The organism is Siphonobacter curvatus (assembly GCF_002943425.1).
GTDB classification, from domain to species: domain Bacteria; phylum Bacteroidota; class Bacteroidia; order Cytophagales; family Spirosomataceae; genus Siphonobacter; species Siphonobacter curvatus.
This window is the reverse complement of the sequence record NZ_PTRA01000012.1, coordinates 1-48743: the sequence shown is the minus strand read 5'-3', so window position 1 is coordinate 48743 and position 48743 is coordinate 1. Positions and strand designations below refer to the sequence as shown.

General features: G+C 46.3%; 38 protein-coding genes and 1 tRNA gene. 17 read left to right on the top strand and 22 right to left on the bottom strand.

From position 1 onward, the window contains the following. Nucleotides 1-212: 212 nt before the first annotated feature. Nucleotides 213-749 carry a hypothetical protein gene (locus tag C5O19_RS25685; protein WP_102202413.1) on the bottom strand — a complete coding sequence of 179 codons (537 nt, stop codon included), beginning with the start codon at nucleotides 747-749 and terminating at the stop codon, nucleotides 213-215. A 340-nt stretch (nucleotides 750-1089) separates the two neighbouring features. On the opposite strand from C5O19_RS25685, the gene C5O19_RS25680 reads away from it, so the two are divergent. Further along, nucleotides 1090-3495, top strand: a complete 2406-nt coding sequence (locus tag C5O19_RS25680) for a TonB-dependent receptor (RefSeq protein ID WP_207766557.1) — start codon at nucleotides 1090-1092, stop codon at nucleotides 3493-3495. A gap of 89 nt (nucleotides 3496-3584) precedes the next feature. On the opposite strand, the gene C5O19_RS25675 is transcribed toward C5O19_RS25680, so the two are convergent. The 8 genes from C5O19_RS25675 to C5O19_RS25640 all read right to left on the bottom strand — a co-directional run bounded on the left by C5O19_RS25675 (nucleotide 3585) and on the right by C5O19_RS25640 (nucleotide 11884). After that, entirely contained in the window at nucleotides 3585-3947 is a 363-nt protein-coding gene (locus tag C5O19_RS25675; RefSeq protein WP_104716226.1) for a YtxH domain-containing protein, read from the bottom strand. A gap of 45 nt (nucleotides 3948-3992) precedes the next feature. Further along, the gene (locus C5O19_RS25670) at nucleotides 3993-4469 is read right to left on the bottom strand and encodes a sll1863 family stress response protein (protein ID WP_104716225.1); all 477 of its coding nucleotides are present in this window, start codon (nucleotides 4467-4469) and stop codon (nucleotides 3993-3995) included. 358 nt (nucleotides 4470-4827) lie between these two features. Further along, on the bottom strand, nucleotides 4828-6126 hold the full coding sequence (gene thrC / locus C5O19_RS25665; RefSeq protein ID WP_104716224.1) for a threonine synthase: 1299 nt from the start codon (nucleotides 6124-6126) through the stop codon (nucleotides 4828-4830). A 145-nt stretch (nucleotides 6127-6271) separates the two neighbouring features. Further along, nucleotides 6272-7966, bottom strand: a complete 1695-nt coding sequence (locus C5O19_RS26150; RefSeq protein WP_165796132.1) for an AAA family ATPase — start codon at nucleotides 7964-7966, stop codon at nucleotides 6272-6274. A gap of 3 nt (nucleotides 7967-7969) precedes the next feature. Continuing rightward, the gene (locus C5O19_RS25655) at nucleotides 7970-9223 is read right to left on the bottom strand and encodes a DUF4350 domain-containing protein (protein ID WP_104716223.1); all 1254 of its coding nucleotides are present in this window, start codon (nucleotides 9221-9223) and stop codon (nucleotides 7970-7972) included. 107 nt (nucleotides 9224-9330) lie between these two features. Then, the gene (locus tag C5O19_RS25650) at nucleotides 9331-10059 is read right to left on the bottom strand and encodes a DUF4129 domain-containing protein (RefSeq protein ID WP_104716222.1); all 729 of its coding nucleotides are present in this window, start codon (nucleotides 10057-10059) and stop codon (nucleotides 9331-9333) included. Then, nucleotides 10049-10909, bottom strand: a complete 861-nt coding sequence (locus C5O19_RS25645; protein ID WP_102200801.1) for a hypothetical protein — start codon at nucleotides 10907-10909, stop codon at nucleotides 10049-10051. Before C5O19_RS25645 ends, C5O19_RS25650 begins: the two co-directional genes overlap by 11 nt. 15 nt (nucleotides 10910-10924) lie before the next feature. Next, nucleotides 10925-11884, bottom strand: a complete 960-nt coding sequence (locus tag C5O19_RS25640) for a stage II sporulation protein M (RefSeq protein ID WP_104716221.1) — start codon at nucleotides 11882-11884, stop codon at nucleotides 10925-10927. A 172-nt stretch (nucleotides 11885-12056) separates the two neighbouring features. On the opposite strand from C5O19_RS25640, the gene C5O19_RS25635 reads away from it, so the two are divergent. Then, complete coding sequence (locus tag C5O19_RS25635) at nucleotides 12057-12791, top strand: RDD family protein (RefSeq protein ID WP_104716220.1); 735 nt, start codon at nucleotides 12057-12059, stop codon at nucleotides 12789-12791. A gap of 15 nt (nucleotides 12792-12806) precedes the next feature. Here C5O19_RS25635 and C5O19_RS25630 read toward each other — a convergent pair whose 3' ends face one another. Beyond that, on the bottom strand, nucleotides 12807-13112 hold the full coding sequence (locus tag C5O19_RS25630; protein ID WP_104716219.1) for a hypothetical protein: 306 nt from the start codon (nucleotides 13110-13112) through the stop codon (nucleotides 12807-12809). 448 nt (nucleotides 13113-13560) lie between these two features. Beyond that, entirely contained in the window at nucleotides 13561-16899 is a 3339-nt protein-coding gene (locus C5O19_RS25625) for a TonB-dependent receptor domain-containing protein (protein ID WP_104716218.1), read from the bottom strand. A 354-nt stretch (nucleotides 16900-17253) separates the two neighbouring features. On the opposite strand from C5O19_RS25625, the gene C5O19_RS25620 reads away from it, so the two are divergent. The 6 genes from C5O19_RS25620 (at nucleotide 17254) to C5O19_RS25595 (ending at nucleotide 24431) form a co-directional block, all read left to right on the top strand. After that, nucleotides 17254-19344 (top strand): HEPN domain-containing protein, encoded by a 2091-nt coding sequence (locus C5O19_RS25620; protein ID WP_104716217.1) that lies wholly within the window; start codon nucleotides 17254-17256, stop codon nucleotides 19342-19344. A gap of 16 nt (nucleotides 19345-19360) precedes the next feature. Continuing rightward, a complete protein-coding gene (gene cobA / locus C5O19_RS25615) occupies nucleotides 19361-20149 on the top strand; it encodes a uroporphyrinogen-III C-methyltransferase (protein WP_104716216.1) in 789 nt (262 codons plus the stop codon). 251 nt (nucleotides 20150-20400) lie between these two features. Next, nucleotides 20401-21132 carry a lipoyl(octanoyl) transferase LipB gene (gene lipB, locus C5O19_RS25610; RefSeq protein ID WP_104716215.1) on the top strand — a complete coding sequence of 244 codons (732 nt, stop codon included), beginning with the start codon at nucleotides 20401-20403 and terminating at the stop codon, nucleotides 21130-21132. A 25-nt stretch (nucleotides 21133-21157) separates the two neighbouring features. Continuing rightward, nucleotides 21158-21571, top strand: coding sequence for a hypothetical protein (locus C5O19_RS25605; RefSeq protein ID WP_104716214.1), 414 nt, complete (start codon nucleotides 21158-21160; stop codon nucleotides 21569-21571). Between the two features lie 160 nt (nucleotides 21572-21731). Then, the gene (locus C5O19_RS25600; RefSeq protein WP_104716213.1) at nucleotides 21732-22466 is read left to right on the top strand and encodes a 3'-5' exonuclease; all 735 of its coding nucleotides are present in this window, start codon (nucleotides 21732-21734) and stop codon (nucleotides 22464-22466) included. Between the two features lie 57 nt (nucleotides 22467-22523). Beyond that, entirely contained in the window at nucleotides 22524-24431 is a 1908-nt protein-coding gene (locus C5O19_RS25595) for a sialate O-acetylesterase (protein ID WP_104716212.1), read from the top strand. A 27-nt stretch (nucleotides 24432-24458) separates the two neighbouring features. Here C5O19_RS25595 and C5O19_RS25590 read toward each other — a convergent pair whose 3' ends face one another. Continuing rightward, nucleotides 24459-24863, bottom strand: coding sequence for a hypothetical protein (locus C5O19_RS25590; RefSeq protein ID WP_104716211.1), 405 nt, complete (start codon nucleotides 24861-24863; stop codon nucleotides 24459-24461). A gap of 721 nt (nucleotides 24864-25584) precedes the next feature. Between C5O19_RS25590 and C5O19_RS25585 the strand changes: the two genes are divergently transcribed. Then, complete coding sequence (locus tag C5O19_RS25585) at nucleotides 25585-26511, top strand: helix-turn-helix domain-containing protein (RefSeq protein ID WP_104716210.1); 927 nt, start codon at nucleotides 25585-25587, stop codon at nucleotides 26509-26511. 551 nt (nucleotides 26512-27062) lie between these two features. After that, on the top strand, nucleotides 27063-27590 hold the full coding sequence (locus C5O19_RS25580; RefSeq protein ID WP_133163454.1) for a hypothetical protein: 528 nt from the start codon (nucleotides 27063-27065) through the stop codon (nucleotides 27588-27590). A 129-nt stretch (nucleotides 27591-27719) separates the two neighbouring features. Here the strand turns inward: C5O19_RS25580 and C5O19_RS25575 are convergent, their stop codons facing one another. The 5 genes from C5O19_RS25575 to C5O19_RS25555 form a co-directional block, all read right to left on the bottom strand. Then, nucleotides 27720-28343 (bottom strand): response regulator transcription factor, encoded by a 624-nt coding sequence (locus tag C5O19_RS25575; protein WP_104716208.1) that lies wholly within the window; start codon nucleotides 28341-28343, stop codon nucleotides 27720-27722. Next, entirely contained in the window at nucleotides 28336-30357 is a 2022-nt protein-coding gene (locus C5O19_RS25570; RefSeq protein WP_104716207.1) for a sensor histidine kinase, read from the bottom strand. Before C5O19_RS25570 ends, C5O19_RS25575 begins: the two co-directional genes overlap by 8 nt. Before the next feature lie 105 nt (nucleotides 30358-30462). Further along, nucleotides 30463-31425, bottom strand: a complete 963-nt coding sequence (locus C5O19_RS25565) for a TolB-like translocation protein (RefSeq protein WP_104716206.1) — start codon at nucleotides 31423-31425, stop codon at nucleotides 30463-30465. Between the two features lie 806 nt (nucleotides 31426-32231). Further along, a tRNA-Lys gene (locus C5O19_RS25560) sits at nucleotides 32232-32304 on the bottom strand. 13 nt (nucleotides 32305-32317) lie between these two features. After that, nucleotides 32318-35062: a putative LPS assembly protein LptD gene (locus C5O19_RS25555; RefSeq protein WP_243406519.1), complete on the bottom strand. Its 2745-nt coding sequence runs from the start codon at nucleotides 35060-35062 to the stop codon at nucleotides 32318-32320. A gap of 308 nt (nucleotides 35063-35370) precedes the next feature. Between C5O19_RS25555 and C5O19_RS25550 the strand changes: the two genes are divergently transcribed. Together C5O19_RS25550 and C5O19_RS25545 are read left to right on the top strand one after the other, a co-directional pair. Then, a complete protein-coding gene (locus C5O19_RS25550) occupies nucleotides 35371-36198 on the top strand; it encodes an N-acetylmuramoyl-L-alanine amidase family protein (RefSeq protein WP_104716204.1) in 828 nt (275 codons plus the stop codon). Between the two features lie 143 nt (nucleotides 36199-36341). Next, complete coding sequence (locus tag C5O19_RS25545) at nucleotides 36342-37010, top strand: phosphatase PAP2 family protein (RefSeq protein ID WP_104716203.1); 669 nt, start codon at nucleotides 36342-36344, stop codon at nucleotides 37008-37010. 63 nt (nucleotides 37011-37073) lie between these two features. On the opposite strand, the gene C5O19_RS25540 is transcribed toward C5O19_RS25545, so the two are convergent. The 3 genes from C5O19_RS25540 to C5O19_RS26430 form a co-directional block, all read right to left on the bottom strand. Then, nucleotides 37074-38465, bottom strand: coding sequence for an alpha-L-fucosidase (locus C5O19_RS25540; protein ID WP_104716202.1), 1392 nt, complete (start codon nucleotides 38463-38465; stop codon nucleotides 37074-37076). A gap of 65 nt (nucleotides 38466-38530) precedes the next feature. Beyond that, nucleotides 38531-38731: a YraN family protein gene (locus C5O19_RS26435; protein ID WP_262509744.1), complete on the bottom strand. Its 201-nt coding sequence runs from the start codon at nucleotides 38729-38731 to the stop codon at nucleotides 38531-38533. Then, the gene (locus C5O19_RS26430) at nucleotides 38722-38880 is read right to left on the bottom strand and encodes a YraN family protein (protein ID WP_262509743.1); all 159 of its coding nucleotides are present in this window, start codon (nucleotides 38878-38880) and stop codon (nucleotides 38722-38724) included. The genes C5O19_RS26435 and C5O19_RS26430 overlap by 10 nt, the downstream gene beginning before the upstream one ends. A gap of 104 nt (nucleotides 38881-38984) precedes the next feature. Here C5O19_RS26430 and C5O19_RS25530 point away from each other — a divergent pair, with 104 nt between their 5' ends. Together C5O19_RS25530 and C5O19_RS25525 are read left to right on the top strand one after the other, a co-directional pair. Beyond that, on the top strand, nucleotides 38985-39269 hold the full coding sequence (locus C5O19_RS25530; RefSeq protein WP_104716229.1) for a SelT/SelW/SelH family protein: 285 nt from the start codon (nucleotides 38985-38987) through the stop codon (nucleotides 39267-39269). 33 nt (nucleotides 39270-39302) lie between these two features. Beyond that, nucleotides 39303-40220 (top strand): SdiA-regulated domain-containing protein, encoded by a 918-nt coding sequence (locus tag C5O19_RS25525; protein WP_104716201.1) that lies wholly within the window; start codon nucleotides 39303-39305, stop codon nucleotides 40218-40220. A gap of 79 nt (nucleotides 40221-40299) precedes the next feature. Here the strand turns inward: C5O19_RS25525 and C5O19_RS25520 are convergent, their stop codons facing one another. After that, on the bottom strand, nucleotides 40300-40545 hold the full coding sequence (locus C5O19_RS25520; protein WP_094814378.1) for a type B 50S ribosomal protein L31: 246 nt from the start codon (nucleotides 40543-40545) through the stop codon (nucleotides 40300-40302). A 421-nt stretch (nucleotides 40546-40966) separates the two neighbouring features. Here C5O19_RS25520 and C5O19_RS25515 point away from each other — a divergent pair, with 421 nt between their 5' ends. Next, nucleotides 40967-43438 carry a ribonucleoside-diphosphate reductase subunit alpha gene (locus C5O19_RS25515; RefSeq protein ID WP_104716200.1) on the top strand — a complete coding sequence of 824 codons (2472 nt, stop codon included), beginning with the start codon at nucleotides 40967-40969 and terminating at the stop codon, nucleotides 43436-43438. A gap of 113 nt (nucleotides 43439-43551) precedes the next feature. Next, entirely contained in the window at nucleotides 43552-45651 is a 2100-nt protein-coding gene (locus C5O19_RS25510) for a hypothetical protein (protein ID WP_104716199.1), read from the top strand. A 71-nt stretch (nucleotides 45652-45722) separates the two neighbouring features. Here the strand turns inward: C5O19_RS25510 and C5O19_RS25505 are convergent, their stop codons facing one another. Then, nucleotides 45723-46943, bottom strand: a complete 1221-nt coding sequence (locus C5O19_RS25505) for an alpha/beta hydrolase family protein (protein ID WP_104716198.1) — start codon at nucleotides 46941-46943, stop codon at nucleotides 45723-45725. Between the two features lie 681 nt (nucleotides 46944-47624). On the opposite strand from C5O19_RS25505, the gene C5O19_RS25500 reads away from it, so the two are divergent. After that, nucleotides 47625-48074, top strand: a complete 450-nt coding sequence (locus C5O19_RS25500; protein WP_104716197.1) for a hypothetical protein — start codon at nucleotides 47625-47627, stop codon at nucleotides 48072-48074. Nucleotides 48075-48743 lie beyond the last annotated feature (669 nt).

Below are 48743 nucleotides of genomic sequence, written 5' to 3'. Positions count from 1 at the left end.
AGGGTGAGTACGAGCCCAAGGATTCCAACAAGAGCTCGGCGGGACGGAAGGTTAACCGCAGAACGGAGATCATTCTCACGCCTCGTCTGGATGAGTTCTTCCAACTCCTGACCCCTCAACAAGGTCAAGCTAAGTAAGCACTGGATTTTTCTATACTAAAAAAGCCCACTTTCAACAAGTGGGCTTTTTTTATTCCGTTACTAAACCTGATCCTAATGACTGGTTTGAATCATTTCATATTCTTCTTCCGTTAGTCCTGAGCTTTCTATCCATTCCTGTACTTCGGGCATATCCATGTCCTGAATATAGTCGTACGGATGCCGGGCGTTGATACGTTCGGCGATCGCTCGCCCTTCCGTCTGCTCGATCAGGTAGCCTACCGCACAAATGGTACCGTTTTTATCCATAAAACAGGGTTTGTATTGACCTACGTTCGGCTCACTTTGGGGAAAGTTGCCAGCCTCCCTGTATTGCTGTAATAGGTCTAATAACCGTTGGCGTTTTTGTTGGAGATGAGCGGGCAGATGGGTTACAGAGCTTTGTCGCAACTTGTCTTCTACGTACGCTAAATGCGTTTCAATACGAAGCGACTGCGGGGTTCTCAAATCAGGTTTACGGCCATAAGTGGCAATGAAGCTTTCATCGCCCAATACAGTGTTGATGGGTTGCAGTTGCTGTTGCGTGGATGCTAACGTGATGCCTAGGAAAGCAGCCATCACCATAAAACCCAGCATAGTGAGTACTTTCATGATAGATAAAGGTATGGAGGACCTTGTAAAGACCCAATTTCGATTTAAAGGGTTGGAACGGCTTTTATTCTTTCGATAAAAATTGTTTTTTAAGTTCTCGTGTCATCAAATCCCTTCTCAAACGCCTACCTTTGTCAGACTGATCGCATAAAGGGGTGCCCTACCTAACGGGCTGAGATCATACCCATTGAACCTGCCACGGATAATGCCGTCGAAGGGAAGCGTAGATAGTCTGAAAACTTGTATTTCTTCGGATTATCCCAGCATCAATACTCTTATCCATTTATGTACTGAAACCCGGACGGGCTTCAGCCCCTTAGCCTGTCGTAGCTATACGACCATGCATACAAGCTTTACTCACGCAGTAAAACTGCCCCATTTTTTGGGTAAAGGTTTTCTACTTTTTTTCCTATTACTTTCTTCGCTGTATTCGTTTGCTCAGAAAAATGCATCGGGTACAGTAACGGACGCGTCGGACGGTCAGCCCCTGCCCGGAGCTAGTGTACAGGCAGTTGGAACGCGAAGAGGCGTAACCACGAAAACGGATGGGAGCTTCTCATTAAGCAATCTACCTGATCAGGTGACGACGCTTGAAATCAGCTACGTAGGCTATGAAAAACAGCGTATTGACCTGACTGCTACGCAGCCGTTGCGTATTGCTCTGGTACGTAGTTCGTTTACCGCAGATGAAGTAGTAGTATCCGCGACTCGGGCCAACCAGCGTACCGGAATGGCGTATACGAATGTAGGAGGCGAAGAAATTCAGAAACAGAATTTGGGTCAGGATTTACCCGTACTTCTCAATTTTCAACCCTCACTAGTAACGACTAGCGACGCCGGAGCGGGCATTGGTTATACCGGCTTTCGGATTCGTGGCTCCGACGCAACTCGGATTAATGTAACCCTCAACGGCATTCCTTACAATGATGCCGAGAGTCAGGGGCTCTTTTGGGTTAACATGCCCGATTTTGCGAGCAGTACAACCAGCATTCAGATCCAACGCGGCGTGGGTACATCGACCAATGGAGCCGGAGCTTTTGGGGCGACGGTAAACGTCCAGACGAATGAATTTCGGAAAGATGCCTATGCTGAAACCAATCACAGCGTGGGTTCTTTTAATACATTGAAAAATAACGTACTGGCGGGTACGGGACTCATTAACGGAAAATTTACCGTAGATGCCCGTCTGTCCAGACTGACCTCGGATGGTTACGTAGATCGGGCTTCTTCCAACCTTAAATCGTTTTACTTGTCGGGAGCGTATTTTGGAAAAAAGTCCTTTGTACGGATTAACATTTTTTCCGGCATTGAGAAAACGTATCAGGCCTGGAATGGCGTGCCGGAATATTTGTTAAAGACGAATCGTACCTACAATAGTTTTACGTACGACAACCAGACCGATAACTACCAGCAGGATAATTACCAGTTACTGAGTTCGCATCAGCTTTCCCGTAACTGGACCTTCAACTTCAACCTTCACTATACGAAGGGACGTGGCTATTATGAAGAATATAAACCCGGCGAAAAACTCAATAAGTATGGACTAGCTCCGGTCGTCATTGGCGGGGTTACCGTTGATACGACTACGCTCATCCGCCGCAAATGGCTTGACAATGATTTTTACGGAACGGTATTCTCGCTCGACTATGATTCCTTTAAGAAGCTCAAGGTAAATATTGGTGGAGGTTGGAATCGTTATACGGGTAAGCACTTTGGTGAAATCATCTGGGCTCGCTTTGCCAGCAACTCCAACATTCGTACGCGGTACTACGAGGATGATGCGACTAAAACCGACTTCAACTTATACGCTAAAGCGTATTACCAGTTGACGGAAGGCTTGAACGTTTTCGCAGACGCTCAGATTCGCCGGGTTCACTACGATTTTCTGGGAATTAACAGTCAATTGCAAAATGTACAGCAACAGGCGGATCTGAATTTCTTTAATCCTAAACTGGGTTTGAATTACCAGATTAGCGAACAGCACTCGGCGTACGCTTCATTCAGCGTAGCTAACCGGGAACCGAACCGTGACGACTTTACGCAATCAACGGCCCAAAGTCGCCCAAAAGCTGAACAGCTTCAAGACTGGGAAGCAGGTTATCGTTTACAGGCAGGCAAACTGGCTTTCACGGTTAATGGCTATTACATGAACTACAAAAACCAGCTGGTACTGACGGGTAAACTTAACGATGTGGGCAGTCCCACCCGCACCAACGCGGGCAAGAGTTATCGGATGGGTCTGGAAGTAGAAGGCGGTTATCAGATCGCTAAAACCTTGACCTTGAACGCCAATGCTACCTTTAGCCGGAATAAAATCAAAGAATTCCGTTCGTACTACGATAATTATGATGACGAGACGCAACAGGAGCAAATTTCCAGAAATACGGACATCTCTTTCTCACCGAACGTAATTTTTGGCGGACAACTACTCTGGAAACCAATCAAAAACCTGGAGCTGGGATGGTTGGCCAAGTACGTAGGAAAGCAGTATTTGGATAATACGCAGGATGAAGGTCGAAAACTCAACGGCTATTTTACGAACGACATTCGCACTATTTACAGCATCAAGCCCAAGTTCGTCAAGGAAATTAACGTGAGTCTATTACTAAATAACGTTTTCAATCGACTCTACGAATCCAATGGTTATACCTTCAGTTACGTTTCTGAAGGACAGTTGACTACTGAAAATTACTACTACCCTCAAGCTGGTTTCAACGTTTTGCTGGGTGTAGGCATCAAATTCTAGTTTAATGCTGCCCAACAAAAAATCCGGTAAGTAGCCTTACCGGATTTTTTATTGGGCATTTATAGCAAAAGTTCAGGTTGGATAAACGCTTACGAGAATGACCGTTTGGTTTCGCTTTGGACGTCTGAGTACGTTTGTTTTACTTCATCAGCGAAGTCTTCTGCTTTGGCAGCTGCTTCACCCTTCAGTTCATACGCACTATCTTTGAAATCCTCTACTTTTGCTTTGGCTCTGCCTTTCAGCTCATAAGCTTTCTCTTCGGCTTCATCAGCGAATTCACCCAGGGAGCTCTTGCCTGCTTCGATTTCGTCGAGCATTTTGCTAGCCCAATCGTTAACGAAACGTTTGATTTTTTTAACGTTTTTGTTGCCACTTTCAGGAGCAACGATGATTCCGATTAGTACCCCTACAGCTCCGGCAGCGGCAAATCCTAAAAGACTTTTATTAGCCATTGTTGAATATTTTGGATGATATAACCCCGTTAGGAGGTCTATTCGTTAGTTCTTCAAATCTCTTTTGATGTCATCAAACGTTTTGTCAACGTCTGCTTTGAAGGATTTCCAATCGCGTTTCAGACCACCTTTCAGTTCGGTCATGTTTTCGTCGATTTTATCTTTTCGCTTTTCGAGCCGATCTTTCCGAGCTTCCCAGCGGGCTTTCTCTTCGCCTTTAGCGTTGTCCAGCTTCGCGTCGATTTGCTTCAATTCAGCATCGATATTGTCGCGTTGGGCTTCCATTTTAGCAAGAAACTCACGTTCTTCTTCTTTCAGCTCGGCGTTTACTTCCGCCCGTTTCTCAGACGCGTCATTTTTTGCTTCCTGTAAGTCTTCATTAATTTCCGCTTTCTCTTCGCGTGCTTCTTGTTTAGCATCAGCTAAGCTCTCTTCGGCACTCTTCGGTTTTTCTTCGCAGGAGGTCAGCGTGAACATTCCTAATGCTAAAGCGGTACTAAGGGCAATCAAACTTTTTTTCATGGCAATAACGCAGGTTGGAATAATTTTAAGTGATAGGTTGACACTCGGTAATAATAAGTTGATGGTAACGCAGGTTGGTTATAAATTCAATTATTCAGGTTGAAGTACTTTGTCTTTAAAGGTTGGTTGACGGTTGTGGATATGTTTAAATGCGTTGAAGGCATTTTAGATGACTATACCGGTTAAAAACCGATACCAAACGGATATCAACCTAAAAACAGGGGAAATAAAATCCCAATATTCCTCCGTATATAACACCGTTACGTTGACTACTATACACGATCTTTCTAAAAACCATTAAACTAAAAAGGGCCAAACGTCTTCCGTTTGGCCCTTTTTATAGAAAGCAAGTAAAAGATTAACTTAGTAAGTAAGCTTTAAAGTCAGCAAAATTGCTGCTCATGGGAATAGCTTCCTTAGTCTTGTCGAGTAATTCAGCCAATCGTTCAGGAACGGGTAGTGTAGTACCAAGCGTCGCCTCCATGGTAGGCAGAAACTTCGCGTAATGAGCCGTAGATAAGAATACGCCCGTTACCTCTTCCTCCATCCCGGCTACCGTGTCTTTTAGTCCTTGATATGCAATGGCCGTATGCGGACAGAGCAAATAAGCCGTCGAATCGTAGGCGTGGCGAATGGCATCCTGCGTTTGTGCGTCGTCGTACCAGATGCCCGTTATCAAATCCTTAGCGGTTTCCCATTCACCGCCGCTTAGGAGCAGTAAACGCGGGAAGTTACTGGGATTACCCACATCCATCGCGTTCGAAATAGTTTCCTGTGAAGGTTTGGGCTCAAATACGCCCGTTGACAAATAGTCGGGGACCACGTGATTACTATTTGTCGCCGCGATAAACTTACGTACGGGCAGACCCATGCGGTAGGCAATGATTCCCGCCGACAGGTTGCCAAAGTTTCCACTCGGCACACTGAATACGAGGGGCTTCCCTAAGTGCTTCAGCCGAGCGTATGCATTAAAATAATAGAACGCCTGGGGAATTAAACGACTGATATTAATTGAGTTAGCTGAAGCTAAGTTAAATTTCGCCCGTAAATCAGCATCCAAAAATGCTTCTTTCACCAATCGCTGGCAATCGTCAAAAGTACCTTCTACTTCCAACGCCGTAACGTTGGCTCCGAGGGTGGTCAATTGTTTCTCCTGAATGTCAGAGACCTTTCCACGGGGGTACAAGATCGTTACCTTAACGCCCGGAGTTTGGTAAAACCCTTGAGCAACGGCTCCGCCCGTATCACCAGAGGTAGCTACGAGAATATGAATTTCCTTGGCCGATTTTTCCAGAAAATAGGACATCAATGCCGCCATGAAACGAGCCCCAAAATCCTTGAAGGCCATGGAAGGCCCATGGAATAATTCGAGCACGTACGTATCAGGTTCCACCGCTACTACCGGAGCATCGAACGTAATGGCCTGATCGATGATGCGTTTGAGGTCGGCTTCGGGAATGTCATCGCCAATTAAAGCCTTGGATACTTCCAACGCAATCTCGGATAGTGATAAATCCTGAATCGTTTCAAAAAATGAAAGCGGAAGGGTCGGAATATATTCGGGCATGTACAACCCATTATCGGGGGGCAACCCACGAAAAACAGCCTCTTCTAAGCTAACGTCAGGACTCTGGTGCTTGGTGGAATATAGTTTCATCCGAATAAGTTTTCAATTTACCGTTCCGTCTTTCCAGCAGCCTCTTGCCTGAAAACCACCGCCTGCGTAACAGTAAATCGTTTTTAATAAAACGAGGACAAAATTCGGGGTTTCCCCCCGGCCTGCCAAATAGAATTTTGTGAAATTATGCCAATAGCCGCTGAATTTGTTCTTCCGCCTGATCCGGTTCGTCAAACCAGTATTCTCGCAATAGCGGAGCAATCTCCAGTCGAATGATGCGTAGGAACCATTCTTTTTCGGGCATTTGCGGATGGGTGAAGTAACTATGACCAATGAGATATCCACTGCCTAGATTGCGATCATTGTGGATAACTTTGTTGATAAACTCCAATTTATTCACTAAAATGTGGATAAACTCCGTGGATAGACCTTCCTTTTCTAGTAACGCTTGAAACTTGACACCAAAGGCTGGAGCTAACTCGATGAAGGCAAAACGTCTCCGCAGGGCGTAATCTACCAGAGCCAATGAGCGGTCGGCGGTATTCATGGTCCCAATCAGATAGACATTGGCGGGTACGAAAAAGCGTTCTTCCGAATAGGTCAGCGTAATGGCGTGAGCAGGGCCTCGTTTATCGCTTTCCATCAATTGAAACAATTCCCCAAAAATTCGGCTTAAGTTGCCTCGGTTGATTTCGTCGATAATGAATACGAAGGGTTGGTCAGACTGCCCAGCTCGCTTACAGAATTCGTAAAATACGCCGTTTCGCAAATAAAAATTACCCGCTCCATCGGGTCGTAGTCCCTGCATGAAATCTTCGTAAGCGTACGACTGGTGAAACTGAATCGTTTCAATACGGCTTTCGTCCCGAGCACCCAGTAATGTATAGGCAAGCCGTTTGGCGACAAAGGTTTTCCCCACCCCGGGAGGCCCCTGCAAAATCAAATTTTGCTTGTACGCCAATGCATCCTGAATTTCCTGAAAGCGTTCCTCCGAAAGAAATAATTCCTGCAAAGCGTCCGCTGCGGTATAAGGTCGGGGCTGATACGCTGGTGTGGGTTCGGCAACGACCGGGGCCGGTGTCGATACAACCGCTTTTTTTGTGGATTTCTTAGGCGTTTTTCCTTCCTGATTGAATACGTAGTAATCGCTACGCAATCGTTTCAAGAACTCTACCGCCGTTTCGTAGGATTGAACGTTCTGGACGGAACCTTCAAAAGAAGCCTTATTAGTAAGCCCAGACCATAAACCAGCTTTTAATCCATCGGCCGTGATGGTCAGAAACAGGTGATGGCATTCCTGATGCGAGCGAAAGCGGGCCGGGTATAAGGCTAGCCAGCATACGAGCGAACCAAAATTGGTGCTTCCCCGGAAATCGACAGTATGCGTACGGTATTCACTCAGGCCCAGCGTTTCGGCAATAGCAGTAGTAATTTCCTGCAGGGCTGGCTTGATAAGATTGGATTGCAGTTTTCGGTAAAAAATCGGGTACAACAACCGGAAGTACAGACTTTTACCCTGACGGCGATACACACTGAACGAATCTCGCGGCTCGGAGTTTGCCAGCCCTTCAACCACTTTTAATCCGTACTTCTGAAAGTATTCGGTATCTCTGCGTTCGATGCGTTCGCGGTAAAAATCCACGTCTTCTGCACGCAGGGGCGGGCGTTCTTCCTGCAACTGATTCAGCACTTCGTAGCGGAGCAGTTTAATAGGCTTGAACTGTTTTTCAACGACTTTGTACTCTTCCAGCAACTGAGCAATCACGGCTTTGTCGATGGCATTCAGTTCAGCAAACAGAGCATCATCATCCGATTCCAGCCTTTGCAGATAGCGGGCAATCTCCTGAATACGCCGAATGGTTTCCTGAATCTGGGTCATGGGTTACTGGGTACGCTGGTAAAATTGTTCAATCTGGTTACTCAGATCAACCAGCTGGTTCTCGGGCAAATTTCCTGAAAAGTATTGTACCTGCCCGATTCGGCCCAGTAATCGATCAATTTCGGAACGCTCGAGTCCGCTTTTTGCCGTCAGTAGTTCTTTAAATTCTTCGTCCAGCTCCGTCGTTTTCAGACCAAACCGCTGGCGTACGTACGTCAGCCAATGCTGAATTTTCTTTTCGGCAATCACGCTATGATCGGCCTGATGGTAGTATAACTGGCCTACCGTTTCGACGAATTCCAGGGAGCTGTTCCGTAGCGGCTCCAGTACCGGAATGACGCGTTGTCGTCGTTTACTTTCAAAGAGTACAAACAAAAATAAAGCCGCCAGCGTCAGGTAATACGCCCAGGTTAAGCTCGGACTGGTAAAGAGAAAGCGGAACAAGCTTTTTTCACCTTCGCGACCCTGTTCCGTATACTCATCCCAAAGAATGGGTAGATTGGGTAAGTACGAAAGGGCCCGAAAGGCATAATTGGCGTCACCCTGTTGCAGGAGGTAATAATTGGTAAAGACTTCCGGAGCCGAATGCAGGTACAACGTACCCGCTCCGAGGTTGAATTTCAGGAAATTATACTGCCCGTGCTGGTTTACACCCAAAACCGTAGCGTTTTGTGTAGACTCAGTGGTCAGAAGATGATTTTCCGCGGTTTCTCTTTCCAGAACAAAGCCCTTACCCGGTCGTTTGAAGGCCGGATTTGTCAGGTTCAGAGCCATCGTATCGAGCCGAAAGCGGTTGTAAAAAGCCTGTTGATCTTCGTCCGGCTGAGCCTGCTCCTGATAGGCCCGATTGAAATCAATGAGATGATTGGTACCTATTTTCAGGTGCAGTGAATCCAGGAGGAGCTTTGGAAAACCGTTGGCCGAAAGAAAAACGACATTTCCGCGTTTCAGGTACGCAAACAAAGCCTTTACGTCGGCGTCTTCGAGCGTACAGTTTTCGCTGATGTATAAGTAAGTACTGCGGGGAGCGAGTTGCTGTTCCTTCCAGAGGTTATAAAAAGGCAGACGTACCGAGTGAATGGGTTGTTTCGGAAACAGTCCCGGCAGCAGGTCATAAAGGGCTTGGGTAGCGAAAGGCATTTGCTGGTCATTCCGATACGTCCGCGTCCAGTCGATAGGTCGCGGACGGAAGTACTCCACGGCCACAAACAGGACGATGATACTGAGCAGAAAGAACAGAAATTTCGAATGCTTCACGAACGGGAAAACGTTATAAATATAAATTGGAAGGGAGTTGGGTTTGTACCCTAGGCTAGTGATTATGGAACTCCTACGGAGTTAGTACAACTATCTAACTGAAAACTCTAAACCCTAAACTCATTAAACTCCTGTTGAATTTCACGGTATCGTTCTTCCGTTACCGGAAAGTCGCCGTACCAGACGTATTCAAACAACGAAGTCAAATGTTCGAATGTAGGCCGTAACCCGGGCTGGTTCACCTCGTAGACATACGTACGGTTGGTTTTATTGATTTGCCAGGAAATCAGCTGCCGGTCGGCCATGGTCTTGAGGGTTTGCAGGTACAACAGTCGTACGGCCAGTCGGTAATTGTGCTGATGAACCGCCTGATCAATCGCTTCCCGAAAATCAATCGCGTGAATGTCTTCCTGCATCAGCGAATAAGGAAGCGTGGATCGTTTCGATTTCCGCTGGAACAGACCCATTTTGTCCATGCCCATGAACTTATACAGCACAAATACGACCACGGCCGTAATAAACAGAATTTGTACCCATTCACGGCTTTTTCGGGTATCGGTACTGTAGAGAAACTCGAAAAGCCAGGCTAGAAATCGTTGCCAAAGCTCATCGATCAAACCCGAGGGTGGTTCCACATCGTGACCATACTGGTATTCGCGGGCCTCTTTAATCTCATTCCAGCGTTCGGACAGGGGTTGCCGTAACGTTGGTCTGGCAGGTTCGGCAGGAAGAACCTTTTTACCTACACCCGTAGCCTCCTTCTGAGCGTATGCTCCCGAAAGCGGAAACCAGAGCAGACAAGCAATCAGCCAGTAGTAAAGTCCCTTAATACGCATCGTCACGGCGATTTTGCTGACCAATGGCTTCAATTTCCTGCATAAGGCCAATACCTTCTTTCTTTTCCACGAGCGAAAAATACTGAAATCCGAGAGCTACATCGACCAGGGCCGAAAGAATGGTCGTACCTGTTACGGCTATTACCGAACTAAGCATCGTTACCCACTGCAGGTCATCTCCTACCACTTTCAAGGTTTGCAGAAACATGACCAGATACATGGGAATGGACAGAATTCCTCCTAAAAAGCTGGCTGCCAACGTGACCAGTATCCGGATACCGAAGGTAGTCAGGGCGTCGCCCCAGCTCATCGTTACCAGTTCATGCGAACGTTGTAGAGCCTGCGAAGGTCGCCGCTCTTCGCGAACTAGACTGATCGTACCTAAACTAAACGTGGTATACGGGTATGCTACCGGTAGAAAACACAGGACAAAGCCCAGTAGTAAAGAGAACCCGTATATCACGTACAGAAGTAACGTAGGTAATAAATTTCGCAGTACGATTCGCCAGACCTCGGCGGGCTCAATAGGCTCGTCACTGTCCATGTACCGTACCAGATAACTGCTCACGACCAGGGAAATGGTAATACTCGCCAGGAGACTAAACAGAATACTCATCAAATACGAAGGCCCGAAGAAATTGCTGAAGCGAGAGGCACCCGCCAGTCCCAATCCCGAACTGAAAAGCTGCGATTGGTATAAGCCCGTAGCGATTCCAGAAATCAGCGAGAAAGGAGCCGCGAAATACAGCAAAATAGGCCCCAGTGTACGCAGGTTTTGAAAGGTAAACTGAAAGGTAACGTTAATGATTTCGCTAAAATTTCGCTCTTCGCGAAGTTGAATGGTACGCATAAGTACGTTTTTAGGCTAGGATTGGGGAAGTCGCAAGGTGGCTCTCCGGTTCAGCTGGATCGGATACCAGACGAAATACCAGCCAATAAAAAAGGCCGAAGCCGCGATGATGAGTATACTAACGGCCGGGTACAGCGGCTGTCGGGTTACGAAGCCTTCCAGAAAACCTGCCGTAATGAAAATGGGGACCAGGCCAATTGCAATTTTCATCCCCTGACGAGCTCCCCGCTGGAAAGACTCAAGCCGGGAGTAAGTTTTAGGAAACAGAATACTATTCCCGATCGTCAGCCCCGCACAACCGGCAATAATGATGGCTGAAATTTCGAGCGTGCCGTGAATCCAGACCGTCAGCAGAGCCGCCCGAATGACGCCCTGCTGGTACAGAAACGTAAAAAACGCTCCGAGCATGACGCCGTTTTGAAACAGTACATATACCGTTCCTACTGACAAAGCAATGCCATACACAAAAGCCGCAAAAGCTACGCGTACGTTGTTAAGTGTAATGGTAAGGAAAGAGACGGTCATTTGCTGGGATTTATACACCGCCATCGGATCACCGCGTTGGATATTTTCGAGCGTCATGTTGACATACTGATCCCCCAGAATGAGACGAACGAAACTTTCGTCGTACAGCGTAGAAATCACGCCCAGCACCGTAGCGGCGAAAAAGAACAGAAAGGCATACAGCAACGTTCGATGCGACTGGTAAAACAGAAAGGGTAACTCGTACGCCCAGAATTGGACGAAACGATTGCTTTTTTCCTTGTGGTTGGCGTAGATTTTCTGGTGAAACCGCGTTGCCAGCGTATTCAGGTAGCGGGTAACGGGCGAATCGGGATAGAACGTACGGGCGTACGAAAGATCGTCGGTCAGTTCAATAAACTGTTCCGATAATTCATCGGGATTCTTGGTCCGATGGTCTTCGTAATACTTCCACTTTTCCTTGTTTTTCTTAATAAATACCGCTTCTCGCATGGGCTTCTCCGCTTAAACCAGATAACTGCGACTAAACTATCGGGCTATCGGCCAAAATAGCAAAAACTTTTTCGTAATTCGCTGCGAATCCCAAAGGATTCATTGGATCCTTTCCCCAGAACGAATTTTCTGTTTGTCGATTCACGAGAACCATCCGTTGCCTAACTCAGCCATGTCTACGCATTTATCCATCCAAACGACCCAGAATGTTACGCTGGAATTTCTGCCCGCTAGTATTGGCGACCGAATTCTGGCTTTTCTTATTGATCTCGTAATTATGGGAGCGTGGTTGATTCTGGGGTCCCTACTCTTCAGTACTTACCTGACCAATGTTGTAGAGAATACGAGTGTTCTGTTCGCTATCTATATGCTGGTGATTGCTCTGCCCGTCATGGGCTATAGTTTACTGTCGGAAATCTTTATGAACGGCCAGTCGGTGGGTAAACGGGTACTGGGACTTCGGGTCGTACGCCTCAACGGTACATCCGCCAGTGTGGGGGATTATTTTCTGCGATGGCTACTTAGAATGCTTGACATCTGGATTTTTTCGGGACTGGTGGGCTTGATTACCATGGCGATCTACCAGGGTCAACGGCTGGGTGACCGGGCCGCTAAAACGGCCGTGGTGAAATTACGGCCACCCGTACGACTGGATGAACTCACCCAAGATGACCATCCTGAGTACCAGGTGCTATTTCCGCAGGCTTTACTGCTTTCCGACCGGGATCTAAATACCATTCGCCGGGTACTTCGCAAAACGCAGCAACACCATACGTTCGATTTACTGGCGATGACTGCCCAACGGGTAAAAGACGTTACGGGTATTCAAACCGACCTCGACGACTGGGTGTTTCTCACTACGCTTTTACAGGATCATACCGTATTAGCGGTACGGGAAAGTGTATAGAAAGCCGGAATCAGATTAGATCGGCTGGCGTTCCGGACCCATCAGAACTACGATCATCGTAGCCACCAGTAAAGCTAGATACACGAGTAGCGTGACGCGTTTGGGAGCGTAAGTCCAATATTTGAAAATCAGTAATCCACTTCCAACCAACCCAATAATCAATACACTTCGGTTACGATAATCGGCGAGATTCGCATACAGACGGGTGTAGGTCGCTTCGTCCTGATAGGATTGGTACAAGTCATAACCCGTTAACAGTCCAAACACAAAAAGTAGCGATACACTCGCCAGAAGCAGATACGAAGGCAGGGTTTTCCACATGATACGGTGACATTATTCCTACAAAGATGTTCAAGGAACGACTCCATTTTGATACGTAAGGATATAAATCATCCAGGCTACGAAGAAGATTATTGCCAAAATAGCATTTGTAAAGTCATCCGCTATAAAATCCATCCACGCCCGATTTCTTCGCAGACTTACACGAAAAAAAAGCCATCGCAAGGTACCTACGGGCACATTGCATAGCAATTCCCTGACTATCATTCTTAAGATACATTCTGCTAGTAACGTCAGAATCTCGGACATCGGGCAACGCTCTTGATTTCCCGCAAGCTATTACTTCCCCTCCTTCCTCTGACAACCATTTGGGACCGGCGGTGCGGAATAGGACTCTTCTGGTTCTTATACTAATTCATTCATTCCTTTCTAAAAGAAAGGCTTTCCCCTCTCAGGGAAAGCCTTCGCCATTCACTATTCGTTCAAGCACCTACTTTTTCGCCACGGCTCCTCTGAAGTTTCGGAGGTTATACGTGAACGTTAGCATAAAATACCGGCTCAGCACCAGCGTACGGGTATCTTCCACGTACGTTTCCGTCGTATTCCGGCTGATGCTGTTGTTTTGATTGAGTAAATCGAAAATTGTTAGACGAATTTCACCGCGTTGATCTTTCAGGATCTTCTGCCCTACGCCCAGATTGAACAGCGTAAAACTCCGATCATAGCCGGCCCCCAGACCCGTATATAGCGTATTGGTTACGTCAGGGTTAATGGTGAAGCCCTTAGCTGAAATCCAGTTCAACCGAAAACGGGCCGTATGCGAGAAATAGTTACTGTTCTGCTGAGGCTGAATGGTATACCGAATGATGTTGTACGCCCCTGAATACGAAACAGAAAAATCCAGGTTCTCGCTGATGTTACTGCTCAGGACAGCTCCACCGTTGATGGCGTAATTGTTCGAGAAGCTTTCAACTTCGTTGATCAACCCGGGCGTACGGGAGTAATTCACGCCCCCGTTCAAGTTCAGGTTACTCTTAATCGACTGAATCGGCAAGCCCAGGTTCATAAATGCCCGCAAATTCCGGTAGCCCTGTAAGTTAACCGGACGGCTGTATTGCGAGCCACGCGTCAGTAACACGCCTTCGGTCAACGTCGTGTCCCGATTGGCGATCACGGTAGCGTTGGTGATGTTATTAGCTGTAAAGGTGGCAAACATCCCCCCGAAGAAATTTACCGACTTGGCTACATTCGTGCTGTTGTACCGTAAAGAAAGCGTATGCGAATACTCCTGTTTCAGGTTCGGGTTACCGCTGGAAATAAACAGCGGGTTGGTATTATCAAACACATTCTGCAGCTGCGTGATGGAAGGAGCATTCGTAGAAGTACGGTAATTGAACCGCAGGTTTTTCGTTTGCGTGAATTTGTAGTTCACGTCCATATTTGGCATCCAGTTCTGGAAAGTTTTATCCACCGAGAACGTCCGGGGAAATAATTGATTCCCCGATAAATCCGCTAACTGATAATCGACACCCGCCGAAAGAAAACCTTTTTGGCTACGTAAGCGGTATGAAAGTCCAGCCCGGTTGGTCGAGTACTGATTGTCGAAACGGTTGCTCAGAATCGAATTCAGCGATGTGTATCCCTGCGTAGCTTCGTTGTAATCGTACGTTTCCTTGTTGCTTTTGCTGTTGGTGATCGAACCGTTGTAGCTCAGTTGCAACTGACTCATCTTCGACAGCGGCTCGGTATAGTTTACGTTCGCATTCCAGGTATTACTGTTGGTTTCCGTTTCCGATTGTTGTCGGATCAAGGCCAGCGAATCCACCCCGTTTCTGCGGGCATAGCGGTTCTCGGAGTTTAGTAAGCCATTCCGGTTATTGGCATTCAACGTCGTTCCCAGTCCCACGGAAATGGTTCGCCCGGGCTTGGCAAATTGATGGCGGAACAACAGGTTCTGGCCAAAGTTGTAGCCGTTACTCTGGGCCGTATTGCGGGTACTGGTTTGGCTGATCTGGGCTCCGGTTTCGCTCTCGCGGGTCGCCCCTTCGACCGTACTGCTACTGTTATTGTTTTGAACGCTAATCCGCGGCGTCCAGATCAACGAACTTCGTTTGCTGATCTGATACTCCAGTCGCAGGTTGGCCCGGTGGTTATTGTTATTGTTGGTAGACTGGCTGTTCTGATCATAAATCTGACCGTTGCCACCTGTAGCAAAGGACGTACGGCTCAAGGTCGTTTCGGACCGGTTCCGGGCATTGTTGAAAAAGTAACTACCCGTTACTTTCACCTTACTGCTCCAGTTATCGGTGTAGTTTAAGCCGATGGCATTTGTAGAGGTAATACCGCCCTGCTGACCTACCAGGAAGTTTCCGGCGGAGTTTCCGCCAAATCCACCGCCGCCGCCACGGTTTCCACCGCCACCACCGCCGCCCCGGTTGCCACCAAAGTTACCACCACCCCGGTTGCCACCGCCACCTGAGCCCAGGGCTCCGAGCAAATCCTGCATGGCGAAGTTTTGCTGGTTTATGTTGTTACTCAGGCCAATGAGTGAAATCCGGCGAGCTCCGTTAAAGAAGTTGATATTTCCCCCGGCCGAATACCGATTGTCGGTACCATAACCGGCGTATACTTTTCCGAACTGACCATTATTCTTCCCACTTCGCGTCGTAATGTTGATGGTACGTTCGGCATTACCGTCGTCAAAACCTGTAAACTGGGACTGATCGCTCAGCCGGTCAAATACCTGAATTTTATCCACTACTTCAGAAGGCAGGTTTTTCAAAGCCAGCGAAGCATCATCCCCAAAAAACTCGCGTCCATCCACCAGTACGCGTTTGACATCCTGTCCCTGGGCTTTAATGGTTCCGTTTTCCACCGTGATCCCCGGCATTTTTGTAACCAGATCCTCCACGTTAGCGTCTTTCGTTACTTTATACGCATCGGCGTTGTAAATCAGCGTATCGGCTTTCTGCTCCACGCGTTCCTGCATGCCTTTCACCGTCACTTCTTTCAGGTTTCTGGAATTAGAAGACAACGGTAAGGTACCCAAATCAAGTACGTTGTTGAAGGGCCGTACCTGAATCTGTTCGGTATTGTACCCGATATTTGAAAGACGTAAGCGATAACTGCCCCGACTCAGATTCGGGAAGGCAAAACGTCCCTCGGCATCAGTAGTAGTTCCACTGCGTTTGGTACTATCGCTGGCATTGATCAATAGAACTGTTACGCCGAAAAGTACCGAGCCGTCATTTTTATCCGTAACTCGTCCCCGTAGTTCAGTTCCATTCACGCCGGGTTCTGTCGTTGCCTGCGTGGGTGGAGTCGTCGTAGGCACGGGTTGTGTGGCAGGACGTGTCGTGGGGGGTAAGGTATCCCGAACAGCGGGCGGTGCTGCCACTGCTTGGCGACTCGTATCAGCGGGCAGTACGGGCGTGTTGGAAGGAAGCGTCGAATTGGGCTGAGTCGTAGCTGGGCGAATCGTGTCCGCAACCGCTATAGTACGAACCGGCGACAAGGTTACGGCACCGACATCTACCTGAGCCCGTAAAGGAGCTACTTCAACTTCACGAGCCTGAAAATTCGCTTTAGCTACGCGTATGCGATACGCGGGGCCCTGTTCGAGTCCACGAAACAGAAATCGACCTGCGGTGTCAGTTTGGCTGGTGAGTCGTTTCGTACTATCGGCGGGCTGGAGTAAAACTACTTTAGCTTCAGAAACTGGCTTTTGGGTGGGTTGCGTCACGCGGCCGCTAATGGCACCTTCCTGGGCCCAAGCCTGGGAAAATGATAGCGTAGCGATCAGTAAAGAGAGGTAATGGTTCGTTTTCATTGTCTATCGCACGCGGCGGTGCTGGCTAGAAGGCTCGTAAAGAATTGTCTCATAGATTGCCTGGAGTGGTGGAAGTTTAGTGGTGAACGGGGGCAGTAGGACTCTTTTCATAAATTCATCGATGAACGGGGGTATTAAGTAGATATGCCAAGCGTTTATGGCTAGTTTATCTTTAAGGACTACTTACGCCCCAAGCACCGCTGAACGGGCGGCGGATAAGCAATTGTTTTTCAGAATAAATCGGGCGTAAAAGGCACTAAAATTTTCGTACGCGGGTTTGGCCGTTACGCATAAGAGTCCTACGTTTGTAGGCTAATTCTAGTTATTCGATAGAATAAAAGACTTCTCAGAGCCATGCAAAGTTTCCGTACCGAACTGGAGAATCCCCTCGTAGAAAAAGATATCGTCGATTTAGAGCGAAAAATCCGCCTTTTCCGGGAGGGAAAAATTCACGAGGAAAAGTTTAGAAGCCTGCGTCTGGCCCGGGGAGTATACGGTCAGCGGCAACAGGGCGTTCAGATGGTTCGTATCAAATTGCCCTACGGCAAAATGACGTTTAACCAGTGGAAACGCATTGCGGATATTTCGGACGAATATTCCACGGGAAATCTGCACCTAACAACGCGTCAAGATATTCAGATTCACTTCGTTAGCCTGGATCGTACGCCCGAACTCTGGGCCAAACTCGAACAGGATGACATTACCCTTCGCGAAGCCTGCGGAAATACCGTACGGAACGTAACGGCCTCACCAACGGCGGGTATTGATCCGCAGGAGCCCTTCGACGTCACGCCTTACGCGGATGCTACTTTCCGTTATTTCCTTCGAAATCCGATTTGTCAGGAGATGGGCCGGAAATTCAAGATTTCCTTCTCCAGCTCCGACGCCGATACGGCCCTGTCCTATATGCACGATTTAGGCTTTGTTCCTAAAATCAAGGATGGGCAGCGGGGTTTTAAAGTACTGGTGGGGGGCGGCCTAGGTGCCCAACCGGCATTGGCTCACCTGTACCACGAATTTTTACCCGTCGATCAGCTTATTCCGACGGTGGAAGCGGTTTTACGCATTTTCGATCGTCACGGCGAACGCAACAGCCGTCATAAGGCTCGTTTGAAATTCCTGATTGCTAAAATCGGTTTCGATGAGTTCAAGCGACTGGTTACGGAAGAATGGACCGCCCTGAAATCCAAAACGTATACGATTGAAGCTCCAGTAGAAGCTGCACTGGAAGTACCGACAGGGTCACTGGCGTATGCAACGGACGAGGTCTACAACCAATGGTTGAAATCCAACGTATTCCCGCAAAAACAGAGCGGCTACTACGGCGTATTCGTACGCGTACCGCTGGGCAATATTCATTCCGAAACCAGCCGTAGCCTGATCGGACAGATCGAGCCTTACGTTGCCAACGATGTTCGGGTATCAATCAACCAGGGCCTGTTGTTCCGTTTTGTAAAAGCGGAAGATTTACCCCGCGTCTACGAAATTCTGGCGGCTCACGAGTTGGCTCAACCTGGTGCGAACAGTACGGCCAACATCACGGCCTGCCCCGGTACGGATACCTGCAACCTGGCCATTTCCGATTCGACGTCCATTTCACTGGAACTGGAAAAAGTCATTGGGCAGGAATTTCCTGACCTAATTTTCAACAATGACATTCTCATTAAAATCTCGGGCTGTATGAACGCCTGCGGTCAGCACAGCATGGCCCAGATTGGTTTACATGGCAGCTCGATGAAAGCTCCGGATAAACGTGTATTGCCCGCTTTACAGGTTCTGCTGGGTGGTGGAACGCTGGGCGATGGCTCGGGTCGGGTAGCTGATAAAGTCATTAAGATTCCGTCGAAACGTGGTCCGCAAGCCCTGCGTTGGATTCTGAATGATTACGAACAAAACGCTAATGACGGCGAGTATTTCAATGATTACTACGATCGTCAGGGTGAAAAATACTTCTACGGCATTCTGAAACCGCTGACGGATCTCTCCACAGTGGTTGACAGCGATTTTGTAGACTGGGGTCAAACCGAATCTTTTGCTACGGAAATTGGCGTAGGTGAATGTGCCAGCGTGATTATCGATCTGGTGGCTACGCTGCTTTTCGAAACCGAAGAGAAATTCGATTGGGCCGAGCAAGCCTTGAAAGAAGGTCGCTACGCCGATTCGATCTACTATAGCTACAGCGTTTTTGTCTCGGGAGCGAAAGCTCTGTTACTGGACAAGAGCGTTAGCGTAAGTACGCAACATGCGGTCATTAAAGAATTTGACAAGCAATTTGTGGAAAGCGGCGAATTCTCGTTCGCCGGTCAAACCTTTACGGAACGAGTACTACAGATTAATCAACAGGAACCCTCGCCGGAGTTCGCCGAGCGTTTTCTGGGAGAGGCTCTGGATTTTCTTCAACGGGCGAAGGCGTTCCGCGAAGAAGCGGTTGCGGCTAAAGCCTGAGACGCGATTACTACGAATGAGCAGAAAAACGAACCCTAAACTGACCGTTGTCGGAGCAGGACCGGGTGACCCCGATTTAATTACGCTGAAAGCAGTCAAGGCTCTACAGAATGCCAACGTGGTTTTGTATGACGCCCTGATTGATCCCGTCTTACTGGAACATTGTCCGGCTGAAACGGAGAAAATCTACGTCGGCAAACGCCCCGGCCAGAGCCATTCGCAGGACTGGATCAATGAACTGATCGTGGAAAAAGCGTTTGCGGCGGGGCATGTGGTCCGCCTGAAAGGGGGCGATCCGTACGTGTTTGGACGGGGTCAGGAAGAGCTGGCCTATGCCCGCCCGTTTGGTATCGAAACGGATTACGTACCGGGTTTGTCTTCGGCCCTGGCCGTGCCCGGCAACGCCGGTATTCCCATGACGGCTCGTGGCGTGAGTGAAAGCTTCTGGGTCATTACGGGTACCAAGACGGATGGATCGCTCTCCCGCGACCTCTGTCTGGCTCTGTGCTCAACGGCTACGATTGTCGTCCTGATGGGCATGAACAAACTTCAGGAAATTGCGGACCTTTGCGTACAGATGGGCCGGGCGGATGTACCCGCAGCCATTTTGCAAAATGGTACAACAGCCGAACAACGAACTGCCATCGGTACCGCTCAGGAATTGCCTCGACTGGCTTTGGAGCAGAAATTGTCCAATCCGGCGGTTATTGTATTGGGCGAAGTCGTTCGGTACGGCTCGGCAACGCCGTCTACCGACTGGCAGGAATTTCTGCAAAACGGTCAATTTTTTGATACGCGGGGTTGATTTGGTAAGCTACACGAGGTTGAAACCCCAAGCCTTGGAGTATGGTACCCTTAGGGATTTTACCGGCTCCCTTTCATAGGCTTGAATCTTAAACCTAATCAAACTTTACAGTTAGTTACTATACGTGCGATGCATTCAAAGCTTCTTTGGGTGCATCGCATCACTTTTTTAACGATAAGGAGCTTAGGCTCAAGTAGGGAATTATATCTACGGGCTTCTTGTTACCTTTAGAATGAATTTTAAGCGTATTCATGAATAAGCAAGTGATTTTTCAGGACTGGGGCCTTCGGGACTATCAGTCGGCTTGGGACGCCCAGGAAGAGCTGCTAGCCGCTACCGTAGCCCGTAAGGTTCAGAATCGGCAAGCTGCAGTAGAGGAGCAACTGCCCACGAATAATTACCTTCTTTTTGTGCAGCATCCTCCTGTATTTACGCTCGGTAAAAGTGGCAAACCCGAACATCTGCTGGAGGATGAACAGAAGCTGGAACAGCTCGGCATTCAGTACTACAAAATCAATCGGGGCGGTGATATTACGTATCACGGTCCGGGTCAATTAGTAGGTTACCCCATTCTGGATCTGGATAATTTCAAGCCCGATATTCACTGGTACATGCGAACGCTGGAAGAGGCCATCATTCGTACCTGTGCGGATTATGGCCTGGAGGCGGGCCGCATTCCGGGTATGACGGGCGTGTGGCTGGATTATATCGAACAGAAAAATCCCCGGAAAATCTGTGCGATGGGCGTAAAAGCCAGCCGCTGGGTAACCATGCACGGTTTTGCTCTGAATGTAAATAATGACCTGGCTTTTTTCGAGTATATTGTACCTTGTGGTTTGGAGGGAAAAGAAGTAACCTCCCTAGCGAAAGAGCTGGGACATTCCCTCGATTTCCAGGAAGTTTCGCAGCGATTAAAAGCTCATCTGGCCGATTTGTTCGAAATGGTTTTTGTCGAAGAATCGCTCACCACACCGACCGTTTGAGTAACCAATAAAACCATTCATTCCCATGAAAAAAGACATTCCATTTTTACCCGTAGAAGGGGTAAAAGTAGCCATAGCCCGTGAAGTGAACGAATTCAATGAAGTTGCCTGGCGGGTGTACTTACTCAACCGAAATGACAAAGCTATTCAAAACGTTTTTGTAACTTCTCGTGGCTATAGTAAACCCCAGCATCAGGGTGAAGAAGCCCAGGAAACGTCAACATTACGCCATTTTTTCCAGGAAGTTCCCGCCCATAGTCATCAGCCGATTGAGCCCATTGATTCGTCGGTATTTCATTTAACCAATGAATATTGGGTGAGTTATTTCATCGACAATCAGGTTTACGACAAGCGGTTTATTTTCGTACCGGGTAGTCTGGACGAAGCTAATTTGATTCAAATCAACCAATTAGCACAGGAAGGTATTCTGCACGAATAAAGTTTTTTCAGGTTTTAAGAAACGCGGATTTTACGATGGTAAGGTCCGCGTTTTTTTGTACTCACTTCCCGGAAGTTTATTCACTGTACCGTTCGCTCATTGGATGAATGAAGGTAGGAGCTTGGTGTGTAATTTAGAAGCCATCCCTCGATGCTCGCTTATGAATGCTACCTTTCAATCTTCGGTCAAACCTCTTTCATTCATTGATATAGAAACCGTTTCGGGCGAATCCTCGCTGGAGTTAGTATCTGAACGATTACAGAAAGAATGGCTACGAAAAGCGAGCCGAATTCGCACAACGGAAGGTTGTACAGACGCAGAGTTATACTTTGACCGGCCCGCCGTTTACGCAGAATTCGGTAAAATTATCGTCATCGGATTAGGCTTTTCCCACTGGGAGGAAGCGGATGAGCCTACCTTCCGGGTTCGTACCATTCATGGTCATGATGAAGCCAGCGTACTTCGCCAATTTTGCACGCTGATCGAAAAGCGATATCCCCGTAATTTGATTCTTTGTGCCCATAATGGCCGCGAATTTGATTACCCTTACCTTTGCCGGCGGATGATGATTCACGGCATATCCATTCCTCGATCGCTCTGGAATACGCATTGGAAACGCTATAACTCCCCTCATCTGGATACCATGGATTACTGGAAATTTGGCGATTTTAAAAACTACACCAGCCTCGAATTATTGGCGGCTTTGTTCGGCATTCCGTCCAGTAAGGATACCCTGTCGGGGAGTGAAGTTAATACCTCGTACTATCATCACGATGGACTACTTTCTATTGCACAGTATTGCCGGGAAGATGTTGTTGTATTAGCTCAATTATACTTGCGTTATCACCAAATGAATTTATTACAGGAAAAGCAAATTATTCGTTTAGATTTATAGCTTTTATTCAGGCGTTTGTCTGTATTTTTACCCACCCATCGAATTGGTTTGTCCTTTATGAAACATCTTTACAAATTAGCTAGTCTGCTCTTTTTCATCCTTACGTATCACCAAAGTTTAGCCCAGTTAAGCATTACTTTTCCCACCACGCGAGCGGTTTTTCAGCGTGATTTATCCAACCAAGCTTCTGTACATGTAGCGGGTGTTTATACGGAAAAAGTAGAGCGGATTGAAGTACGCTTAGTACCGATTCCGGCGGGCGGTTCGATTGGGCCTAACGATGCCGTCGATACGCAATGGCAAACCTTGTGGACGTACCCTGGCAACACCACCAGTACTCCCTCCAATGGCTATTTTCAGGGTTCAGTTACGGCCAAAGGTGGCTGGTATGACCTCAAAGTACGGGCTTACCAGAATGGTTCCTTACTGGGACAAGAAACTACGTTATCAAAAGTTGGCGTTGGTGAAGTGTTCGTAATTGCCGGTCAGTCGAATGCCACTGGAATTGCGGACCCTGACAATACGGGTCCTTCAGCAACGTATGATCAGGTAAGTGCAGTAGGCATTGGCTACAAAATCACCGAGAATCCAGATCCTAACCAACCTGATCAATGGGGCCCCTGGAGTTATTCAAACATTAAGGACAAAGTAGCTACCCCCGAGTTTGTTCACCTGGACGCTACCACTACCTTAGCTCCTTTCGGACTCTCGGCTTGGTGCTGGGGAGCTTTAGGTGATCTGTTGGTGCAACGTTGGCGAGTGCCTGTCGCCTTTTTCCAGGGCGGCTGGTCGGGTACGGGCAGTGTAAACTGGTTCACAAGTATCGATCCTTCGCAAGACCCCGCCTTAAATCCTGTGTTTAGCTACCCTTATCCCAAAGGACAGCCTTACGGCAATTTGCGGGTCAGTCTGAATAATTACGCCTCGCAATATGGCGTTCGGGCCGTACTGCTCCACCAGGGTGAAACGGATAATTTTGCCAATACTTCTCAAGAAACCTATGTATCGAACTGGAATGCGGTTATTACTGCCAGTCGGTCAAATTCGGGGAAAGAAAATCTTCCTTGGGTCATTTCCCGAGCCAGTCGATACTTCGACCGTACGAACTTATCCGGCCCCAGTATTAACAGTCCAACGATTATTAGTGCTCAGAACGCCCTGATTAATCCTACCAAGCAAATCTTTGCTGGACCAGCTACGGATGATATTCACGGTCCCGAGTACCGTGATGCCGTAGATGTTCACTTCAAAGGTCAGGGGCTTCTGCTTTTAGCTAAAGCTTGGGCGGATGCTCTGGATGCGGCTAACATTCGTTCGCAGGCTACTCCGTACGCGGCTTTGGCTCCGGCTCGCCTGTACCCTTCGTGTTTGAGCAGTACGCAGATGCGAGTGAAAGGTCAGGATGGATGGGCTTCGTATACGTGGGTAAATCCGCTAAACAATAATGGCGTGAACTCCGTAGCATCTGGTAACTCAGCCGATTTTACGGCCGGTACGTATCAGTTGAAAGTAAGCGACAGTAAGGGCAATGTAATTGTTTCGCCGCGTATCATCGTTCCTGCTTCACTGGGTACGGTTACTGCAACCATTAATGGGAATACGCCGCTTTCGGCGGGCCACACGCTCGGACTGACGGCTGCTGATGCTCCGTACTATAGCTGGAGTGGCCCAAATGGCTACACGTCTGCTCAGAAATCCATTCAACTAGCCGATGTTTCAGCTAGTCAAACGGGTACTTACAACTTAATGACGACGAACATTTACGGCTGTACGGCTACAACGAGCAAACCTGTACAAGTGATTACGTCTTATACCTCGGCACAGTCGGGTAACTGGGATGATCCCGCTACCTGGACGGCCAACTGCCCCGGCTGTATTCCTACGTCGAAAACCAACGTAGATCTACGTCCTACCCATCGGGTCGTTATCAAAGCCACTCAAAATACGACAGCTCCCAACCCTTAATCAGTAGGGTAGGGAGCTTTCCCTTCTTTAGCGTACCAGATAAGGTCTGAGCCGGGGTTCAGGCATCGTCAGGTGTTGCTGCAAAGCGGACTGAAGATCCGTAAGATTGGAAATTTTGCGGGATAAAATGCCTTGTTGCTTGGCAGGAAGCTTGCAAAAAGCCATAATTGCCTGAGCTTCTTCTTCCGTCAGTCGACGACTTTCTACGAGAACGTACGACTTATAAATCATTCGAATGGTGAGGTAATTCAGAATGAGCAGAGCGGTGCCGGTACTAAAACGAAAGGCTCGTTGAAAGTAAGCTGGGTGGTAGGGTTCACCTTTCAGCTCTAACCGAACGTGGCTATGAGGGAAATACTGTTCGGTTACTTCTCGGAATCCATTTTCTATCAACAACTGTACTAAACTTTCAGATGGGGTATATTGAGTCATACTTGTGAAGGGTTCAATCTAATGCCTTAGTCTATAAACGCCTTTACCGGTAGGATGTTCTTTCAAGAAAAGTCTAAGCTTTGAGAGGAATTTGTACTTTTTCTTTACAAAATCTTTACGCTGATTTAAACATAGATTCATTATTACTTTCTAAGGTATCGTTTGCTAAAGCATTGCTTTATAGCTACTTCCGTCCTAAAATTGGTATGCAAGCATACCAATTTTACGTTTTTTTCTTCTTCCTCCTTGGATCAAGCCTTCGCAAGTATTAAATCATTACTTCGTTGTTAACGAATCCACCAGCGTTCAGCTAAAAACCTCCTTCTATAGGCTTTTCCCTGCCTAAACATTTCTTTCGCAGGCAAACAGGTACGTATAGGGGGAGAGTTGATTTAATATATAATGCTGGATTTTCGTCTCTGAGAATCCTTCGTTGATCTACGTCTCAACGCCTCAGGGTGCTTTCCTGAGGGTAGCATTAGGCTTGTTTATAAAGTAAAGAAAAGACCCTCTAACCTGCTAAATACAAAAAATGGGCAGGTTCTACATCCCCTGGTGTGAAATTTTCGTTAGTACAAACGGGCATTCTTTTTAAAGAAACGCGGTTTTCGAATCGCATTTATTTTTTTTGTCCAATTTGCTTTTAAAAATACAATTATTAGTTTTGTCCTAATTTTAGAAAGGCCAGACTTTCGAAAAACACCGGCCTTACCCCATCGCAATGGAAGATTACAACAAAATCATTGAGTCGCTGGGCGTCCGATTCATCAAGGCCCGGCATATTCGGATGCAACAAGCCATCCGAATCAAGAATTTTTATGACATCGAAAACTCGCTGTTGATTCTATACGACGGAGAGGTGTCATTTGGCGAAGACGGAACCTTAGCTGAACCCGGCGATATGCTATTTATCCCCGGCGGGAAGTCGTTGAATATTACCTACGGTAGCAGTGAAAGCCCAAAGGCTATCTCAAACGAAGAATTTCTTACCTTCCGCGAACGTTATTTCGATTCGCGTCGGGACCCGGCTGAGATTGGAAAATTGCCCCATTCGTTCGGTCTGGTAGCATTTGAAGCCAAGGTTTTCGATTCCGTTAACTTCTTCACATCTCTGGATGTACCGCCTTTCCTGATCAAAGGGGAAGAATCGCTGGCTCACGCCTTGAAAGAAATTCTGGCGGAAGATTTCCGGGACGAAGCGGGTCGAGGTCGTATTATCAAAATCAAGACGGAAGAGATCGTCATCAATATCATTCGGTATATTTTGAAACACCGTCTGTTTGTGGAGCAATTAGCTACCAACAGTACGTATTTCAAAGATCCTCGTCTGATCGACATCTTCACCTATATCAAGGATAATATTGGCGGTGATCTGTCCAATAAAGTACTCGCCAACGTAGCCAACGTTTCCGAAGATTACGTCGGTCAGTATTTTAAGATGTTGACGGGTATCAACCCTCAGGATTACATTGAATACCAGCGAATGGAAGCGGCGGTTAATTTGCTGCGTACGTCCAAAAAGAGTATTCGTGCTATTGGTGCCGAAGTAGGCTACAAGGATACGGCTTATTTCTGTCGTCGCTTTAAAATGATGTTTGGCATTCCTGCCGGCAAAATGCGTCGTCGTGAATCGCTAATGAATTTGTAAGTATCACAATTTGATAGAAAAGCACTTATCTGTAGAGATAAGTGCTTTTTTTATGTCTTTTGTAAGACATTAATACTAGAAAAAGCAAATAAGATGTAAATAGAAAGAGTGACCGAGAAGTATTTTATCGGAATTAGGTAAGCACCTTGGCAAGCTAGTATAGAGATAAATTTCAAACGGTTGGTAAGGGTATTCATAAACAATTTAGTACTATTCAAAATTTATGTCTTCGAAGTATTTGTGAGGATTTAATTGTGTAGAAGAATTGAAATTGTCACCTACTATAATATATTTTAACTTCATATAACATAATTCTTATAAATAGCTTAAGTAATAAAATCACGGTTTTCGTGGATAGTAAGAAAAAAGCATAACACTTAATTTTACACTAATTATTAGCCGTAGGTAACACAACTTACGAATCAGGTAATACTAAACATATAGCTATGAATTGCACTATCAATTTTTTAATTCTACTGTTTTTACTCACAACTTTAGGATGTGGAAAGTCGCAAAATCCTGACTCAGAGTTGCATTCATTCAATGAACGCATGAATAGACAGGCATATATGGGCACGGCACGGTCCACGATGTACTTACGCGGTTACGACCGCTTACCATCTATTGATGGTACAGGATCATTCAGCATAGATAAAATCAAAGGGGATAGTTCAAGGCTTGTGCTGCGGATGGAACTTTCTGGACAAGAGGGATTTTCCTTATCCATTCCTGGGAAGCAAAATGGCCAATCCTGGAAGTTTAGTGCTGATCCCAGCGAGGTATCTATCAAAGACAATGGTGAAATAAACGGGTCTGTTACAACCAGTGCTAAGAAGATAACGTGGAAGGGTCGTCTTTTTGACGACAAGCTTATGCTAGATGTAAAGACTAAATACCTCAGCGAAGAAGGTGGGATACCAGAGGAATCCATCTTAGATACGCATTTTGAACTCGTAAGATCTGGTAGTCAACAAGCTGGTGGTGGGCAACAAGGCTGCACAATCGTTTGGGAAAGCCGACCGACTTTCAACCTCTATTCTGGGGGCATTGATCTTATCTATGTACCCGTATGCCACTAGTGTTCAATTGCCTAAACTAAGACTCAATTCGTATCCTGAACTTTTTAAATTTAATAAGTTTGAGATAGACTATATTTTTAAGTTAGATTATGCAGATCGGTATATATGTGTTATGGTATTGTAACATCTCTAGATATACTTCATTGCAGTTGCTTTGTGAATCAGTGAGGCTGTATTGCTTACGTCAAATTTTTGTAATAGATTTCTTCTATGGCTCTCAACAGTTAGTGGGCTAATAAACATCAATTCTCCTATCTTAGGGGTCGTAAACCCCTGGGCCATCCATTTAAGTACTTCCCGTTCCCTTTCGGTGATTTTTGGAATAGTGTCCTGTTGATTAGCCATTTTTATAAATTTCATTTCCCGACTTAAGACCTGTTCCCCCTTATGGACGGCATGAATACTCGTAATCAGGTCTTCAGCTGATGTATTTTTAAGTAGATAACCCAAAGCCCCAGTTTGGAGCATACGGAGTGCAATGCTTCCTTCGTTCAGGTTACTAATTGCGATAACCTGCGTGTTTGGATAATCCTTCTTTATCACCGCGGTAGTGTCAATACCGTTCATTCCCGGCATGTTAATGTCGACCAAGACAACATCTATCGGCTGCTTATTTAAAAATTCCAAAGCATCTTCGGCACGAGTAAATGTACCTTTCAATACAATTTCGGTCGTATTTTTCAAGATAAATTCAAACCCATTCAACACCAGAGGATGATCGTCTATGATAATTACTGAAATAATTTTATCCATTTACATTAAGTTGAATATGGAATGATGCTCCGTTACCTATGGCGGCATCGATCTCCAATTGTCCATTCAATATATCTACCCGGTTGCGGATGTTGGAAATGCCAATTCCTTCTTTAGACAGTAGCTCATTTTTTGGATCAAATCCCTTGCCGTTATCCTCAACATTGATATGAAATTTATCCTCAACTTCGGTACACTGTACCCACACCTGCGAAGCTCCGCTATGCTTTACGGCATTGGTCAGTAACTCCTGTAAAATCCTGTATACTGCAATCAGAAAAGCCTGCGGATAGTCCTCACGTAGATTTGATGCTTGAAAATCAATTTGCAAATCCGTCTGTGACATGGCATTGCATAAATCCCTTAGGGCGGCTTCGAGCCCCATATATAATAAAGATTCTGGCATCATATTGCGTGCTATCCGCCGAAGCTCGTCAACCGAATGGTCCAACTGACTAATGATTATATTCAAATCTATAGTTGTTTCTCTTTTAGGGTTAATATTCGCGGCAACCGCAGAAAGTTTTAATTTAGTACTTGCCAGCATGCCACCCAATCCATCGTGCAAGTCCCGTGCGATGCGATTACGCTCTCTTTCCTGGCCCTGTAACATGGCATTATAAAGATTCAATTTTTCCTGTTGTCTACGATTTTTCATTTCCTCCTTTAGGAACATTTCTTCCTGCTTCGCCAATTTTTTCTTGTTATTGAGTGCGGAGTACCAGGTAAAGGATAAGGAGGATAAGACAAGAATAGCTAAGACAAGAATACCGACCCACAGGCGGGTCTTGTGTAGGGAGAGTTGATGTTGCTGGTTCTCTGTCTTTATCCGCAAAAGTTCTTTCTCTTTTTCCGTAGTTTGATAGATTTTTTCCAATTCTATGATTCGCTCTTCGCCTTTGTCCAAAAAGAGAGTGTCTGACAGTTTTTTATGGGCTTCGTACCAGTTGATAGCTTTTTGATATTGTCCCAACTTAACAGCTGTATTTGCTAGGTTATAATATACCATCTGTTTATTTCTTAGGGACTTGTTGGTTTGTACATAAGGCAGTACCGTTAACAATTTGTTCATGGCAGCCTGATATTGCCTGGCGGACTGCAAGGCACTGAACTGGTCATAAATTATGGTGGCTGCCATATCGTCGTTATGCTGTTTTTTCGCCGTATGAAGCCCTTGTTCAAAATGCCTATTGGCTTTGGACATATTTTTTTGCACTGCCCAATAGCTTCCTGCCACACTATGGTAGATAGGAATATAAGCTGAGTTGGGAATACGCTGGGCTAATACATCCGCTTTGTCCAAGAATATTTTGGATTTTAAATCATCTTTACGAAACAGGGCATTTCGGGCAGCGTTTACAGATAGCGTAAAAAGCTGCTCATCCGCATCTTTCCTTCCCTTTAATAAATTCCAAGCATTTTCATAATGCTGTTGAGCCTTATTAAATGCTTTCAGGTTCATTAAGGCCATGGCAACATTTTGGTAATTATTGCCCAGCAGGGTAGAATCTTTGAGATGTTTGGCTAGGGGGATTACTTTATTCAGTAATATATTTACATATTCATCCGATTTCCCATCGCGTTGAAGCAATGCTCCATAACTTCCCCAGAGCCTTGCAAGATGTCTTTGAGCATCCGGTTCATTATTTTTATCAGTTTGCTTAAGCTGAACTTCCGCCTGTAAATAAAGCTGCTTCGCCTTTAATGGGGCTGTGTCAAAATAGACTGCAGCACGGTAAAAACTAGACAATCCTCTGTAGTAGCTGGATTTGCTTTTTGCCCCCAGTAGTTGTTCCGCTTCGCCTATATACCTTAGGGCCTTTACAGTATCGAAATCAGACCAAAAAAAACTTAAGTTATAAAGTGCTTTAGCCTTGTGCTCCTGATCTTTGAGTTGCAGCAATTGCTGATATAAGCTATCACTATGCTGTTGAAGCTCATTCTTAGTCTGAGCGAAACTATTGATTATCGTAAGTCCATAAAGTACTGCAATACATACTGCTATTTTATTCATGCACCTGACGCACTATATTGATTCTCGAACAAAAAATAATTTTAACTAACCATTGAGAGCTGCGGCATAAAATACCAAATCCATCGTATCTAACAGCACCTCATATCACCTCCAGATCATTTGTCCACCAGCACTTTCAATTTTGTCTTTTCCTCTCCAGATTACAGGAATAACTTCACGAGAATTAGTTGCATCTGAATCAACATTATATTGCTTTCCATCATTGGGAATGATTTTCAAGTCCCATGAATAACCGAGCGTTCCGGTAGATCGATAATTGGTACCAATCAACAAATGTTTTCCATCCGGAGAAAACTCCGGTACAGATTCTTTAAAATTGCTTGAAGTCACCTGCTTAAGGTCATTCCCATTTGCATCCATCGTGTAAATATGATTGCCAATACTTAAGGCAAACTGTGTACCTGTCTGGTTAACCGTTAGCTTGCCCCAATCCTGATAGCTCATTTCCTTAATTAATGTTCCAGAACTAAAAGGAGGTGCCATCTTAATAATATATTTACCATGTGTAAAGATGACGTTATTTCCCGGTAGCCAGAAGCGAGATTCATTGATACCAAGTCTTTCACCATTGATGTCCACGATACGTGCTACAAATTCACCGTTTCGTTTTAAGATTGTGATACCGTCTTGAAAGTCGTTTGATGTGACCAAGATCAAACTATTGTCAGGCGATAAATAACCTTTACAATAGCTATTACCTGCAGGGCTATTGTATATAAATTCCTCTACTATTTTTCCACTGTTCATATCGCTGATCGTAAACCTGACATCATATTGTCCGTATGTACTTGCATTCACGGCTGTCAGCTTCCATTTTCCATCGCGAGAAATATCAAAATTATTAAGTTTGGAATCGTCGGGTATGAAAGATCCACCCGTACCATCTGGCAGGCTCATCTTAAGAATACCTTCAGTAGCCCAGTCATAATAAATGGTACCTTTCAATAAAGAAGGATAAGGACTGGATCCTCCGGCGTTATCTTTTGAACAACAGGTGAACACTAACAATGTAAAAATCTGCACGGCAGTGCTAAATAACTTTTTCATGGCGTTCTTGCTTATATATCGAATTCAAATTTACTAGCCTGGATCCTGCAAATCAATCCACGAAAACTAGGGTTTTATTATAATAAGTAGTAAGATATTCGATAGAAGTGCAGTAATTATAGTCATTGTTATTGAGGACTCAAATTGCGGTCAGGAATGGGTAAATGAAAGTCGTAGCATTGACAAATAAAAGTAGGAACCAAGCAATGCCTTTTGCTGATATCGTTATTGAAAATTTTTCGAGTGCACAGGCGGAATTGATCCTGTTTTTTTCTTAGCCTAATGAGAGTCAAGAGAGAAATGCAACTGCTCTCTGTAAAAATTGAGGGTAATTCGAAGCAGAAACGGATACCTATAACTTAAATATTTGTAAAGTACCTATTGTAATGAATTTCATTAACTGAAACACTACTCCGCTTGAGAAAATCTAGCTTATCTTCAAGCTCACTAATCGTTTTACAATAGTCCTTTAGCTTCTTGCCAATTATGCCTAGGACAAAGGGACCTTTACTACTAAATTCTTTTTCCTTCCACTTGGGTGAGTTCTTTTAGAGAGAGGAAATGACGAGTATCAATAAATCTTTTCTCTCCTTTGTGATAGACCCTAATTTTTACATTGTGGGTTCCATGGGCTTTTTTATGATGTTCATAACTTTTATGACGGTTTTACCTGAAGTTCAACAAAAACTATGCAAAACACACTGCTTTGAGGGATTTCAAAACGGCTAAGGAGGAAGTTCCAAAACTGCTAAGAGAGGAAAATAAAAAAGCCGATTTTACTTACGTAAATCGGCTTTTTTAGGAAGTGTCCCCGGCAGGGTTCGAACCTGCGACCCATTGATTAAGAGTCAATTGCTCTACCAACTGAGCTACGGAGACTATTGCTGTTGATCTAGAAACCACCCTGATCGTAGAAGCTACGACGGCGGGAGAGTTTCAGGTCTTTCAACATAGCAGATCGAACGCGTAATTCAAAATTGTAGTTCCCGCCCCGGAGATTTTGAGCAATCGGCGTCCAGTTGAACGAAGCCTCCCAGCAGTGAAGGTTACGCGTCAGACCAATGTTCGTCAGCGAAGGAGCATTCAGTACAAAGTCCCAGCCCGTAGTAAAGGTCATGGCCCATTTCTCCGTTAGCTTGATATCGCCGTTCATACTTAACGTCTGGAACGTTTGGGCCCGGCCCAGGCCGTACTTCGTATAGCTGAAGTTATAGCTCAAGTTCACATTCCAGGGGACATCCCAGTCGATGTACAACTGCGGATTCGATTGAATAAACCGCATTTCGGCATCACTTACGCCTTCGGGTTTTTCCTTGGGCTGTTGCTGCTGTCCCTGCTTTTTCTTCTGACCGCCCTTAAAGCCCGTACTAAACCCAATCGTCATGCTTTGCAGACTGGCTAAGCCTTTACCGGAAGCTACTTTCAGACGGTTTACTCTTCGGCCACTGAGCAAATAATCATCCTGAACGACATCATAGGGGTCAAAGGTAGAGGCAAAGTTGATGTTATACTTCTTCAAAATGACCGTATTGGCTACCAACGATAAGTTCGACAGATTGAAGGAGTCGGCTAGGAAGTTGTAACTGCCCGAAAGTCCGAAGTTGTCGAAGATATTAATCTTCTGAAAGGCCTCCTTTGCCGTATCGGACTTGGCCCTGACTTTCATTTCCAGCTGGTTGGTTAAACTGAAACTGGCCGAAGCCGCCGCCCCAATGCTTCCACTGTAACCCGAAAATTTAGAAAGCAGGCGTTGATCACCTCGTTCGTTAATCTGTACTCGCTGGTAAAACTTACTCGATAAATCCGGTGTGTAACTTAAGCTGATCGAGGGAGCAAACGTATGCCGAATCGCTTCCAGACGACCCAGTTTTTTAAAGTAATACGTTCCGTATACCCGCGTATTAATGCCTAAAGAAGTAGAGTAGGCGTAGGCCGGAGACAGACGGCTGATGGTATCAACCACAACTCCACCACTATCCGATACAAAACCGGGACGTACAGACTCCAAGAGTGATCCGGGTTTTATGTAACGATAAGAATATTGTTTCGTATAGAGGTTTCCCTGTAAACTTACGCCCGGGGTTACGTTGATGTTACGGGCAATTTTAAAGTTAGGTAAGGAAATGGGAATCGAAAAGGTAGTAGTAACCTGACTATTCTTTAAAATGGTCGGTAGGTTCTCGAGGTTAAACGGAATATTTCCGGAGAGTACCCGCGTCTGAGCGTTCTCAGGCGTTGAAGTCGTACGGATATTCAACGTGTCAGGGATATAGTTGGCAATCCGAAATTCACCGGCAAAACCACTGTTACTAACTACCTGAGGCTGAATGTTGTTGCTAATATCTACCGTACTCGACAGGTTAGCTCCCAAACGGAAGGACTCATACCAGGCGGGCGTTACGGCTTTCTTCCGACGCAGCGGCTGAAACTGCGTTACGGCTGCCGTTACTCCCCCCCCAATGGTCAAGGCCTTGGTCGTTACGTTCTGGTTAATACGTACGTTGGCACTGGTTTGAATGTACTGACCGAAGTTATGCGAATACTGTACCGACGAACCAAACACGTTCTGTTGGTACCGGCCCAGACCACCCGTCGGACTCGTCAGGTTTTGCTCGTTGTTGTTGAGGTAGTTACTACTGGCAACGTTTACCGAAGCTGAGAAACTGTACGGACGACCCAGCGTCTGGGGCGTATGCGACCACTGCACACTGAAGTCATTCGAAATGGTACGGTTCGGCCCAATTTCATCCCCGGATCTATTGTGGTTATAGATCAGACTAAAACTGCCACTGTACCGGTATTTTTTAATGTAATTCCCCTGCGAACCAGCTCCCCAACCCCCTCTGGAGTAAAGCTGTCCCGTAAATCGTAAGCCCAGGTAATCGTTTACAGCCCAGTAATAGCCAAAATCCCGCAGATAAAAACCCCGGTTTTGTGGTTCCTCACCGTAGTTACCTAGGATAAATCCGGATTTTCGCTTCTCCGAAAAAGGGAAGAACCCAAATGGAAGTCCCAGCGGCAATTGGATACCGGCAATGACCAGATTAAAAGGTCCGGCAATGACCTGCCTATTATCGCCTTTGCCCTGTACGAGTTTGATTTTCGGGGCCTGAATGCCGTAGTGCGGGTGTAGTAAGTCGCAAGTCGTATAGAAGGCTCCGCGTAAAAAGAAGTTATTCGAACTGTCTTTCTTCACGATTTTTCCCCGTACGTTGCCCTCGCCCTGCTTGGTGACGATGGTTTTAATGGCCGCCCGCCGTGTCTTGAAGTTATAGCGGATTTCGCTAGTATTGTACACATCAGCCCCCTGCTCGAAAACGGGTTCACCAATGACTTTACCGGTCGAATCTTTCCGACCAATGGCGTATACCTCGTTGGTTTCCCAATTCAGCTTGATGTAATCGGCTTTCAGGTGAATATCTTCGTAATCCACCTTGGCATCTCCGTACAATTCTACCACTTTCTCGTCGGTAGTCATAATCGTTGAATCCCTGGCGAAATACTCCACCTGAGATTTCAAATCACTCTCATTTTGTAGGGAATCGGCTTTGGAAAGACGGATGGAATCAGCCGGAGCGAGCGGCTTTAGTGAATCGGGTTGTACGGGGCGTTGGACCCGGCCAAAGGGAAGAGCCATGCGTTTTGATCCCGGACGCTGTCCCCAGGCCTGCACAACACCAAGCATCACAAAAAAGATCAAAAGAAAACAGTTCTTCAACGGTCCTGGAATTTAATGTTCAATGTTTCTGGCCTTTCAGTAGACTATCGGGGAAACTTTTGGCGTTGGTATGAGTTGATTGCTAACGAACAAACTAAAAATTCCCGGTTCCGAATTTAAGAAGCGAAGATACGGCGACTGAATCATGCTTCATCGGTAAGTGACTCGCATTTTCCTTTAAATTTGTCGGGCAAAAATACATAGTAACTGTACCAACCTTCAGAAGCATGCGTGAAAAAAGCCCGTTAAAGTGTGTTAATGTATGGCCCGTACTAGGGCTGGTTTTGATTTTATTCAGTTTTCAGGAGAATACAGTGTCCGAAAGGCCTCCCGTTGCGAACCCCAACGCAGAGGCGATTCGTACTGTTGTCATTGATGCTGGCCACGGTGGAAAAGACCCCGGAGCAATTGGTAAAAATGGTACCCGAGAAAAAAATGTAGTTCTGCCGATTGCTTTGGCCGTTGGAGAAAAAATCAAAGAACATTATCCCAACGTCAAGGTCGTTTTTACCCGTAAAACGGACGTATTTGTCGAATTACACGAACGTGGAGCCGTTTCCAATCGGAATAAAGCGGACCTGTTTATGTCGATTCACGCCAATGCTCTGCCTGCGACTCGCCGGGATTTCTATGGTACGGAAACGTACGTGATGGGGTTACACAAATCGGAGGCAAACCTGGCAGTAGCGAAACGTGAAAACGCCGTAATTTTCCAGGAAAAGAACTACGAGAAGAAGTACGAAGGGTTCGATCCCAATTCACCACTAGGGCAAATCATGCTGGAAAATTACCAGAATGCGTATCTGGCGAACAGCGTGAATTTTGCTTCGAAAGTAGAACGAGCCTTTAAGCGAGCGGACCGCATCAGTCGTGGCGTAAAACAAGCCGGACTGCTGGTACTCTGGACTACCGCCACGCCTTCTGTACTGATTGAAACGGGTTACCTATCTAATCCGACCGAAGAGGCTTTCCTAGCCAGTGACGCCGGACAGGATAAACTCGCCGAAGCCATTTTCCGGGCCTTCGAGCAGTATAAAAATGAAATGGATAATTAGGTTTAAGTTGTTCGTTAGTGGTAAGGGTTATTGGTTAAGAGGTTCGGTTACTTTGCCATGTATCAGGTATCCCAACCTTTCCAGGGCATTACTAACCATAAAACGATCAACTGCTAACCAACAACTCTTCACGACCCCTTCGCATGCTTTTTCGATTGATCCGACAGAATTATTCTTTCTTCCTGCCGTATGTTTTATTACTTATCGTTGTCGGCAGTATGCTTTCTCAGCTGGATCGGACGGTACTGATGCGGTGGATTAATGGCGTCAATCATCCCTTCTGGGATGTGTTCTTTTATTACCTGACCGATCTCGCGGACGGAGCCGTGGGTTTTGGCATTGTCATTGGACTAGTATTTGTTCGGTACCGCTGGGCTCTGGCTGGTGTACTATCCTTACTCATTGCTGGCCTGTTTACGCAGCTGTTGAAACACAGTTTTTTCGAGGGAGAATTACGGCCCAGTGCCTTTTACAAAAATTCAGGCTGGGTTTTTCATACCGTCGACGGACTCAACTTACACAGCGTTAATAGCTTTCCATCCGGCCACTCAACGTCCGTTTTTGCCTTGTTTTGTCTGCTTACGTTACTGGTAAGCAACAAACACTGGGGCTGGCTATTTCTGTTTCTGGCCGTTCTGGGGGCTTATTCCCGCGTGTATCTATTCCAGCATTTCGTCGCGGATATTTACGTAGGTTCGATTATTGGTACGGTATCTACACTGCTGGTATTTACAGGACTAGAAACCTACTGGCAGCAGCATCCCAAAAAGTGGTTGGATAAACGTCTGGAATTGAGACGAAGGGTCGCCTAACTATTCACGAAAAAAGGCTGGACGGAGATCTCCCGTCCAGCCTTTTTTTCTGAAACCCGCAAGCTATCGACCCGCTCCTTCGAGCTTGTATACCCAGGCGTGCTGGCAGGGTATTGTGGCGGGCGTAACGTTCGGAGCCGCTATTGTCAGTTGGTTTCCCTTCATACTCGTTTTCACCGCTCCTTTAAAGCCCAGCAGGGAAACGCTTTGTGGTTTAGTGATGCCATCGACCGAAAGGTTATCCATCCATTCCGTCGTTAATACGTACAGGTCTTTTCCTTTCTGCGTGAAAAACAGTTTGGTACCTTTCTTGAAAGCGGGAGCTTTTTCCCAGGCCCGCGTACCGTAGATGGCATCTTTATTGACCTTAAGCCAATCGCCCATGTCTTTCAGCCGTTGCTGCATAATGACGGGAATACGGCCATCCGCGGTGGGTCCGACATTCAGTAACAGATTGCCGCCGCGAGCCACTTTCTCGATCAGAATGTGTACCAACGCCGCTGATGTAGCGTAATCTTCCAGAATCTCGGCCCGATTGTAGCCAAACGAACCGCCAATTCCCCGGCATTCTTCCCAGGGATGCGTAAATTTCGTATTATCGGCGTTCCCCGAGTGTACTAAATCGTATTCGGTTGTGTAAATGCCGCCGTGCTTCGAACGGGTTTCCTTACCCCAGCGATCATTGACCACCACAGTTTCTTTCACCGGTGACTCGTTGTACAGCCAGGCCAGAAACTCTGTACTCTTCCATACTTCCGAGGAATGGTCCCATTCGCCATCCGTCCATACGACGTCGGGTTTGTACCGGGTTACCAAGTCTTTCAGCTGGGGTATCATGTGCTCGTCTACGTAACGGTTCACGCTTTGTTTGTACAGCGGATTGTACCACTCGTATAGAGAGTAATAATAGCCCATGTGCAAGCCTTTCTCCTTGACGGCAGACGTCAGATCTCCCAGTAAGTCGCGGTGTGGACCTACGTCTACGGCGTTCCAGTTCCAGGCCTGAGCACTGGGCCAGAGCGTAAAACCTTCGTGGTGTTTCGACGTCAGTACGACATATTTCGCACCAGCCTGTTCAAAAACCTTTGCCCATTCGTCCGGCTTGAAAAATTCGGCTTTAAAGTCTTTGACAAAATCCTGATACTTGGTGTCTGTTCCATAGACACGGTTATGAAATTTCTGAAATAGCGGTGAAGTTTTGCTTTTGGCATCCTGCCACTTTTGCCAGTACCATTCTGAATATTGATCGTAGACGCCCATGCCATCGCGGGCGGTAGGAGCGTAGGAGGGTACGGAAAATAGTCCCCAGTGAATAAAAATGCCAAACTTGGCGTCTTCAAACCAATTCGGAACGGGCCGTGAATCGATGGAGGCCCAGTTAGCTTCGTAGGTCTTCTGAGCCATAGCAAAACAGGAACAAACGCTCAGCAAAGCGGAAAGCAGTACTTTTTTCATAGAGTAAGAACAGAGGTTTTTTACAAAAGAAGAAAAGAAACCTTTGCTACCCTTTTTCTGGATGATTACCAGACGTCTTCAAAATGTACCAGCTCTTCTGATTTCCACGTCACGACTACCGCGACTACATCAAAGCGGATGGCCCCCCGCCAATTGGTTTCATAGACATACTGATCGGCGGCCTGGCGTAGCAACGTTTCTTTTCGGGCGGATACAAAGGCTTCCGGAAAACCAAACTTCAGATTGGTACGAGTTTTCACCTCCATAAAGACCATCCACTGTTCGCGACGTACATGAGATCAACCTCCGCCCGCCCGGCCCGGTAATTACGAGCGACGATTTCGTACCCTTTCTGCTCCAAGAAGCGAGCGGCCAGAACTTCCCCCCGTTGTCCAGTCTGTAGATGCGTTGGCACAAAAATGCTGTAGGCTGATGGAATGTACGGAAAAGATGCTAAGATTTGCTGAAGTACGGATGCCGTTCCATAGTTCGTTATACATACTGATTAAGCTTGAATCCATGAAACCCATTCTTACAATTGAATACTGCCCTCGCTGTGGCTGGTTACTGCGATCGGCCTGGCTAGCTCAGGAATTATTGACGACGTTTTGGGAAGAGCTGGGAGAAGTTGGCTTGCGTCCAGCTGAAGTTTCCGGTACTTTCAAAATCTACCTGAACGGGCAGGAAATTTTTGACCGGAAACAAGCCGGTGGTTTTCCCGAAATCAAAACCTTGAAACAACAGGTACGAGATTTAATTGCTCCGGCAAAATCCCTCGGTCATTCCGACCGAAAAACGGAATAGTAGCTTTGCTTAACCCAAACTAGTTTACCTCTGATGCATTCAACTTTGAACAAAACGGCACCTCTGCTGGGCTGCCTACTGGCTTTTAGCTTATTCTCCGCCTGCCAGTCACCCAAGAAAGAAAAGAAGACAAAGGAAACTGTCGCCGTACAGGCCCATACGCTCAAACCGCTGGACTATGACTTGCAGCATCCCGTCAAAGTCTCCAGTCTTCCTCCGGTTTTAAAGGAGATTTCGGGTATTACGTATGTGAAACCAGGTCAGCTGGCGGCCATTAATGACGAACAGGGCGATCTCTTTTTAATTAATTACCAAACCGGAAAAATGACCGAACAGCGGATTTGGGGCAATGCTGGCGACTACGAAGATATTGTTTACCACGAAGGCAAATTCTACGTTCTACGAAGCGACGGGCAGCTTTTCATTTTTACGCTCAATCAAACGTATTTACCCGGCGGCGTCATTAGCGGTGAATCCAAGAGCATTAAAACGTTTAATCTTCAATTGCCCGGTCAGAACGAAGTGGAAGGCCTGACGTTTGATAGCAAAACGGGGTGGTTTTTTGTGGCGGCCAAAGAAACCAAGAACGCCAAAAATGAGCGATACGTGTATTTCTACGATCAGCAGAAAAATGCTTCCTGGAAAGGAATTGTCTTACGGAAGAAGAGTTTTGAAGAAGTTGGTTTGACGGGGAAAGATACCGAGTTTAAGCCTTCGGCCATTGCGACGCACCCCCAAACCAAGGAAGTGTACATTCTCGCTTCGGTCGGCCATAAATTACTGGTACTCGACCGGAAAGGCGGCAATTTTGTAGCCATCGAAAAACTGGACCCCAAAGTATTCGAACAGCCCGAAGGCATTTGTTTTGCCCCGGATGGTACCCTCTTCCTTTCGAGCGAGGGAAAGAAAGGGCCCGGAAAAATCTGGCAGTTTAAGCCCAGAACGGAATAAGAACGAAGGAATATAAAACAAAAAGAGAATCTTGCCTAAGGCAGGATTCTCTTTTTGAAAGGTCAATACGGAACAAAGACTATTTCTTACCGTAACGTTTGTTGAATTTATCAACGCGACCAGCCGTATCGAGCAGTACGTTCTTACCGGTGTAGAAAGGGTGAGATTGTGAAGAAACCTCGACTTTCACTACAGGATACGTTTTGCCTTCGAATTCAACCGTGTCTTTCGTCGTAGACGTAGAGCGGGTCAGGAATTTGTAGTCGCTTGAAAGATCCCAAAATACCACCTCGCGGTACTCAGGATGAATATCTGCTTTAGCCATTATATTGATTGTTAGTCAGTTACGATCTTTGCACAAATAGGCCGCAAAAATAATCATCTTTTGGGAATGTAACAAAGGTTGTCCTGATGTTTTCTTTTTTTTATTCTATAAAAATATTCTTCGTATACGCATTATCAAACGTAAATCCAAATACGAACAATCATTCGAAAGGGTAACTTTTTGGCTCTGAATGAACTTTATTTTTTATATTTTTTTTTACCCTTCCCGAGTAGAAGTTATTGGCGACTTAACATTAATTTCACATTCAGAAAGCATACTTCGCCAACTACTGGTATCCTCCACTGAAGCTATTGGTCCGAGTTTTTAGGATATACCCCTTCGTGGGTAAGGCTTCAGCTTAATATATCTATCCAATTTAAGAAATAGAGTAATTTCATCTATCTTCTAATTTGCTGACAATATGCACGTTATCAAAAGAGATGGCCGACGCGAATCGGTGAAGTTTGACAAAATTACTGCCCGGATCGAACGCCTGTGTTACGGCTTAGATCCCGCCTTTGTTCAGCCCATCGAGGTAGCCATGAAGGTCGTATCCGGTATTTACGACGGCGTAAATACGGTAGAGCTTGACAACCTGGCCGCTGAGACAGCCGCCTCCCTTACTACGCGTCACCCCGACTACGCGACACTGGCGGCTCGCATCGCTATTTCTAACCTGCATAAGAACACGCAGAAGTCGTTTTCGGCGACGATGAAGCAGCTGTATCATTACATCGATCCTAAAACGAGCGAAAATGCTGCGTTGATTTCTAAGGAAACGTACGATGTAGTGAAGAAGCATGCGGCCTTGCTTGATTCTACCATCATTTACGATCGTGATTTCGGTTATGATTACTTCGGTTTCAAGACACTTGAGAAGTCGTACTTACTGAAAGTCAACGGTAAAATTGCTGAGCGTCCGCAACATATGCTGATGCGGGTAGCTATTGGCATTCACGGAAATGACATTGAATCGGCGATCGAAACGTATAACCTGTTGTCTGAACGCTGGTTTACGCACGCGACGCCCACGCTTTTCAACGCTGGTACGCCAAAACCCCAGTTATCTTCCTGCTTCCTGCTGACCATGCAGGATGACAGCATCAATGGAATTTACGACACGCTGAAGCAATGTGCCCTGATTTCACAATCAGCTGGTGGCATTGGTTTGAGCATTCATAACATCCGGGCAACGGGTAGCTACATCAAGGGTACGAATGGAACTTCGAACGGTATCGTACCGATGCTTCGGGTATTCAACGATACGGCTCGTTACGTCGATCAGGGAGGTGGAAAACGGAAAGGTTCTTTCGCCATGTACATTGAGCCCTGGCATGCCGACATCTTCGACTTCTTACAACTGAAGAAAAATCACGGTAAAGAAGAACTTCGGGCCCGCGATTTATTCTTCGCTCTCTGGGTACCTGATTTATTCATGAAGCGGGTGAAGGAAAATGACGTCTGGTCATTGATGTGCCCCCACGAATGCCCTGGTTTGTCGGATGTATACGGTGATGAATTTGAAGCTCTCTACGAAAAATACGAACGCGAAGGCAAAGCCCGTCGCACGGTAAAAGCTCAGGATCTTTGGTTTGAGATCATGGAATCTCAGATTGAGACGGGTACGCCCTACATGCTCTTCAAAGATCATGCGAACCGCAAGTCGAACCAGAAAAACCTGGGTACGATCAAGTCTTCAAACCTCTGTACAGAAATCATCGAGTACACGGCAGCGGACGAAGTAGCGGTATGTAACCTGGCTTCGCTGGCCCTGCCCAAATTTGTGGAAAAAGGTGAGGATGGATTCCTGCGTTTCAACCACGAAAAACTGTATGAGATTACGAAAGTTGCTACGCGTAACCTCAACAAAATCATCGACATCAACTATTATCCCGTACCCGAAGCCGAGCGTTCGAACAAACGTCACCGTCCGATTGGTTTAGGCGTACAGGGTCTGGCGGATACCTTCGTACAACTGCGTATGCCGTTTGAAAGCGAAGAAGCCCGTCAGCTTAATAAAGATATTTTCGAGACCATCTACTTTGGAGCCATGGAGGCTTCGATGGAAGAGGCTCAGAAATACGGTGCGTACGAAACTTGGGCGGGTAGCCCCATTTCACAAGGTATCTTCCAGTTCGATATGTGGGGTGTGAAGCCTACATCCAATCGTTGGGACTGGGAATCGCTGCGTGAAAAAGTAAAAACGCACGGTGTTCGTAACTCCCTGCTGGTTGCTCCGATGCCTACGGCTTCGACCAGCCAGATTCTGGGTAATAACGAATGTTTCGAACCGTTTACGTCAAACATCTACGTACGTCGCGTACTTTCCGGCGAATTCGTAGTCGTGAACAAGTACTTGTTGCGTGACCTTGTGAAAATGGGCTTGTGGAACGAAACGATGAAAAATAAACTCATCGCGGCGAACGGTTCCGTACAGAATATTCCTGAAATCCCAGCGAACCTGAAAGAACTCTACAAGACGGTTTGGGAAATCAAGCAGAAAACCATCATTGACATGTCAGCCGACCGGGGAGCATTCATTTGCCAGAGCCAGTCGCTGAACATCCACATGACGGATGCCAACTTCGGTAAAATCACGTCCATGCACTTCCATGCCTGGGAACGGGGACTGAAAACGGGTATGTACTACCTGCGTACCAAAGCCGCTGCCGATGCCATTAAGTTTACGGTGGAAACGCAGGCTCAGGTCGCGATTCAGCCCAGCACGGCAACCGTTCACGAAAAAGCCATGAACTACCTGGCCACGCCAGAAGCTCAGGCCGCTCTAGCTACGAAAGAAGTAGAGCCCGTGAAATGGTCCGAAGAAGACGCGAAGGCAGCGATTGCCTGCTCGCTGGACGATCCGGAGGGATGTGAGATGTGTGGATCGTAATTGATTCAATTAAGCTATAGAAAAAGGCAGACGCTAGTGTCTGCCTTTTTTCATTTCCTACAGGGCAACCCCGCCCCTTCATCGTCTCTCCGATAACCTACTTCGCTGGACTGATGAAAAAATACCTCTGGACTTTAGTACTCTTACCTTATTCTTTATTCGCCCAACGCATTGACCGTAAAGCTCTTGTGGAGCGTCATTCGGTTATCACTACAAAGATGGATACGCTAGCTTCCGTTTCGGTGGGAAATGGCAGTTTCGCCTTTACTGTTGATGCTACGGGATTACAAACCTTTCCTTCGTATTACGCTCAGGGCGTACCGCTGGGTACGCAGTCGGAGTGGGGCTGGCACAGTTACCCTAATACTGAAAACTATACGCTTCAGGAGTCGCTAAAACCGTACCCGCATCAGGGTCGTCAGGTGACCTATGCCGTTCAACGAGGGACAAGCACTCGTGAGAAACAGGCCGTCGATTTCGTCCGGCAAAATCCGCATCGGTTACAACTGGGAAATCTGGGACTGGTACTACTGAAAAAGGACGGTTCGGAAGCCCAACCTGGCGATCTAACAACTATTCGTCAGGAGCTGAATATGTGGACCGGGACCGTAAAAAGTCATTTTGAACTGGAAGGAATACCCGTGGACGTACTGACCTACGGCCACCAGACGCAGGATGCCGTCGCTACTCAGATTCAGTCACCTTTACTGGCTCAAAATCGATTGAAAGTTCGCCTACGGTTTCCGTACCCAACCAATGAGTTTGTCGATGCTGGAGCGAATTATACGCATGCCAATCAGCATACCTCGCGTATCGTCAAACAAGCGGCCACTACGGCTCAGATTGATCATCAGCTGGATCAGGATCATTACTCAGTAGTTTTAAATTGGGCGGGAAAAGCTACGCTACAGGCTGCTCAATCCCACGAATTTCTGTTGAGTAGTACAGAACCGACTCTTACGCTTAGCTGTCTTTTTACGCCTCAGGGGGGTGCGGCTCCGAGTTTTGCTCAAACGCAAACCAGCAGTAGCAACGACTGGAAAAAATTCTGGACATCCGGAGCAGCCATCGATTTCTCGGGCACTGCCGACCCCCGTGCCAAAGAACTCGAACGACGCATTATTCTTTCCCAGTACCTGACCAAAATCAACTGTACGCAGGCCATGCCGCCGCAGGAAACGGGTCTTACGTACAATAGCTGGTACGGAAAGCCGCACCTGGAAATGCACTGGTGGCACGGCGTTCATTTTGCTTTATGGGGGCGAACTGAACTTCTGGAGAAAAGCTTGGACTGGTACCAGAAAACGGTCGAAAAAGCCCGGGCAATTGCTCAGCGGCAGGGGTACCAGGGCGTACGCTGGCAAAAAATGACCGATCCGGAAGGCAATGAAACGCCTTCGTCGGTAGGAGCCTTTCTGATTTGGCAACAGCCGCATTTCATTTATCTGGCTGAATTATGTTACCGAAATCAGAAGAATCCCTCGGTATTGAAAAAGTACGCCGAGCTGGTGGATCAAACGGCAACGTTTATGGCCTCGTATGCCACGAAAGAAGGCGACCGCTACGTACTAGGCAAAGGGCTGATTCCGGCTCAGGAATGTTTTAAACCCGAAGAAACCTACAATCCCACCTTCGAGCTGGCGTACTGGCGTTGGGCTCTGGAAACGGCTCAACAATGGCGGGAGCGACAAAAGCTTTCCCGTAAAAAAGAATGGGATGAGGTTCTGCAAAAACTTTCGCCGTTACCTCAGAAAGATGGCGTGTATTTAGCGACGGAAAGTGCTCCCGATTCGTATACTAATCCCGAACGCATGATTGATCACCCTGCTGTACTGGGGGCCTTGGGTATGATGCCTTTGCAGGCAGGTACGGATTCGTCAACCATGCACCGTACGCTCGACGTCATCTGGGAAAAATGGAACTGGGATCATACGTGGGGCTGGGATTTTCCCTTAACGGCCCTGACGGCCATTCGTCTGTACCAGCCCGAACGAGCCCTTGAAGCCCTGCTGATGCCCGTTCAGAAGAATACTTATTTGCCCAACGGTCATAATTTCCAGGACGGCCGCTTACGAATTTACCTGCCCGGAAATGGCGGATTACTCACCGCCGCTGCCGCACTCTGTGCCGGTTTCGATGGGAATACAAAAATCAATCCGGGATTACCCAAAGGCTGGAAGGTCCGCTGGGAAGGCTTGCAAAAGATGCCCTAGCGTTAGGTTATCAAAAAGGCCGCTTTCATACCTAATGAAAGCGGCCTTTTCAGTATGGACTTCGTCCGTAATTAGGGGAAAGTGCTAAGCAAGCTTATCGTTCCCGATGCGTATCCAACAACGCCTCCCTCGTGATTGGCATTGGGAATGGGAAACAATCGAACAGTCGTTGCCCCACGAGCTGCCATGGCTTCAGCCGCACTCTGGGAGTTAAAGAAAGGGACGAGATCATCCGCCGTTCCGTGATACAGCCAGAGCGGTGTTTTGGGTTTCCAGTCGTAAACGTCGTTATCTTTTACCGCATTCAGGAAACCGGTTTCTGTACCGTCGTTCACCGCCTTCTTAAAGGCATCCGTGAACGTATTCGTAATATTGGTATTGATTGTCAATTGACCCAAATCACTTACGTGTTTAACCGTCGCTGGAATCTGCGAAGCATACGGCTCTTTAAAATAGTAACTAGCCGGACGATTGAGGCCATAAATACGATTATAGGTCAATAAAACCCAGGCGTATAAACGGTTATACCCGGCAGTTTTAGTAGTCGTGGTTTCGTTAATGATCGACTTCATAAAAGCCGTTTTATTATACGCTCCTGAACCTACCGAAACCGCCCGTAGAGTGAACTCACCACTCGCTTCTTCCTCAATTTTTTTCAACAAAGACATCGTCGCGTAGCCTCCTTCGGAATAGCCGGTTAAGTACAGACGTTTGTCCCAGGCAGTCGTATTGTTCTTAGCAAAATATTCCTTAGCCGCCCGCAGAAAATCAAGACTAGCTTGGGAAAGACCTTGCCGATGTTCGTACGTATGAGCCAGATCTTTTGAAGCTCCGTAGCCAATATAATCCGGTGCGACAGCAACGTAGCCCAATGAAGCCATTAAGGTCGTTAATTGGGAATCCGTCCCCGAACCAAAGTTAGAAGGAGCCTGCGATTCGCTTGATAAGGTACCATGCTGGTAACTAATCATCGGTACACCACTGGCCCCCTGCGCTAAGGTTGGAATAACTAAAGCCCCCGAAGCCTGAATTTCTTTCCCATCCGTATCTTTCGTTTTGTACGTAATTCGATAGGTAGTCACGCCATAACGCACCAGGGCCTGATACAGGGGATTGGACCCTACCGCTTTGGCAACTTCCTCTTTGGTTAGTGTTTTTATGGTCTCCGCCTGTACCAGATACTGATCAGGTTCGGTTGGTTTAGGATCATTGCCATCCCCGCAAGCCATCAGGTAACACGCCATTACCAGCATCGGAAGCCAGCTACGGAAAAATAAACGTTGTTTGTTCATGGTAGATATAAAAATAAAAGAGGGTAAGCTCAATTTTAGGATATACAGTATTTATTAAAAACACTTCGCCAGTGCGTATCACGCGTATCTTGGGGAATCCGTTTACTTTTATCAGCGTCAGCAAGTTGTAGTATTTTAAGCGAACTTCCTTGATCTAGATCACATTCCTTCGCCGATTTCTAAGCTCTACGAACGTATTCAGCCCGCTCATAGGAATAAAAATCATCTTGTATCCACGGCTTTTTCAAAACGTTAATGCTTCTTTTCAGCACTGAATAACTGAAGAGCAGGCTTAGGCAAAAAGATCCCTATTCGAGTAGGATGACAAAAAGTAAAAAATTTTACGCTGCAGGTTTGCCTTTATAAAATTCAATTAAAGCCCAATAAATGATTAAACGAACCCGTAGTCTTTGCGTCTATTTACTCAAATTTTGTTTTTCGTAACTTGGGTACTCGAAAAGTAAAGTGTCATTGAAAAACAAATAACCCTTGTATTGAGTTCTCTATTCTGTTAGATACAAAATCAATCCTAGCCGATTAGTGCTATTTCGAGTAACGCCTAAAGTCCCTTTGCTGAAATAATTTAATTTATCTACGGGTAGGAATTTGATTTTTTAATCATAAAACAGATATTTGTTTCGTTACAATACACAAGCAGCACAATTAATTATTTTATCCTTCATGAAAAAAAAATCAATTCTTTTCTTTTCTCCCACTGATAATGTAGAAGAAAAGAAGAAATCATCCAAATCAAAAGAAGCAGTTACTACTTCAATTTCTAAAAAGGGGAAATTACTTTTATCCCCTGCTGTACTTGAATTATTGGAAGCTGATCCTAGCTCTGCGAAATTCAAAGTAGGTACGGAAGAACGGAAAAGAGGCGTTGGCTCTTTCTTCCTGGTAAAGGCTGATGATGCCGATACGGATGCTTTTTCCGTGGCTAAAAGTGGCCGTGGTCATGGTATTGCTTTAGGAGCTATTTTTGACAAAGTGGGTCTTGATTATTCTACGTATGATTATACGTTTGAAATCAAACCATTCTCGTACGAAGAAGAGGGTATTAGCGGCTATGAGCTTTCATTGAAAGATAAAGCTCCGCGTACGGCAGCTACTTCTGGTGAAGAAGAGTAACTATATACGCATGAATTAAAAAGCACGGCTGAATAATCAGCCGTGCTTTTTAATTTTAGATCAAACAATATTTGATAGATAACTTATCAAGGGAAAATAGATTGTTCGATTTGTTACTAAACGTTAATCAACTGAGTTTACTAATTCGGAAAAAATACGTATTCAACAGGTCAACCTTCCGTTAGATTTCTGAGAAGAAAGTCTTCCTTTTCGAGAAGTAGGTGGCTATAAAATAGCTCTCGAACTTTTTATAAAAAGTTAAAGGTAGTTTCAATACCGCTCGATAATTACTCGTTTCTATGCTTAAGAGTCCTGCTTGTATGCCGACTTGGTAGTATGCGGTGGGGTTTGCTCGGAGGGTAAAGCTTCAAAGCTGAGTCGAGAGTACCTACTAGAGAAAAATGGACTTTTCCCGGCTAAAAAGAACCATCTTCCTGCAAAATCCCGTATATCTGGTAATAGCATACTAAAAATCAGTCTGATATATTTGCAGCAAAATTGAAATTGCTTTTAACACATCCCCTTTAAATTATCAGTTGTAGAATCATGAGAAAAGTATGGGTAATGATGGCCCTGTCGGTGGCCGTTGTGAGTCAGTCCTGCGTAAGCAAGAAAAAAGCATCCGCCTTGCAAGCCCAGGTCAATGACCTCAAAACCGAAAACACCCGC

Bases quoted from the DNA above. Each gene is read 5' to 3' on its own strand.
- C5O19_RS25685 (WP_102202413.1), bottom strand. From the start codon at position 749: ATGAAAGTACTCACTATGCTGGGTTTTATGGTGATGGCTGCTTTCCTA.
- C5O19_RS25680 (WP_207766557.1), top strand. From the start codon at position 1,090: ATGCATACAAGCTTTACTCACGCAGTAAAACTGCCCCATTTTTTGGGT.
- C5O19_RS25675 (WP_104716226.1), bottom strand. From the start codon at position 3,947: ATGGCTAATAAAAGTCTTTTAGGATTTGCCGCTGCCGGAGCTGTAGGG.
- C5O19_RS25670 (WP_104716225.1), bottom strand. From the start codon at position 4,469: ATGAAAAAAAGTTTGATTGCCCTTAGTACCGCTTTAGCATTAGGAATG.
- thrC (WP_104716224.1), bottom strand. From the start codon at position 6,126: ATGAAACTATATTCCACCAAGCACCAGAGTCCTGACGTTAGCTTAGAA.
- C5O19_RS26150 (WP_165796132.1), bottom strand. From the start codon at position 7,966: ATGACCCAGATTCAGGAAACCATTCGGCGTATTCAGGAGATTGCCCGC.
- C5O19_RS25650 (WP_104716222.1), bottom strand. From the start codon at position 10,059: ATGCGTATTAAGGGACTTTACTACTGGCTGATTGCTTGTCTGCTCTGG.
- C5O19_RS25645 (WP_102200801.1), bottom strand. From the start codon at position 10,909: ATGCGTACCATTCAACTTCGCGAAGAGCGAAATTTTAGCGAAATCATT.
- C5O19_RS25640 (WP_104716221.1), bottom strand. From the start codon at position 11,884: ATGCGAGAAGCGGTATTTATTAAGAAAAACAAGGAAAAGTGGAAGTAT.
- C5O19_RS25635 (WP_104716220.1), top strand. From the start codon at position 12,057: ATGTCTACGCATTTATCCATCCAAACGACCCAGAATGTTACGCTGGAA.
- C5O19_RS25630 (WP_104716219.1), bottom strand. From the start codon at position 13,112: ATGTGGAAAACCCTGCCTTCGTATCTGCTTCTGGCGAGTGTATCGCTA.
- C5O19_RS25625 (WP_104716218.1), bottom strand. From the start codon at position 16,899: ATGAAAACGAACCATTACCTCTCTTTACTGATCGCTACGCTATCATTT.
- C5O19_RS25620 (WP_104716217.1), top strand. From the start codon at position 17,254: ATGCAAAGTTTCCGTACCGAACTGGAGAATCCCCTCGTAGAAAAAGAT.
- cobA (WP_104716216.1), top strand. From the start codon at position 19,361: ATGAGCAGAAAAACGAACCCTAAACTGACCGTTGTCGGAGCAGGACCG.
- lipB (WP_104716215.1), top strand. From the start codon at position 20,401: ATGAATAAGCAAGTGATTTTTCAGGACTGGGGCCTTCGGGACTATCAG.
- C5O19_RS25605 (WP_104716214.1), top strand. From the start codon at position 21,158: ATGAAAAAAGACATTCCATTTTTACCCGTAGAAGGGGTAAAAGTAGCC.
- C5O19_RS25600 (WP_104716213.1), top strand. From the start codon at position 21,732: ATGAATGCTACCTTTCAATCTTCGGTCAAACCTCTTTCATTCATTGAT.
- C5O19_RS25595 (WP_104716212.1), top strand. From the start codon at position 22,524: ATGAAACATCTTTACAAATTAGCTAGTCTGCTCTTTTTCATCCTTACG.
- C5O19_RS25590 (WP_104716211.1), bottom strand. From the start codon at position 24,863: ATGACTCAATATACCCCATCTGAAAGTTTAGTACAGTTGTTGATAGAA.
- C5O19_RS25585 (WP_104716210.1), top strand. From the start codon at position 25,585: ATGGAAGATTACAACAAAATCATTGAGTCGCTGGGCGTCCGATTCATC.
- C5O19_RS25580 (WP_133163454.1), top strand. From the start codon at position 27,063: ATGAATAGACAGGCATATATGGGCACGGCACGGTCCACGATGTACTTA.
- C5O19_RS25575 (WP_104716208.1), bottom strand. From the start codon at position 28,343: ATGGATAAAATTATTTCAGTAATTATCATAGACGATCATCCTCTGGTG.
- C5O19_RS25570 (WP_104716207.1), bottom strand. From the start codon at position 30,357: ATGAATAAAATAGCAGTATGTATTGCAGTACTTTATGGACTTACGATA.
- C5O19_RS25565 (WP_104716206.1), bottom strand. From the start codon at position 31,425: ATGAAAAAGTTATTTAGCACTGCCGTGCAGATTTTTACATTGTTAGTG.
- C5O19_RS25555 (WP_243406519.1), bottom strand. From the start codon at position 35,062: ATGGCTCTTCCCTTTGGCCGGGTCCAACGCCCCGTACAACCCGATTCA.
- C5O19_RS25550 (WP_104716204.1), top strand. From the start codon at position 35,371: ATGCGTGAAAAAAGCCCGTTAAAGTGTGTTAATGTATGGCCCGTACTA.
- C5O19_RS25545 (WP_104716203.1), top strand. From the start codon at position 36,342: ATGCTTTTTCGATTGATCCGACAGAATTATTCTTTCTTCCTGCCGTAT.
- C5O19_RS25540 (WP_104716202.1), bottom strand. From the start codon at position 38,465: ATGAAAAAAGTACTGCTTTCCGCTTTGCTGAGCGTTTGTTCCTGTTTT.
- C5O19_RS26435 (WP_262509744.1), bottom strand. From the start codon at position 38,731: ATGGAGGTGAAAACTCGTACCAATCTGAAGTTTGGTTTTCCGGAAGCC.
- C5O19_RS25530 (WP_104716229.1), top strand. From the start codon at position 38,985: ATGAAACCCATTCTTACAATTGAATACTGCCCTCGCTGTGGCTGGTTA.
- C5O19_RS25525 (WP_104716201.1), top strand. From the start codon at position 39,303: ATGCATTCAACTTTGAACAAAACGGCACCTCTGCTGGGCTGCCTACTG.
- C5O19_RS25520 (WP_094814378.1), bottom strand. From the start codon at position 40,545: ATGGCTAAAGCAGATATTCATCCTGAGTACCGCGAGGTGGTATTTTGG.
- C5O19_RS25515 (WP_104716200.1), top strand. From the start codon at position 40,967: ATGCACGTTATCAAAAGAGATGGCCGACGCGAATCGGTGAAGTTTGAC.
- C5O19_RS25510 (WP_104716199.1), top strand. From the start codon at position 43,552: ATGAAAAAATACCTCTGGACTTTAGTACTCTTACCTTATTCTTTATTC.
- C5O19_RS25505 (WP_104716198.1), bottom strand. From the start codon at position 46,943: ATGAACAAACAACGTTTATTTTTCCGTAGCTGGCTTCCGATGCTGGTA.
- C5O19_RS25500 (WP_104716197.1), top strand. From the start codon at position 47,625: ATGAAAAAAAAATCAATTCTTTTCTTTTCTCCCACTGATAATGTAGAA.